The following is a 52,364-nucleotide window of genomic DNA, read 5'->3' as shown; positions in this document are numbered from 1 at the left end:
TGCGCTGGCAGGATCGGCGGTGCAGGCACAAGGCGTCCTCAGGGGAGACAAGACCATGGCCCGTTACATCAGCTTCCGCCGTCCTGACGGCACCCCCAGCTTCGGCCGCCTTGAGGGCGAGACGGTGCATGACCTCGGGCCACAGGGCGCCGCCGCATGGCTCAAGGACGCCGTGGCCGGTGATCTGTCCGCGCTTGCCGCAACCGCGACCCATGCCCGCGCCGACGTGCGCCTGCTGCCGCTGATCCCCAATCCGAACAAGATCCTTTGCGTGGGCCTGAACTACGCCACCCACGTCGCCGAGACGGGGCGCGACCAAAAGGAATTCCCGGCGATCTTCACCCGCTGGGCCGACAGCCTGATCGCCGATGGCGAGCCGCTGGTGCGCCCGCCCGAGACCACCCGCTTCGACTACGAAGGCGAACTCGCCGTGGTCATCGGCAAGGGCGGCCGCCGCATCCCGCGCGAAAAGGCGCTGGAACATGTCGCCGGGTACTCGGTGTTCAACGATGGTTCGGTGCGCGACTGGCAGCGCCACAACATCCAGTTCACGCCGGGCAAGAACTTCCCCGGCACCGGCGCCTTCGGCCCGGCCCTCGTCACGCCCGACGAACTGCCCGATCTTGGCGACCAGCGCGTGCAGACCCGCATCAACGGCCAGCTCGTCCAGGACCAGCCCGTCTCCGACATGATCTGGGACGTCGCCTTCGTGATCGAATACTGCTCGACCTTCACCACCCTCGAACCCGGCGACGTCATCGCCTCCGGCACCCCCGGCGGCGTCGGCGACAAACGCAACCCACCCCTCTACATGAAAGCAGGCGACATCGCCGAAATCTCCATCGGCAAAGTCGGCACCCTCACCAACCCCGTGATTGACGAAGCTTGATGTCGGCTTCCGATACCATTGCCGCGATGGGCAGCGCGCTCGGCCCGCAAGTGCTCGAAGCCTGCGGCGCGCTGTTCGATGCCGAGCAGCGCGAGCTTGCCGCGCGCGTGCCCGTCCTGACCGCCGATTGTGCTTACGGGCCACACGATCGGCACCGCCTCGATCTTTATCGTACGGTCGCCGATCACGACCTGCCGGTCGTCCTGTTCGTCCATGGGGGCGGGTTCCGGCTTGGCGACAAGGGCGATGCAGGTTCGTGGCAGAACGCCGCCGTGGCCCGGACGATGGCCGAAGCCGGGTTCCTTGGCGCGGCGATGAATTATCGGCTTCTGCCCGATGCGCGCTGGCCGCAAGGGGGCGAGGACGTAGTGGCGGCGGTCGAGTGGCTTCGCAACAACGCGAGCGATCATGGCGGCGACCCGGCGCGGATCGTGGTCGTGGGCACATCCGCGGGTGCCGTGCACATCGCCACCGCGCTGAAACGACGGCCCGACTTGCCGGTTGCCGGAGTGGTGCTGCTCTCGGGCCTGTATGGTTACACCCTGCTCGATGCCAAGGACGAGCCGTATTATGGTCCGAACGAGGACTACGACGCGAAAATGCCGCGCGAGGCCGTGGCTTCGACCGGCATTCCCTTGTTCGTTTGCTGTGCGCAGTACGATCCTCCACGCTTCCAGGCCGAATTTCTTGGCCTTATGGCAGAGCGTCTCGAACGGCATGGCGTTATGCCGAACGGAATGATCCTGTCCGGCCACAATCACTATTCCATGGCCATGCACATCGGAACGGCGGACCGCCGCCTGACCGACGAAATCGTGGCGTTCGTCAGGTCCGTGTAGCGCCGATGTGGCTTGTGCCGCGGGCCCGCGCGAGCTTCTCCTGACGATCGCGCTCGCGGGCCGAAGCGCGCTGTTCCTCGGTGCGCTCATCGTAGCAGCCCGCGCAGGAAACGCCGTCCTCGTAGAGCGGTGAGGCACGGCCCTCCTCGTCAACGGGGCGGCGGCAGGCGCGGCAAAGCACGTGGCTGCCAAGCGCGAGGCCATGGCCCACGGTCACGCGCTCATCGAACACGAAACATTCGCCGCGCCACAGGCTTTCCTCTTCGGGCACTTCCTCGAGGTACTTCAGGATGCCGCCCTTGAGGTGATAGACCTGATCGATGCCTTCGGCCTTGAGAAAGGCGGTGGACTTTTCGCAACGGATGCCGCCGGTGCAGAACATCGCGACCTTGGGGGTCTTGCCTTCTCCCAAAAGCTTCTCGCGTTCTCGCCGGAACCAGCCGGGAAATTCACGGAAGGTGGCAGTCCGGGGATCGATGGCGCGTTCGAACGTGCCGGCTGCCACTTCGTAATCGTTGCGGGTATCGATCACGATCGTTTCGGGGTCGGCAATCAGCGCATTCCAGTCCTGCGGCGAAACATAGGTGCCAACGCTGGCGCGCGGATCGATGCCCTCGACGCCCATCGTCACGATCTCGCGCTTGATGCGCACTTTCATGCGATAGAACGGCATGCCAGATGCATGGGAGTACTTGACGTCGGTATCGGCGCAGTCTGGCTGGGCGCGGATGAAATCAACAACGTGCGCAATGCCATCGGCGCTACCGGCGATCGTGCCGTTGATGCCTTCGTGGGCGACCAGCAGCGTACCCTTGATGCCTTGCGCCTTGCAGGTGCCTTCAAGCGCATCGCGCAAGGCGGCAGGGTCCGCGATTGGCGTGAACCGATAAAGTGCTGCGACGGTGACCGACGATTCCATGCCGCGCCCTTAGGGCAAGCGGCAGGGTTTGTCAGTCCCGAGACGCTGCAAGGCATGCTGCCGCGTGATCCTGCCGCCGAGCATGGAGGCGATCACCGCCAAGCCAGCCGCCGCATCGGCGTTTTCGCCACAGACAAACAGATCGACGGCCGCGACGCCGATCTCCGGCCAAGTGTGGATCGATATGTGCGATTCCGCCAGCATGGCGACCGCGGTCAACCCCATCGCTTCACCGAAATGATGCAGATGCACCCCGACGACATGGGCCTTGGCCACGCTCGCGGCCATGCGCAGCACCTGTTCGACATGCGCGGCATCATCGAGCCTGTGGCATTCATCCAGATCGGCGATGAGGTGGACACTCGTGCCCGGGAGATGGGCCATCAGGCAAGACTTTCAAACGGATGCGCGAGATGGGCCAAGGCGCTCTCGGCGGCAGTCACACCGCGATAATGCGCTTCCTCGAACAGCGAAAGGCCCGAGAGATCGGAGTGGGCAAGCCAGACCGCGGGCGAACCTTGCGCGGCGGCGGTCCTGGCAGGATCGGAGAGAAAGCCGGGCACGGGCCGCACCATGGCATGGCCCCAGCGCCATACGTCGATCCGCTCGATCGCGCCCAGAAGATCGGGGTTCATCGCCAGCAGATCATCCTGCACCATCCGCTGCCAGGCGGCCAAGCTGCGCGTCATCAGGATCTTGCGCGCCTGCTGCGGCGTTTCGCGGCTGAGCGGGAGATACCAGGTCAAAACCGTGGGACCGCCGTCCGCCGAGGAGGTCTGGTGCGTGGCGACAACATAGCCGAGGCTTTCGCTCGCTGCCGAGACATTGTCCCACGCCAGCGGTGCGCCCTTGCCACGCGGCGGGCGGCTGACCGTGACATTCGCCACGACCCACGGTGCATAGCTGAACCGGCCCATGGCAGCGTGCTGCGGCGCTACCCTTTGGGCAACGAAGTGGGGCATGGCGAGGATGGCGGCGCGGGCGCGAACAAGGTTGGTCACATTGGCACGATGATCGAAGACATGGGCCATCACCGCTGATCCGGCTGCTTCGACCCGGACCACCGACCGCGCTGTTCGCAAATTGGAGGTAATCCGGTCGGCCATCGCCCGGACCAGCCGGCCATTGCCCTCGGGCCAGGTCAGTTCGCGATCACCATCATTCCCGGCGGCCCAGCCGCGACGCCCGGCGAAATAGTGGATGCCCGCCCAGGCTGAAACATGCTCGGGCTCCGAGCCGTAATCATCCCTGCAGCAATAGCGCAAGTGAGCGCGCAACGGGGCAGAGGTATAGCCCTGCGCGTCGAGCCACTGCGCGAAGCTTTGCTGGTCGAGCGAGCGGTACCGCTCATCCGTGCTCGAGACCGCCATGGGCGAGGCAAACGCGGGCCTGCCATCGCGGCCGATGGCATCGCGAAACCCAGTCATCGCGGAGGTGAAGCGCGCCTGCTGGTCCTTGTCGCCATTCGACAGGGCGGTCTGGGGAACAAGGCCTTCCTGCCACTTGCCACGCCACAGCAATCGCTCCTCAAGGTCTGCACAAAGCTGGAGCGGATCATAGACCGGCGTGCCGTTTGCCTCGCCCGTTATCATGCCGAAGCCTTTCAGCATGTGCCGCAGCGCGCGGGCCTCGCGGTTGGGCACGGGCAGATAATGCGCGCCCAGCGGATAGGCGCTGGTGGCGTTGCTGCCCGATCTTCCGTTGCCGCCGGGCGCGTCTTCCAGTTCAAACAGGGCAAAGCGGGTGAAGCCGGCCTCGGCCAGGCGCCAGCCGGCGGCAAGGCCGGCAACGCCGCCGCCCGCAATCAGGATGTCGATCTCCTCGACGGGGCCTGATGGCGCCGGAAACCTGCCTTCCCGGATGAGGTGGCCCCGCTGCCAGTCAGCGCCGGAGAGGGTACCGGGCAGGGGGGTATCGCCGCACCCTCCTAGCAGCGCCGTCGCCCCCGCTCCTGCCGCAGCGCCAGCAAGCACTTGCCGCCGGGTCGGCTCAGCCTTCATAGCGGCCCCACTCTTCGGCGAAGCTGCGCACAAGCGCCTGATTGTCGAGCCGGTTTACCGGGGCAGGGCGGCGCGCCATATCGGGCGGGAAATCGAACATCGCCCGTTCGCTGGCCGCTGTGAGGAAGCGCAGGTTCGTCGGCAAGCGTACCACATCCAATGGAGCGGCATGGGCGGCCATGGTGAAGCCCCATTCGCCGAAGCTCGGCACGTAGACGTGATAGCCGCGCACATTAAGCCCGGCGGCCTCGAGCGTGCTGGCCACGGTCCAGTACGAGCGCGGGGCAATCAGTGGCGAAGTGCTCTGCACGGTCATCACGCCTTCGGGGGCGAGCAGGCGGGCAACCTCGCGATAGAATGTCTCGGTATAGAGTTTGCCCAGCGAAAACTCGGTGGGATCAGGAAAGTCGACGATGATCGCGTCGAACTGGCGCTGTTGTTCGCGCACCCAGCGAAAGGCATCGGCATTGACCATCGTGAGCCGGGGAGAGGCCAGCGACCCGGCATTGAGCTGCGCCAGTTGTGGCGTATCGCGGAACAGGCGGGTCATCTCGGGATCGAGATCGACCAGCGTAACGTGGCCAACGCGGCCATCGCGCAGCACCTCTCGCGCGGCAAGGCCATCGCCGCCACCGAGAATCAGCACTTGGCGGGGCGTGGCAACCCTGCCCAGAACCGGCCACACGAGTGCTTCGTGATAACGATATTCGTCGCGCGTGGAGAACTGCAAGTTGCCGTTGAGATAGAGCCGCAAGTCACCGCTTTGGCGCGTCAGCACGATCCGCTGGTAAGGTGTCGAGCGGGCATAGACCACCGGTTCGTTGTAGAACGCAACTTCGCTCCACCGTTGCAACCGATCGGCAAAGGCAAGGCCGCAGACCAGCGAGGCGGCGACCAGCAGCGCCACCGCCATGTCGCGCCCGATACGCTCCTGCCGGCGCAGGGCGATCAGCAAGGCAATGGCAACCGCGACGTTGGCAAGGCCGAAAACGAAACCTGTCCGTATCATGCCCAACCTGGGAACCAGCACCAGCGGGAACAACAGCGAGGCGATCAGCGCGCCGACATAGTCATAAGTCAGCACGTTGGAGACAAGTTCTCGGAAGGCGAACCGGTGCCGGAGGATGCGGATCAGCAGCGGAATTTCCAGCCCGACCAGCACGCCGATGGCCATCACCAGTGCATAAAGCGCAACCCGGAAGTCTCCCACCAGCGGGAACAGCAGGAAAAGACCGGCAGCAGACCATCCGCCCAGCGCGGCGATGAGGATTTCCACCCGGACGAACACCGCCATCTCGCCCGAACGCACATGGCGCGAGAGCCAGCTGCCAACGCCCATCGCAAACAGGTACGTCCCGATGACAGTGGAGAATTGGGTGACACTGTCGCCGAGCAGATAGCTTGCAAGCGTACCTGCCAGAAGTTCGTAGATCAGGCCGCAGGTGGCAACGACCAAGACCGAAACCAGCAGGATGACCGCAAGCGAGGCCGGAGCTGCATCCTGCCCGGCATCCCCTTGGGCAAGCGGTGCTTCATCCATGCACGGCGGCGGCGATGATGTTGGATATGCCGATGGCGACCGCTCCGGCAAGTAGTGCAACGGCCATGTTCTTGCGCTCGATGATCTCGCGCCACAGCTCGCCCGGAGTCAGCTTGTCGACCAGCACGAAGCTGACAATGAAGATGACGATACCGAGGCCGGCATAGAGCATCGTGGCAAGGAAGGTGTTCGCGGTGAGCATGGCAGGCTCCTTTCAGGATCCGGTGATCATTTGTGCGTTGGGCCGACGTGGCCCGAAGCGACGGGACGGTCTTCCTCGTCGCTGTAGAACGACCAGGCGTTGAACGCCGCGAACAGCGCTGCGGCCAGCAAGGCGAGGCAAAACAGGGCGTAGAGGATCAGGCGCCGGGTCATCTGTCGCGGAATCTCCACCACAGCACGGTCAGCGGCCAGGCGAACAGTGCGGTGACCAGCGTCCACCACATCCCCCACGACATCGCGCCGGTGCTGGCCTCGATCGAAAGATTGATTGTCTCGACCGATCCCCATCCATCAATGGTGTACGGGTCGACTGGCCAGCCGTGCGCCGATCCGCTGACATAGACATCGTAGGTGCCGCGCGGCACGTGGCCGAACATGGTATCGCCAGAGCGGCTGCCTTCGCTCCACGCACCGTCTGAATCGGTTCCGGCATAGTGTTCGACCAGACCGAACGCATCGATCGACTGCTCGCTCGAACGATCGACCAGGTTGTATTCGAGATCGACCCAGCGGTTCTCGAAACGATTGGCGTCCGCTTCGATGGTGACGAACTGCCATGGCCTGCGCACGGTGATCGTGCCGACCTTGACAGGCGCGATCTGGCCGCCGACCGGAACCTGGATCAAGGTACTTGCACTCGTGCTCGGCCCTGCGATCACGGCCATTGCGATTGCGGCAAAGATCGAGACGGCGAGGGCAAGCTTGAACATGTTGCCAAGATCGTCCCGCTCCATGCCGATCGCGGGCCGGAACAGCATCGGTCCTCTTGCCATCTTGCGCCGGGGCAGGCTGCGACGCTTCACGCCAAAGGCATTTTCGACATCGGCTTCCGGAACCGGCACAAGTTGCGTCCAGTTCTCCTCGCCAACCGAAACCTCACGCGAAAGCATCGTGTCGCCTGATTGGAACAGCGTTGCGTTGGCCGTGTCGCCTGCCTTCACTCGCCAGTAGAATTCGCCTGCAACTGCGGTGGTCGAGGTTGCCTGGTCTCGCCCCAGTCGAGTGAATGGCGTGCTTCGCCAATAGACCCTGTCTCGAGGGCCTTGAGGCCGATCGGCCAGCATCGTGCCGAATTGCCATTCGCCATCGCAGGCCACCAGCCAGCGATAGCCGAGGTAGGGGTTGAACAGCAGGAACTCCTGCCAGATGGTGATCTGGTCCTTGCGGCGCAGCGCGCCGACGACCTCCCACTCCTGCCCGAACAGCGTGCCACGCTTGCCCAGCTCCAGTGCAAAGTTTTCGTTGGCGCGCTTGTACTTGCGGATCAGTGCCACTTCGGGGCGCGATACGTCGAGCAGCGAACCGCAATGCTGGCAGGCGAGGTTGACCGTAAATCCCGCGGCGCGCAATTCGATCGTGCCACCGCAGGCGGGGCAAGTGACCGCATTGCCGCCCGAAGTGCCCGCAGTCACCGCAGCTCTCCGGGAACGGTCCAGCCCTCGATCTGACGCAGGTTTCCGGGCTTGAGGGCGACCAGATCCCAACTGTCGCCGAACCACGCCGTCGTCGCGCGGTCGTCGCGCTGAAGGGAAAGCACCTCGCCACTGGCCGAGCGGAAGTCGACGCTGGTCATCTTCATGCCGATCTGCGTGCGGATCGGCAGGTCACCCTCGCTGCCAAGGCACTCGACCCGCTTGACATCGCTTGCAAAGAGTTGGCGTCCATCGACTTCGATCACGTCCCCCGGCGTGAAGGTGCCGCCTTCCGCAAAGGCGCGGACTTCTGCGCGGTCGAGCAATTGCGGCCATTCGGCCGTCAGCATGAACATGCCAGCGGCCTCGGCCAGCCAGTACTGCGCGCCGCTATCGGCCATGGCCAGCCATTCGTTCCACGAGCCGCCGGCCCAAGCCCAGCGCACCCGCCCGACCACGACCATGCTGCGCCCATCGGCCATAAGCGTGGTGCCAAGCTGGATGGGCGAAACATCGAACGGCAGGACCGCAACCTTGCCCACGTCCTCGATATCGAGCCCGTGGCGCAGGATCAGTGTCTGGCAGTAGGGACACGTGGCATAGGGAAGGGAGGCGCCTCGCACCGGCACTTGCGCTCCGCACGAAGGGCAATTCATCACGTCCCGCTTCCCCAATGCGAACGCGCAATCAGCGGATTCGCGCGAGCAGCTCGGCCTTCTTGGCATCGAACTCCTGCTGGCTCAATGCGCCCAGGGTCACGAGCCTGTGGAGTTTCTCGATCGTGGCGAGGGGATCTTCCTCGGTGGCAGCGGGAGCAGGCGCGGGGGCCGCTGCCTGGCCCAGTCCCTGGGCCATCGCGCCACCCAAAGCCGTGGCAGCAGCAACCCCGGCGCCGATTCCGGCTACGCCGCCGCCATCCTGATTGGCGGCATCCTCGATGGCTTCGGCTGCCTGGAAGCGGGTGTAATTGCCAAGATCGCCGAGCACGCGCATGGAGCTCGCCTTGTCGAGGTGAGCCTGCACTTCATCAGGCAGGGAAACGCTTTCGACATAGAACGAAAGGCAGGTCAGCCCCCACTGCGCAAAGGCCTTGTCGACCTCAAGCTTGATCCGGTCCGAAAGCGCCTGCTGGTTTGCCGCCAGATCGAGGAAGGCAATGCCACTGCCGCCAAGGGCCGTGGCCATCGCGGTCTGGATCGCGGCGCGCAATTGCGGTTCGAGCGAGGGCACCGCGACGCCAGCCAGCGTCCCCATCACGCGCGAGATAAAGGGCGCAACTTCGTTGACGCGGAAGGAATAGGAGCCGAAGGCACGCAGGCGCAGCGCGCCGAATTCAGCATCGCGCACGGTGACGGGCTGGGCTGTCCCCCACTTCAGGCCATGCTGCTCTTTCAGAGAGAGGAACACGACGTCAGATTTGAACGGCGACTTGAAGGCCTTGTCCCAGTTCATCAGATTGGACAACAAGGGCAGGTTGGCGGTCTCAAGCGTATGGAGGCCCGGCCCGAAGTAGTCCGCCACGCGGCCTTCATTGACAAAGGCCGCGACCTGACCTTCGCGCACTGTCAACTGCGCGCCGTGCTGAATTTCGCGATCGGCAAAGGGCACGCGCCAGGCCAATTCGCCGGGCTGCTCCAGCCATTCGATGACATCGACAAATTGCTTGCGGATAAAATCGAACATCACTGGCGCCTTACGAAAACAAGGGACTGTTTCCGGCAGCCTAACTTGTGACTGCCGCTAAGCAAGTGCGCATGCGGAAAACGTCTGCCAACGGTATTGGCCAATCAACGGCGTTTAGCCCCCAAGTGACCGGCGCCCAGGCGATAGCCTGGGCGCGATCTTCACGCCGTAAGCGCGCCCAGATGGGTTTCCCAAGTGATGGTATCGTTGTGCGAATGTGTGAAGCCGATCGATCGTTCGAAGTCGACACAGGCTTTCGAGCGGAAAGCGACGATATAGGTGCGGCGCCAGCGGTCCGGCGACGTGTTCCCGCCTGAGCCGTGAACGATCAGTTCGTCATGCACGGTAATGTCACCCCGCTTCAGTGGAAGATCGACCACAGTATCAGCATCGGTCAGTTCAACACTGAGAATGTGCGACTTGCTGCGATCCTCACCCATCAGCGGACGGTGCGGGCGAAGGCCCTGCTTTTGCGAGCCCGGCACCACCTTTAGGCATCCGTTTTCCAGATCGGCGTCGTCAAGCGCGAGGCTGCAGGTGGCAGTCAGCGGCTCGGGCGTGCCGGTCGGCCAGTATCCCAGGTCCTGGTGCATCGTGAACACGGCGTCGGGCTTTGCGGGGCGCTTTGCAAGGAACTGGTCGTAATCGAGGGTTGCGCTCTCCCCGAGCAATTGGCGCGATATCGAGGCTGCGCGCCGTTCGTAAAGGTTGTCCCGCAGGGTTGGCTCGTAGTGACGCGGCAGCACCGCATTCACGAGGCTGAAGTTCTCGAACTCACGGTCATATGGCCCGGACATGTCACAGAAATCCTTGCCCATGCCGCTGACTTCGCCGCGAATGAAGCGCTCGAACTCGGCTTCCAGCGGTGCAAGTTCCTCCTCCGTCATCACGCCGCACAAGGTGATGTAGCCTTCGCGATGGTACTGGGCGATCACCTCTGGCGTGAGGATGTATTCATCGCCTTGACGGCCGTATTGCTGGGTCATTTTGCGGATACTTTCGTGAGATTAGATGGAGCAGGGTCAGGCGATGCAGATGGTGCCATAGCGTTCGGCATGCATCGGGAAGATGTGCACATCGGGCGGGAAGTAGGAATAGCGAATGCGGGCGACGACCTCGATCTTGTGGACGCCCGGTTCAAGGCCGCCGGGCTTGTCGACAAGGATTTCGCCCCATTCGGTCAAGCCCCAGCGCGCGGTAATTTCCTCACGCATTTCGGCCATGGTGTAGACTTCATCGCGGATGCCGAAACGGTTGTTTTCGTGATCGTAGAAAACGCCATCGACCGTCACGTCGAAGCCATCGAGCTGCGACAGGCGGGTGCCGTGGTAGTTGGGGATGCGGATGCGGATGGCGAAGCCTTCGCGCGCGCCCACGGGTCCGAAATTGCGGAATCCGGTGCTCTGGATGAGCTGATGTTCGAGCATGGTGTTCTCCGGGAATTCTATGTGCGAAACGGGATCAGGCGAACTTGCCTTCGTCGAACTCCCGCTCGAGCTTGCGCAGCAGCACGTGCTGTCGGCGAACCTGATCAATCGAACGCCACGGCGCGCGCCAACCTTCGTATTCGCTGGAAAGATAGCCGGAGTAGCCCGAGCGCTTGATGGCCGAGATCACCGGCTTCCACGGGATGTTCTGGTCCTCGAGGTTCTCGTCGATGTCGTGGAACTTTGCCTGGATGAATACCACGTATTTGGCGATATCGAGGAAGTGTTCGGGCGGAACCTTGATGCCGTTGAGGAACTCCATGTGCTTGCGCGCTTCCTCGTTGATCTGGTGCGAGCCCCAGTGCGTCAGCGGCCGGTCCTGGAAGATGCCGGTGTCGATCATCAGGCCGAAGTTCTTCGTGCCGGTGCGCTCGATGAGGTTGATGTAACCGTCGACAACTTCATGCTTGATCGGCGTGGGGGCGTGAATTTCCGGGCAGATCACCACGCCCAGCTTGTGGGCGAGGTCGAGGTTGCGCTCGGTATAGGCCTCCCACTGCGGTTCGGGGATCAGATCATGCGACAGCACGCCGAACTTCGGGCGGAGGAACTTGAAGCCGAGCTGGTGCGCAAGTCGCAGGTCGCGCTCGAGTTCCGCCGCACCTTCCTCGACGGTGAGGCTGCGCTGGAGAGTAATGCGCATGTCGACCCACGAGCACATGTTGGTCGGTTCAAGCTTGTACTTGTCCAGCAGGCCAAACCAGCGATCGAGAAACTGGCTGGAAGGGTGGGGATAGCCCTCGATCTGGCCCTCGCCCAGAATCTCGATGCCGGTGGCGCCGGTATCCGCGATATGGTCGAACGCGTCTTCGAGCGTCATGACCGAGCCGTAGTCATCGACGTAGCTGTAAGTTGAAACACCGTATTTGAACGAACCGGGCATGTCTTGCTCCTGGAAGGCCGGAGACGAAGCCCACCGGACCTCGCCTCATGCCGAATGCAATTGTCAGATCAGAAGTTCACGCTCGCCCGCACGCCGTAGGTGCGCGGTGGCTGGAACTGATAGTTGTCGCTGAAGCCGTTGAAGTTCTGCTCGGCGAAGGACAGCACGTTCTTGTTGAAGACGTTGCGGACATAAGCCTGCAGCTTCCAGCCACCGGCATTCGGCTCGATCGCTGCCGACAGGTTGCCGAGGAAATAGGACGGCGAGCGGATCTGCTGCAGATTGAATGCCGAGTAATAGAAGCTGGATGAGTACTTGCCGTCAGCGCGGAACGACAGCAGGTGATCGCCCAGTGGCACGCCCTGTTCGAAGCCCATCGAGGCGGTGAAATGCGGGGCGTTGGGCAGCTGGTTCTTGCTGATGTCGACGTTCTGGTTGTTGCCGTTGGTGACGATGATGTTGTCGCCGAACTTCGTGTCGAGCAGGGTGCTGTTGAGGTAGAGCTTCGTGTTCTCGGCAACGCGGGCGTTGAGCTGGCCTTCCAGGCCAAGCACGCGGGCGCTGCCGACGTTGAACACGCCGGTCGAGCATGTCGGGCAGGTGCTTTGCTGAGCCTGGTAACCCTTGTAATTGAAGTAGAAGGCGGCGAAGTTGAGCTGCAGGGCATTGCCCATCAACGTGTTCTTCGTGCCGATTTCGAAGGCGTCTACCTGCTCCGCGCCATAGGGCGTGGCAGCGACCGAGCCGTTCGAGTTGAAGCCGCCCGACTTGTAGCCGCGATCGTACTTGGCATAGATGAGGCGCCCCGATTCTGGCCGCCAATTGAGACCGAGATGCCAAGTCGGCTTGCTTTCCTTGGTCTCGCCATTGCCGGAATTGACGATCGGGAACGGCGGGCAGGTGCCGGGCGCCGGGAAGCCGTTGCCGCATAGCGGGAATGCCAGCGCGGGCAGGAGCAGCACCGAATTGCCGGTGCGAGACTTGTTGTCCCACGTGTAGCGGGCGCCGGCCGAGAGCTGGAGTTGTTCGGTCAGGTCATAATCGGCCTGCGCGAAGATCGCGTCGGACTTGGTCTTGACCGCAAAGTCGAAGGCGATGCCATAGCGAAACGACTGGTCGGCATTGGGCGCGAACGACAGCGGGCCGCCCGGCGCGAACAGGCCGGTCATCTCGCGGTTGTAGAGCCCGGCGGCAAGCGCGTTGTCTTCGGTGAAGCGGAAGTATCCGGCTTGGATGAAGAGCTTGCCGGTCTTCTCGTTGCTGATGCGAACTTCGTGGTTCCAGGTCGTCGGTGCCTGGGTGTTGAGATACTGGCGGTTGGCCGGATAGTTCGGACCAGTAGCGTCGAGCGTCAAGTCGAACTGCTGCTTGTCCCACCCGCCCGAGTAGATCAGGTTGATATTGCCGAGGCCGCTGTAGCTGGCTTCCCAACGGATGCGTTCGCCCTTGAGCACAGTGCGTGTCTGAGAATCGCTGCGGAACGCAGGCAGCGGATCGAAGCTGGGCTGCGGCGCGCCCAATGTGTTCTTGAGGACCGCCTCGCCATCGGTATCGCGATCATCTCGCTGGTAAGATACCCACAAATCCAAGCCATCCTTGGCGAAGCGAGCCTGGATGCGACCGGATTTGAAGTCCTCGTTGTCAGCCGACTTCATCAAGCCGACCTGGCGACGGTAGCCGTCGTGCTTGAGGAAAGTGCCCGAGGCGCGCAGCGCGAAGCTCTCGGACAGGGCAAGGTTGACGGCAGCGTCGGCGTTGGTCGTGTCGTAGTTGCCGTATTCGAACGAGGCCGAGACCTCGTTCTTGAACTTGGGCCGGTTTGTGATGATGCTGACCAGACCGCCGGTCGAGTTGCGGCCCTGCAGCGTGCCCTGCGGCCCCTTCAGCACTTCAACGCGGGCAACGTCATACATCGACGTGTTGATCGAATAGGCGCGGTTGGTGAAAAAGCCGTCGCGCGCAACCGGTACCGATGGGTCGCCCAGTTCCGTCACGTCGGTCGAGGCAATACCGCGCACGGCGATGTACGCGGAGCTGTTCGAACTCGAGACGTTGAGGCTGGGATCGATCGCGGAGAGGTCCCGCACTGAATTGATCCCGCTATCGGCCAGGTCCGCGCCCGTATAGACGTTGAGCGCGATCGGCGTGTCCTGGGCCGAAGTCTCGATGCGATTGGCGGTTACGATGATATCGCCCACGCCGCGCTCGGAGGCTTCTGCCGCATCGGCTTGGCTTGTACCTTGGGGTTCTTGGGTGGCTTGTGCAAGGGCCGGCGAGCACAGCGCAAGGGCAGATGTTGCAAGCAAAATGGCAGCCGTTCTCATGGCATTCCCTCCCGATCATAGTTGTCGGTGTCCCGAAGGCCCGATATTTGATCGGTGATTAGATTTGCATAAACCCAGCGTCAAGCGTTAATCTAATCAGTGCTCTGATCAGGCGTGGAGATGCTGACGCGGGCACGAGGCCGTGATAGTCGCCGCAGCAGTACCGGGGATCAGTCTGCCAGAGCGGCGAGTGTGGCGCGGGCGACGATGGCCTCTGCGATATCGACAGTGGGCACAATGCTCTGGCCAGGCCGGATCACGCCCTTCTTGCGCATCGAAGAAAAGCCATAGATCGCCGACCAGAAGGCGATCACGCGCAAATCTGCCTCGTCGTCGGAGATGCCCGGGATTGCTGCGCGGAGATGGTCCCGCAAGTTGAAGTGGCCTTGGAGCTGGTATTCCAGCAGCTTGGTGTCGAGCACCGGCGAGGTCAGCTCACTTTCGTACATGAGGTCGAGCAGGAACGGGTTGTTTTCAGCAAAGCGGATGAACAGGAGGCCCATGCGACTGAGCTTCTGCTCTGGGGTAACCGTGCTGCGCCGGACTTGCTCGGCCCCGTCGAGCATTTCCTCGAAGCCTTCAATGGCAAGCGCCAACAGGAGCGAGCGGCGGTCGGGGAAATGATGGTAGGGAGCCCCTGGCGAAACGCCGACCTGTTGGGCAAGCGTGCGGATGGACAGTCCGTGGTGCCCGTGTTGCCGTACATATTCACGCCCCGCATCGAGCAGGTCGCGGCGCAGGTTTTCGCGGTGATACGGCTTCTTGGCGGGCATAAAATCTCTCGGGCGACCGGACAGGCTTGCGAGCTATCGGATAGCTTCCCTAACAGCAAACCGCCAGCTGGCCAGCCGGAAAGCGCAGGTGCTCGCCAAGTAGGGCGGGGGGGGGCAGGTGTCAGCTCGGCTGCTCGCAAGCGACTTGCCTGCAAATCTGATCAGTGATCAAAGGCGGTGATGCAGTGTAACAAGAAATGGACGATTTCCGCCTGGGATTACGAAGTAGCGATTGCGCCAGGCGTAGGCGGTTCGCTGCGTGGCCTTTTCTGGCAGGGTTCGCCGGTGCTTCGTACCGCACGGACCGACCACATCCTTGACGCCGCCTGCTTTCCCATCGTGCCTTTTTGCAACCGCATCGCAGACAGCCGATTTGAAGTCGCCGGCGTCAGCTATCGCCTGTCATCCAACTTTCCCGATGCCTACCATCCCCACGCGTTGCACGGCTATGGCTGGGTGCGGCCGTGGCAGGTGATCGATCACGACATGTCGTCGATTCGGATGGTCCATGGCTATTCCGATGGCGAGTGGCCATGGCACTATCGCGCTGAACAGACATTGGAGTTGGGAGCCAAAGGCGTAATGATGCGACTGGAGGTGACCAATCTCGGCCCAGGACGAATGCCAGCGGGACTCGGATTTCATCCCTATTTCCCAGGCGATGGCAGCACTGTTTTCCGTGGCTTGCACCGCTACGAATGGCAGACTGCGCCAGACGGACTGCCACTCACGCTTGTGGATGCAGGCGACGCCGTGGACTGGTGGAAAGGCGCAGCCGTCACGACGCGCATGGTCGATACGATTCAGGAGGGGCGCCAAGGCGTGCTAACGGTCCTGCGGCCAGCAGACGATCTGCTGATCGAGATGACACCGTGCCCGGCACTGTCCTGTACCGGGGTGTATGTCGCACAAGACGCGGAATTCTTCTGCATCGAGCCGCTGACCCATCCAACTGATGCCATCAATCGCACCCCCGGACGCATGACGTGGCTGGCTGAGGGCGAGACGCTGGCAGCCAGCTTGCTGATCCGCGCGCAAAATAGCCTGTTCGGCATCGATTGACTTTGGCGCGGCACAATCTAATCATCGATTAGATAGTCAATTGTCTGCAGCGTCACGGGCGAGAGTGCCCTGCTGCGACGGAGGGATGGATGCAACCTGTCAGGATCGGGCTTGTAGGCGCGGGAGACATCAGCCCAGTCTATCTCAATGCAATTGCTCGTTCGCCGGCCCTTGACCTGCGTGCCATCGCCACGCGAACGCCGCAGGCCATTGCGCAAACTGCTGCCCGGTTCGGCGCACGCGCGGCCACGGTCGACGAGCTACTTGCCGACGATACGATCGAACTGGTCGTCAACCTCACTCCAGGTGTGGCGCATGAGGCGATCAATGCAGCCGCTTTGGAGGCGGGCAAGCATATCTATTCCGAAAAGCCCTTTGCCCTGTCGCATGAGACGGCGCGCCAGTTGGCTGACCTTGCCGAGAGCCGCGGCCTACTGATCGGCTCGGCGCCCGATACGTTCTATGGCAGCGCGCACCAGGCTGCGCGCAGGGCGCTCGATACAGGGGCCATCGGCAAGCCGGTATTCGGCTCTTCGTTCCTTGGACTGCCGGGACTTGAGCTATTCCACCCGAGCCCCGAGGCGTTCTATCGTCCGGGCGGCGAGCCGCCGTTCGATGCGGGACCTTATTACACGACGATGTGGATCAACCTGCTGGGGCCGGTAAAGCGGGTGTTTTCGGTTTCGGGCGCGGGCAGAGCGGAGCGAACGATCCTGCGCGGCGCCCGGCGGGGCACGCGCTTCCCGGTGACGGTCGACACCACGTTCAACACGGTGCTTGAATTTGCCGAAGCGTCGGTCAGCTTCATCATCTCGCTCGACGTTGTGGTGCCCACGCTGCGGCCGGGCGAACTGTTCGGTTCCGACGGAATACTGGCGATGGCCGACCCGATGTTCTTCGGTGGCCAACCGGCGGTGACTGCACCGCCGCAGCCACGCACAGACCTTCCTACCGCCGACCAGGGCTTCGCCACGCCAAACCGCCATGACCACACCGGGCGGGTGGTGGCCGATTATCGCGGTGCCGGGCTGGTCGATCTTGCGCTCGCGATCCGCACCGGCAGCAGACACCGCACCGGGGGCGAGTTCATCGTCCACTCGGTAGAAGTGATGGAGGCCATCGTCAGATCAGCGACCTCGCGCACTGTGGTCGAGCTTCAATCCACCTGCGAGCGTCCCGCGACGATCGATCCGGTGGCGGACGCTGCGCTGATCGCGCTGACGGCATCGCCCTTCGATCTCGTCGATAACGCATCGACGCACTGACATTCCTCATTCAACGGAGTTTTCCGACGTGTCCTCAACCCGCAACATGTTTGCCACAAGCCTTGCTCTCCTCGCGCCCGTCTGCGCTTTTGCCGCCGATGGTCCGCCGGATGGCTCGACGCCCGAACAGAAGGCGGCGATTGCCAACGACCCGACCTATCGCAGGCAGGATCTCGTGCTGACGAACCTGCCGCGCAATCGCTCGGCACCGACAAAGCTGTTCAACGGCCGAGACCTGTCCGGATGGGACAGCTGGCTCGGTTACACCGTACCTGCCACCACGTATGGCACGCCGAGCAGCGCGCCGATCGGCCTCAATCATGACACTTACGGTGTATTCAAGGTGGTCGAGCAGGATGGCGCACCTGCGATCTATTCCAGCGGCAAACTGTTCGGAGGGCTGCTGACAAAACGATCCTACAGCAACTACCACCTTCACGTGGAATACAAGTGGGGTGCCAATACATGGACGCCGATGCCGCGCAACAATGGGGTACTGTATCATTCGCATGGCGCGTATGGTGCGTTCTTCGGCACATGGATGAGCGCGATCGAGTTCGAGGTGGTGCCGCACTCCGTCGGCATGCTGCTGACGGTGGGCGATTCCAAGGGCAAGCCTTCGTTCGAGACAGTCGACTGGCGGGTTGGCGCCACCGTTCCTGTCGCCAATGATCCCTCAATTCCCTATCCGAGTCGCCGTTACTTCAAAGGCGGCCTGCCATCGCGGCTGACGTTTCCGACATGGAACGTCGATGCCGGCGCTGACGCAGAGAAACCTCTGGGCGAGTGGAATTCGCTTGATCTTTATGTCTTCGGGAACACGTCGATCCACGTTGTGAACGGCGTGCCGGTGATGGCCGCGACCAACCTCACCACCAAGGACGCCAAGGGCCGCACCATACCGCTGACCGCTGGCAGGATCCAGCTCCAGTCGGAAGGCGCCGAAACCTACTTCCGCGCGATCACCATCGAGCCGATCCGACACCTGCCCACCATAACCGAGCGAAAGCAGGGCTGATCGCGAAAGCTGGCACCGGGACGGACAAAGTATAGGGGCGGGTAATGGCGAGCAGGAACTGCTTGATTTCGGGGAGCTCCATGCAGCCTGAGCCCGTCACGTCTAACAGTGCCGTCGTGATGCGGTACCTCAGTGAGGCCATCCCAGCGTTGCATTCGATGCGCCTGCGCTCTCAGGTTCTCGTCGACGATTGCAAGATCGTCACCTTGGCTACAGCGCTCGGCCAGAAGATGCACCAATCCATCTGCCGCTCGTGACTCCTGAAGGGGAGGTGGAGCTCGCGCTGGGGTTGACGAAAGGGAAGCCCAACTTCAGCCATCTGTTAAGCTGCTCATGGCAGTATGGCGACGCAAGCCGAAGCAGCGGGTGCTGATCCGCTCGGAACACGCCTCGCAGTTCACAAGCATAGAATGGGCAGCCTTCATCCGGGCTCACAACCTTGAGCACTCGACGAGCCGATGTGGCAACTCCCATGACAACGCGGTTGCCGAGAGCTTCCTATCCTCGCTCAAGGGCGACGATAAGCCTGGGCTATCAGGTCCTTGTGCCAGCCACCGCCGAAATCACCCAGGATCGCAAGCAGGCGATTGTCCCCGCAGAAATGCAGCGAACCTTCCGGGAAAAGCTGCCGGCTCGCAGGTGGCAACGGAGCCTTCCTTGGCTCACGGGACTTTGCCGGGGGGAGGGGAGGTGCCAGGGCTTCCAGTGTCTCGGTTGTCCCTTCGCGTCTCGCACGCCGTCCCACTTTGGGCCGGTCAAGCTCGCGCGCCGCTTCCTCCTGGGCCGAGGAATCCTTGGGCATGAATGTCATCTTCACCGATTGCACAGGACGGCCACGCCCCGAGCCCCGGATCTCCTCCCAGTCGACCGTGAAATCGGCAAGCTGATCGATCTCGGCCTTCGACTTGGCCAGGACCTCCCGCCGCAGCTCGGCGAAGTTCTTGAGACTCCCCTCAGGCACGCCGATCCGGCGACGCAACTCCTCGACGCTCATGCGCACCGTGCGATTCTGGCGATTGATGATCAGGCAACCCAGATCATAGATCGTCAGCGAATAGCGCGACTGCAGCGCCAGCATCACGCCCAGGTTCACCCGCGCATAATAATCGGAGCGTTGGATCACACGCTTGAAGTTCTCCGAGAATTCGAACTCGACGACGCTCAGGCCATCTTCGGAAACTTCCTCGACACAGCTGGCAAGAAGGGACTGCGACATGATCGCCGGCTTGCCCTTGCGCGTCGTCGTGCGAATGCGAACGATAACCCGCAGCAGCTCGTCCATGACCGGCTGAATGCGCTCGTTGCCCTTGTGCGAGCCACGCAACTCCTTCTTCGTGATGGTGAATGTCTTGTCAGACCCGGCGTCCGGCCCGGCCCTGCGCAACATCAGCGCGAAGGCCTTGCGCGCTGCCGCGCTGAGCGAACCGGTTTCAAATTCGGATTCGACAAGCTCGCCGGGTTTGCTGACAAACTCGAGATCGCGCCTGCGGATGACATCGGCAACCCTGAGTGTCCGCCCGAGACCCTCAAGATCCTCTTGCAGCTGCAGCTCTTCCGTGGCCGAATGAACTTCCATGTGAGGAGCGTAACATCTCGTCCTCTCAAAGAGAACATCCCCCCCGATCACTCACATAGACAAGCCGGATCGAACACGGCCCGGTCGTGCAAGCCAGGAAGGGACGTGCACGCCAGACATGCCCCAGAGCCCTGCGGTCGTCACGTCTGCTACCACGATCGAGCACCCCCCGTATCCTCATGTAGTCGTCGCAATGCCATGACCCGCAAGCCCGGCGCTGCAAGAAATAGCGCCCTGTTCTGTCGGCATCAAACCGCGACCTGGAGCCAGGATCGTACCCATCCCCCAAGACCTCATATTGTCACACCCACCCCCGGTTCCTCACATTAACCGTCTCGCACAGGGTCCGCTGGGCTCGACACGCTATCGCACAGTCGCGACCACAGGTGCGGCCCAAGCCCCCGCGTACTCACATAAAGACCGCCAGCCCGATGGGACTCCCCCCATGACTCATGTAAAAACAGGCTCTCAGCCAAGCTACGGACAAAAAAGGCCGTGTTTGAAGGCGATACCGCGCGCTTTGGAGAAGGTAACTGCAACTCCCCCAAAACCTCACACAATCCCCCGATTCCTCAAGACATGGCCCCCGCCAGCACATGCTGAAGCCCCCAAGGCCTCATCCAGTCGCCCCCGCAATCTCACAATGACTCGGACAAAAGCACGATAAACCGGGCCTTTTGGGGCTCCGAATCCTAGAATCTGGAATCAGGAGAAGACGCCCCGAGCAATGCTCGGGCATCTTTATTCCTGGATTCCTGACAGGAGACAGCGCCTGGCACAGAGCATGGCAGCCGCGCGCAAAGCCGGTCAGCAGCGCAGGGCAAGCCTGACAAGGTCGGCACATAGTTCGTCAAAGCCTGTCGTCCCGGGAATATACGTCAGCCTTTCATTGCCAGGCGAAACCAAGAAGCTCGGCTCGGGACGATCGGCAGCGCAAGGCAGGCAGATGATCTCGAACTCTTGCCTGAGCCCATTGCCGCACAGACGGCCGGTAAAGACCTGTACCGGACCCTCAGCGCCAAGTTGACGAACAATCTGCAACGCCGTGCCGTGACAATCGAGACGCTCCATGATTGCGGCCAGGCAATCCAGCATGTCCCTCTCGTGACTGCAGGCGAGGGGGGTGAACTGGTCACGGCGCCAGACCGGTACCACGGCAGCAGATCTCGGCTGCGGGGTGCCCAGCCAATCGAACTCAGCGCATACCAGCGCCAGATATGGTCCTTGACCCATCGGCATCGCGTGGGAAGCCGATCCGCTGACACCATCGCGAAGATCAATCCGCCTGCCTGAACGTAGATACAAGGCGCGAGCGTTTGCTGCCTCGACCACGACCAGCACGAAAAATCGCGGTGCGCGCGCGCCGATGGCCTTCCAGAACGCGCCAGACAAGGCTTCTGGACCGATGAACAGGCAGTCGCGCAACTGAACGCCGTCTGTAAGCCAGAACGGTTCCGTAGCGCCAAGCAAGCGGTCCATCTGGAGATGCGCCCCGCGTTCGGCAAGAGCTTCAATATCGAGGCGACCCATCCTGGCGCTGGCCAGCAGGTCCATCAGGCGCAGGTACAGGGAAGAACGAACCGGTTGCCTCGCCGCGGCAAGGTCCATTTCGGGTCCGGTCTCAAAAGGGTATCGACCGTACGCCATCTGCAACACACTCCGTGCCGGCGCCATCCTGGCGCTGCCAGCCAGCACGACGATGTCATTTTCACCAGGGAAAACAAGCAGATCTGTACCCGGCAGGTCTGACAGGCTTCAGGTGCCATGAAGGCAAGTCCCGGGCACGTCGGTCCCGGGCAGGCAGGTCCTGATCAGGCAAGGACAACGATGCCGATCTGGCCGTTTCAGGGTCATCGCGCCGACTGCCCTGCGGGATTACGCCAAGGATGGCAGGGGTATGGCCTGGGGTCTCAGGATGCCGCCAGATCGATCAAGCGACATGCCATCTGGGCAAGGGCGAGTGCGAAAATCAGACCGAACTCTGCAAGAAGCAGGAAGTTGCCCCGGTGAGCACACCTGCAGGTGCCCGAACGCTGGGAATTGGGCTTTCCCTCGCGCGCTTTGCCAGGTGTAGCTGGCAGAACTGGAGACCCTGCTTCGATCATCGGTACGCTCGCAGTGAAGATTGCACCTGCTTCAACCCATCTGCGTGCTCGCACAGGCCTGCCGAGCTGGCAATACGGTGTCAACGCAGCACCTGAGGCTCGATCGTCTATCGGTAGCGAGCGGGCGAGGGCCGGGTAAGGAGGGCCGGGTAAGGAGGGCCGGGTAGCGAGGGCCGAGTATCGAGGGACGGCACCTCTCGAGCGCGCCTGGTGCGCTGACAAATGGGCATTGCCGAGACAAAAAAATGCCGCAGCGACACGGGAGGACGCTGCGGCCAGACTCCGATCGGCCCACCCTGGACAAGGATTTTGGGGCGGGTCGGGCCCGATCGCTCGTGTCGTTATCCACGCTCCGTCCATATTTTGCCACAACTTTCGCCACGAAACTGGTTGAAGGTCGAAGCACCCGGCTTCGCTCTGCCAAGGGCCTCACGACCAGCCTGGTTTCTCAGCCCTGGTTTCTCAGCCCTGGTTTCTCAGCCCTGGTTTGTCGGCCCTGGTTCATCGGCATTGCCGTTTACATGAGAGATCGGGGGCAGCCGTCGCCCGGCATTGCCTTTCGCTGCAGCGCAAGGCTGGTAAGGAGCGGCAGAGCCTGTCGCGGTGGGGGAGATACCATGATGGGTGGACAGCGGCCTGTGGTGCGGCAGGGGCCAGCGCGCCTTGCCAAGCATATCGACCTGGTTTTCGGCCCCAACAAGGGCGTCGATGTCGATCGATGGAAGCGGACATCGCAGCTCGGGCTGAGCTACGAGCCGCAATAGATGCTCAGCGCGGACGAGGTAACGCGTCTCATGGGCGGCGCCTGCCAGGTCATCAAGCAGGCGAAATCCGCCTAGCGATGGCTCACAGCTGGTAGGCGACACGGAGCCGCTCGGCGACTTCTTCGCGCGACATGTCCACTTTGAATTGCCTCGGGTCATAGTCGGCTTCGGTCGTTGCTCTTTCGACGAACGCGGCCAAGTCTTGCGCGACTGATCCGGGTAGCGGATATCGTGCTTCCTGGCTCAGCACCTGGATAAGCCGCGCCACGTCGTTGCGGTGCTTGCGGATATTCTTCTCGTCGACCTCAACGCCCTCGTCTCGCTGGCGGGACAAATCGAGCCAGGCCCGCGCTTTGAATGGGATGATCGCGGCCTCGTCGAGTACAGGAATCCCGCCGGCGCCGCGCACCATCGCCTTCAGGAAGGCGTAATAGTCCTCATCGAGCAGGATTGCCGATAGGCTGGCGGCTGCCTCATCGATGGGGAGAGGGGTGAGGTGGGAATTCTCGGCAAGGGTCAGACCCTCGGGAGCGCGCGAGAACAGCTCGAGCATGGCGGGGAAGTCGTCAGCCGTCGGCTTCTGGAAGCGATAGAGGACCTTATCGCCCTCGCTCCGCTCCCGCACCTCATAGCCACCTGCTTCGACGAACGCCCAGAAGCGTTCGGCGAAGGCGCTGTCGAGAGCCTCGACGATCAGGACAATGTCGAGATCCCTGGTCGCGCGAAAGTCGAGCCCGACCTCGTCCATGATCAGTTCGCAGGCTGCTCCGCCGATCAGCACATATTGATGCTCGAGACCGGCAAAGTGTGCCCGAAAACGGTCGACCCCGGTTACCATGCATATGTCTCCAGCAATTCTTCGGCCGCCTGCGCGACACGCTCGTCGGGGTTCGCCCTGACGCTGAGGTAGAGCGAAAGCAGATCGACGACGCCGTTTCGCGCAAGGATCTGCGGATCGTAGGTCCATGTCTGAACTTCGAGCCGACCATCGTCGAAGGGCGTCGCTTCCCTGAGTCCCTGTTCCTCCACGATCCGCTTCCAGCTCGCCGCCAGAACGGCGCGCGTCTCGATTCTTGGCGCGGCCAGCATGGTGCTTCTGGCCAGCGCGCTCTCGCCGGCCAGCGGTCCGATCTCGCCAGGGCGATGTGCGACGACAATGCGGGTCTTGCGAACCGGCGATTGCAGCCGGGCCTGGACTTCGCCCCACAGCTCGCGGCCGCCAAGGCGCAGGCGCAGTCGCCGTTGGCGGCTTACGTGATGCGCGCTCGCCAACTGCAGGGCCTCAAGTTCGTCAAGGCTCCGGCTGATACTCATGATCGATACCCGCAGTTCATCGGCAAGCTCGGTAAGGCTGCGATCTTCAAGGCTGCGGCCTTGGAGAACCGCGAGCAGCAGAACTTGCGTCGTCGGGCTGATCTGATCGGCGTGAGCAATAGCGAATGCCGGTGCGCGTTCGCGCAGGTCGAGGAACGCTTCGGGGACATAGATCTGTGCGCCGGGCGCGATGAACCCGATCTTGCGCTCGATCATCTGACGGCGGATTGTGCCGCTTGCTCGGTCGAGCAGCAGGAGCACGAGGTCGGCACCAAGTTGCTGTTGGACCATCTCTCGGTGCTTCAGATATTGAACCGTCACACCCGATCCTGTGGGCAACACTTCCTGCACCGCCATCAGCAGCAGTTTGCGGCCATTTAGCGCCCCTTGCCACATCGCATAGCGATCAAGGATGAAATGCGGCAAGTTAGCGGGCGCAATCGGCGCAAGCGCAAGGTGCTGCCCGAACGCGTCAGCAACATAGGCTTCTGCCGCCTCAGCCAAGGCTTTCAAGCGGGCCCTTGGAGTTCTTTCTAACACCACTTTTCCTATTTAACATCGCGAATGTTAAAAGTCTATTGCGATGTTAGAATTGGCGACGCTGGGACAATCCGGTACCATGCTAATCCATCCATGGGGCATAAAGCCGGCATTCATGCCTCACGCCGCGAGGACCACATCGGCGCCCTCGGGGCCACCAGGAATACCCTGAAATCGTGAGATACCATGATGAGTAGACAGCGGCCTGTGGTGCGGCAGAGTCGGTTTGCTACCAAGCACTCTGAAGGACGCCAGTGCGATGACAGCTACCCTTGCCGTGCCACCTGCCGCTATCGGTTGATCTTGGCGCAATTTTCGTTTCGCTGGGACTGTCGAAATCGACCTGGCTGGTGACAGCGCTCTCGCCGGGGAGCGACAGGATGTCACGACATTCGCTTGCGGGCGGTGACATGCCGGGGCTGGTCGCGTGTCTTGAGGGGGTTCGCGGGAAGGCGCGAACGCGGATGGGCGTGCTTTATCCAGTGATCGTCATCCCGGAGGCGGGCCTCGATGGTTTCTGACCTCACCGCAGATTGGTCGAACAGGACTGGATCGCCAGCCATGTCGTCGATGCAGCTTCGATTGCAGTCTCACGCCGATACCGGCCGGCAAAGACCGACCGCATTGATGGTGAAATCCTGATCCGGACGCTGCTGGCGTGGGTGAGGGGGAAGCCACGGGTCTTTTCCAAGGTGCGTGTGCCGACGATCGATGATGAGGATGCGCGCCGGATCGATCGCGAACGCCAGACGCTGATCGAGGAGCGCAAACGTCACGTCAACCGTATCAAGGGCCTGCACTTCGGGGTTGGTTTGCGGGATTACGAGCCGGCGCTTCGGGACCGGCGTGCGTGCCTTGACAAACTGCTAACAGGCGAAGGTCAGGCGCTGCCAGCGCATCTCAGGGCGCGCATTGGCCGCAAACTCGACAGGCTCGAGCTGCTTCTCGAACAGATCAAGGCAGTGGAGGCCGAGCGCGACGGGATGGCGTCCGCAGCGGGGGAAACCTCGCCGTTGACGATGCTGCGGGCGATCAGCGGTATGGGCCCGGAAATTGCCAACACTCTTGTTCAGGACGGGCTGGCGAGGCCGTTCGATAACCGGCGCCCCAGGTTGCCGCCTATGCCGGTCTTGCGCCATTGTCGTGGCGTAGCGGCACGATCGATCGCCAGCAAGGCGTCTCGGAATCTGGTAATCCCAGGCTCAGCACGGCCATGGACCAGCTGGCGTGGCTGTGGCTTCGCTATCAACCGGACTGCGAGCTCGCCCGGTGGTTCCAGGAAAGGACCGGCCGTAGCGGAGGCCGGGGCAGGAAGGTCGCGATCGTCGCGCTGGCGACGCAAGCTACTCGTCGCCTTGTGGAAGTACGCCACCAGCGGCGTCGTTATCGAGGGCGCCGTCTTGTCGGGAGTCCGATCAAACCCAGTCAACCAACCCCATCCATCGGGGCCCGATCAGTCCCGCCGGATCAGGTGAGCGAACCGCCCCCTCCCATGGCTTGAACAGCCGAAAGTGAGAATGGTCCCGCTCTCCTGAACCTTCGCCCAGAATGTGGCATCAGGGCGCAGCCGTGTGACAGCGTTGACCTGATATGAGGTGATACAGGCGCACGCAAGCGCCGGCAGTATAGATCAGGCTCAGCTGGACAGAGCAAGCAACACACCGAAAAACAATGATATTATGACAATTGACCCGTAGATCATCATATGAGGGGAGGGGGGTGGCAAAGGGCATGAAACGCTTTGCTCCAACGCCACACCTTCAGAACCTCGTCCAGCGTCTTGGCGGGCGATGGTACGGTGACTATGCGATGTGTCGCTGTCCTGCGCACGATGATCGCATCCCGTCCCTCTCGCTCCGCCAGGGCCGACATGCGATTCTCGTGACGTGCCATGCCGGTTGCACAAGAGAAACGGTCGTGCGCCTTCTCGGTCTCGACCGCGCCCCGGGCAGCAGTGTCCTGGCCACGCCCTTGCCGAACGTCTGCCATACGACGAGCAGGGCCGCGCTAGCCCTCTGGAGCCGTGCGGGGACAGTCGAAGACACACTGGCGGTGCGTTATCTTTGCGAGGTGCGCGGCTTTGCCCGGACAAGCGTGAGGGCCCTGCACGATATCCGCTATCTCGAACGGTGTCCGCTCGGGTCGGGCAAGTCTGTGTCATACCGTCCGGCGCTGCTTGTCGCCATGCGAAAAGCGGATCGGGTATGTGCCGTGCAACGCATCTTTCTCGACCCGCAAACCGCTGCATGTACCGGAAAATTCGTCCTTGGCCGGGCCGTCGGTGCCGCCTGGTCCAATGGCCGCCCGGCCCCGGTGATGGGTATCTGCGAGGGCTTCGAAAGCGCCGCTGCCTTCACCTGTCTCACCGGAATTCAGGCCTTTGCCACCATGGGAGCGGCGCGGTTCCACCAGATCGACTTGCCGCAAGGTCTTGAGCGGTTGATCCTGCTGGCAGACAATGACCGGGAGGGGCGTCGCGCTCAGATCAGGGCGTCTCGCACGCTTGTCCGGCCCGGCCTCGCCATCGAAACCCGCTGGCCGCCCCGAGGCCTGAATGATTGGGCTGACGCCTTGAAGCAGTAGGCAGCCTGGGGGTCTCTGTTTGCGCATGGCGTCACAGGCGCTGCGGCCATGGCAAGGGGCAAGGGGTAAGGGGTAAGGGGTAAGGGGCGAGGTGCTGGGAGGCCCATGGCCGAGCAGGGCGCGCGCGGGCCATGCAGCCGCGGACCATTGAATCTGCTGAAACTGCAGGCGAAAATGGCCCTGCTTCCAGGCTTCAGGAAGCAGGGCCAGGCATGGACAAGGCCAGTCGATGCTGCTCTTGACGTTGCAGATCCCGGTCTGTCTCCCGCGCAGGCGTTGCATCCCCATTCCGAGGAGTTCGGCATGCGCCAGGGCAAACTGCAGGTATCCGTGCGATGCGGGATCGGCAACAGATGGCCTGCGACTGTCTGCTCAAGGCCGCACCGTTCGGTTCGGGGTCCGAAGACAAAGGCCAGTGCGTTGCCATGCGGTTTCAGGACGTTTTGTGCTCGCTGGTCGGGCGACATCGTGCATCTTCTGCGAGCGCTTCAAGGGCATGCTCGACATAGATCGCAGCCATTTTCATGCCCATGGCATCGAGCTGGCGCTGGATCGCCTGCAGGGCCTGAACGAGCTCTTCGGGGCGGCTTGGCCCATTACATGGCGTAGGCAAGGTCGAATACCGGATTGAAGTGCGCTGCCATGTTCTCCAGAACCTGCGAAACAGTGCCCAGCCCCCGATCGGTCAGGCAGAGCCAGAAGCGCCGCCGGTCGTTGATGTCAGGCTGGCGAATGACCAGTCCTCCATCGTCGAGCAGTTTAAGCCAGCGTAGCGAGGTTGCGCCGGCAAGGTTGGTAAGATGGGTGATGTCAGTAACGCTGACCCGGACCCTTTCGCGTCTTGCGATGTAGAGTTCGATAAGAATGCGCCAACCAGGATTGCAGGCCGGCAGGATCGGCAGGAGCTCCTCCCGCTTGGCAAAGTTCTCCTTCAGGGCTCGCGCGATCGCCAGGGCATCGAATTGATGCGAGGCAGGGATCGCGCGCGGCACGTGCTGGGGCTTGAGCAACTGTGTCAAGATTTTGCTCGCTATCCCGATCTGCACTCTCTCGGCATGGTTCATGGCGAGGTGCTCTTCCTCTTCCCATAGTTCTGGCAAGCCTGCTCGCACACCATCGCAACCTGGTCATTGCGATCGATCAAAGTTGGCAAGGCACAGGATTGGCACGGCAAAAGGCCGGTACCGCGGCCGCGTGCCCGATGACGATCGCGAACCTGCCTCGCGCGCCGTGGCTAAATCTGCTCAAGCCCCGGACGACTGCCGCCCTTTGCCAGTTTCGTATTGGCGCGCGCGTTGGCAGGGCGAGGAGGTGCCAGTGAGCATCACACGTGACTTGCGAGAAGTTGACTTACCGCCTAAGCGACAGGAATGGCCGTTTATTTCCATGAAGAAGACCTACCCGAAGGCGTGCTTGCGCCCGGTGCCGTCGCCGTCGATACCGAGACGATGGGATTGATCACGCCGCGTGACCGCCTTTGCGTCGTGCAGATTTCGGACGGGCAGGGCGACGAACACCTCGTTCGCTTCTCCCCGGGCAGCAGCTATGCGGCGCCCAATCTGAAGGCTGTGCTCGCCGATCCTGCGCGGCTCAAGCTTTACCACTTTGCGCGGTTCGATCTGGCGGCGATCGAGCACTACCTTGGCGTGGTCGCCGCGCCCGTGTTCTGCACCAAGATCGCCTCGAAGCTGGTCCGGACCTATACCGATCGCCACGGTCTCAAGGACCTGGTGCGTGAACTGCTCGGAAAGGAAATCTCCAAGCAACAGCAGTCGAGCGACTGGGGCGGTCCGGTGCTGTCCGATGCGCAGCAGGAATACGCCGCATCCGACGTGCGTCACCTCCATGCCATGCACGCGATCCTCGTCGAGCGTCTGGAGCGCGAGGGCCGCACCGCAATGGCGCAGGCCTGCTTCGACTTCCTGCCGATGCGTGCGCGGCTCGACCTTGCCGGTTGGGCAGAGCGTGACGTGTTCAGCCACGAGTAAAGTGACAAGGGACAAGGGCGGGCGATGACTGTCGCGGCAGACACGATTCGCACACAGCGTCGCAGCTTTGCAGCGCCGGGCGGCTCCCATGACCGTCTCGTGCATTTTCTCGCGCGCGGCTTGCCAGCGCTGGTCGGGGCCCTGCTGGCGATCATGGTCATTACGCCGCTCTCGCCACGCGGCGAAATCAGTTTCCTGCTGGATCGTCGCAAGGTTGCCATGGTCAACGAACGCATGCAGGTTTCCAGTGCCATGTATCGCGGGCAGGACGATGAAGGTCGCAATTTTTCGATCACGGCAGGCTCGGCAGTCCAACGAACCAAGGCACAGCCCTTGATCGAGCTGGATCAGCTGACCGCACGGATCATGCTGGACAATGGCCCGGCCTTGCTCACCGCGGGCCGGGGCAACTACGATTTCGGGAAGGAGATCGTGGATATCGCAGGCCCGATCAACGTCCAGACCTCGGACGGCTATCGCATGACGGCTACAAACGTCGACATCGATCTTGGCAGCAAGATCCTCAAGAGTCGCGGGCCTGTCGAAGGGCGCATTCCTGCCGGAACCTTTTCCGCCGATCGGATCAACGCCGATCTGAACGAGCGTACGGTCGCGCTCGAGGGTAATGCCCGCCTCCGCATGGTACCGGGCAGGATGCAAATGCCATGAGCAGGACACCGATGAGCAAGTATCCCATGACTACACGCGAGATCATTCGCTCGGCCCGTCCGCTGCGCTGGGCCACCATCGGTTTTGCCGCATCGGCCGCGCTCATGGCAGGTGGTCAGCATCTTTGGGCGCAGGGCATCTCGGGACATGACAGCAATGCGCCTGTGAACTACGCGGCAGATCGCATCGAGGTGCAGGACAAGACAAAGCGCGTCGTCCTGTCCGGCAATGTCGACATCACCCAGTCGGATTTGCGCATGCAGGCCGCCCGGACAACCGTTGCCTACAGGAATGCCGGCGACATCCAGATCGACAGGATCGATGCGACCGGAGGTGTCATGGTCAACCGTGGCGGTGAAAGTGCGCGCGGCGATGTTGCTGTCTACGACTTCAACCGCAACATCATCACCATGACAGGGAACGTTGCGCTCCGTCGCAACGGCGATACGTTGAACGGCGGGCGCCTGGTCATCGATCTCGATTCTGGCCTGTCGAGCGTCGATGGGCGATCAGGTGGTGGTAGCGGCGGCCGCGTCAGCGGAACGTTCAACGTCAAACGCAGGAACTGATCGGGTGGATTGATCCGCGCTCGACGATCCTGACCGGCCTGTCGTGCAGCATCCTTGCAAGTTGGCGACGTTGCGCCGACGAGCCTCCTTGCCGACAGGTGGACGGGACTGCGAGACCATGTCCCAGAAGACCCGGTCCCGTTTGCGTGCCGATTGACATTCAATCGCCAAGAGGCGCGAACAAATCGTGGAGTGTGGTCTCGTCCAGAACAGCATAGGCTGTGTCGCTTTCAGCTTCGAAAAGGGCATCAGCCAAGGCTTGCTTGCGCTGCTGCATGTCGAGAATTCTCTCTTCGACTGTGCCGGCCGCCACGAGCCGATGGACAAAGACGGGCTTGGTCTGGCCGATCCGATGGGTCCGGTCCATAGCCTGACGCTCGACTGCCGGGTTCCACCAGGGATCATAGAGGATAACGGTATCGGCCTCAGTAAGGGTCAGGCCAACCCCTCCGGCCTTGAGGCTCAGGAGAAATACTGGAGCATTCCCGCTCGCGAATGCATCAAGCACTGATGCGCGGTCCCTGGTCTGTCCGGTCAGCGACAGGCAGGCAATGCCCTCCTCGGTCAGGTCGCGCTCGATCAGACGCAGCATTTCGACGAATTGCGAGAAGATCAGCACCCGGCGGCCTTCTGCGACAAGTTCCCTGACCAGTTCACGCAATCTGGCGCGCTTGGCACTGTCCGTGACGGACCGGGCAGCATCTGTCTTGACCAGTGCCGGATCGCAGCAGACCTGCCGCAGCTTCAGGAGAGCGTCGAGCACCGTGATGCGGGAGGCTGCCAGCCCCTTGGTTCTGATGGCCTCGCGCACGCGGGCATCCATCACGCTACGCACCGTTTCATAAAGTGCCTGCTGCGGTTTGGGGAGATCGACCCGCTCGAGGATCTCTGTCCTTGGCGGCAGTTCTGCTGCGACCTGTTCCTTTGTCCGGCGCAGCAGGAAGGGGCGCAAGCGCCGTTTGAGGCGGGCTTGCGCGCTGGCATCGCCATGCTTTTCAATAGGCGTGCGAAATAGCGTCTGAAACTGCTTGCGATCCCCCATCAGCCCGGGATTGACCCAGTCCATCAGCGTCCAAAGGTCCTGGAGCGAGTTTTCGAGCGGGGTTCCGGTCAGTGCAAGGCGCCCCTTGGCAGGGATTTCGCGAAGGGTCTTTGCCATCTGCGAGGCGGGGTTCTTGAGGGTCTGCGCCTCGTCAAGGATGACCAAGGGCCAATCATGGGCTGCCAGCCAGTCACGATCGCGGGCAAGCAGGGGGTACGTCGTGACAACGAGGTCAGCTTCCAATGCCGCTGCGCGGTAAGCGGCGCGCTCGTTGCCGTGCAGGACCACGAGACGCAGACAGGGCGTGAACTGTTCGGCCTGACTACGCCAGGTGTGCACCAGGCTGGTTGGCACGATCAGCAGCACCGGGCCTGCTGCTTCAGCTTCTCGCCTCGCCTGCAGGAGTGCAAGTGCCTGGACTGTCTTGCCGAGCCCCATGTCATCGGCAAGCACGCCACCGAAGCCCGCCTGCAGCAGCATCGCCATCCAGGCGACGCCATGGGCCTGATAGTCACGCAGCTGGGCCTTCAGACCGGCCGGGGCTGAATGAGCCTTGCCTGCGGTGAGAGCATGGAGGCCGCGCGCCAGTGGCAGGATTCCGGCATTGTCGGAGAAGCGCACATCGCTGCCTGCGAGCGCCTCTTCAGCCAGTTTGACCAGCCCTGCCTCTGCAGGATGCATCGCGCCCAGTTCCACCTGCTGGCACAGGAACAGGTGGAGCAAGGCGGCAATCGGGCTGAGGTCGACCGAGAGATAGCCCTGCTTGCCACGGTCAATGTAGACGGGCTGGCTGGCGAGGTGCTGTGTCAGCGCATGCACATCAGGCACCTGCTCCCACCCCTCTCGGTACTGTTCCAGGAATGCCGCAATCAGGGGCGCGACATCGATGGCCTTGCCCTCAAGCTCGACCTGAAAGCCAAGAGAAAACCAGTCATTTCCCTGGAATTCTGCACCCGGGGCGTTCTGCGTGGAAACCGACAGCGAAGCAGCTTCGGCGCTGAGACGGTAAGGCCATCTGCTGCTCTCGACGATGTCCCAGCCCTCTGCGCGCAAGGCCGGGACCACTCGGAAGGCGAAGTCCAGTGCATCATCGAGCCGGGAGACATCCATGAGCGACGTGCTCAGTTCACCATCGGCAAAGACAAGATCGCAATCCATCATGCGATCGCCGGGCCAGTGCGTCTCGAGCTCTTCCACCGGGATCGCACCGGCTTGCGTGAGACGTAGCAGGCAGGCGTCCTCCCACTCTGGGTCACGCAGCAAGGTGACCACCTCACCAGCCTGCACGATGCGCGGATCGGGGTCATAAGCGGAAACCTCCTGACCCTCATACACGAACGTCAGAGTGATTGTTGGAAGCTGCAGCGTTGTTCCCCAACGACCAGCATTCTCCCGCGCCGACTCCGCCCCCAGCATGAGACGGGCATGGCGTGTCCTGGGAGCGCGCGTCCTCTGGCGAATAACGTGGGGGCGTGGCAAGACGAGGTTGGCCAGACGATCAGGAAGTGCAGCAGCGAGCACCGCTGCGTGTTCAGCCGAAACAAGTGGCGCTGTTTCGACCAGTCGCAAAGTCTCCGGTTTCACAGGCTCGGCGAGTGCCCCGATGCGGCCTGAATCCTGGTCAATCCAGAATGTCGCCCCTTCGAGCCCTTGCAGTTGCAGGGCCGCGCCCGACGGATCAACGAAACCGAGCTTTTGGGCGCCATCTGATAGAATTCGCCATTGTAACCTGACAGCGGGGCGGTCTTCAGACCAGGTGAGGCAAGCTTCAGGGGAAGCAGCATGGAGCAGCCTGCCCGTTTCACCAAGCCGCCGGATCAGGCTGATTGCCTGCTCACCGTTGAGGAGCAGGCAGTCGGGTAGACCCGAACCAAAGCCATAGCCATAGCGTGCGTCCCAGATTCCCGCCTGCACCAGCGCGGGGATCAGTTCCAGGTCCACCGGACGGATGAATGCGGGAACAGCACTTGCGCGGATAGCAGCGAGAAGATCATAGCGGCGCATGCTCTTGTTAAGCGTATCGCCTGCGGCGGCCATCCGCCCTTTGTAGACGTCCACCCGAAGGTCTGCACCGGCGAGCTGAAGGACATAAAGCAGCCGGTCTTTGATATTGCTCGGATATTCTTCGGGCCGTTCAGGTCTTGGAGCGGCAGATGTGGCATTCTGTCTGACACGGGCGAGCCAGGCCTCGACTGGTGCGGCGAGACTGACGGGGTTCTGGTGCTGTGCGGCAGCCAGATAGATCAATGCTGCCGCGACATGCTTGCAATTATGGCCCATTGGGCAGGAGCAGGCACCGAGAAGGGCATCGCCATGCAAGGCGATATGTTGATTGTAGGCCTGGCCGCGCCCGTTCGAGACGCGGCTTACAACAGCGCCGCCTTGCTCGGCCTCGACCTTTATGACCAGCCCGCGATCAACATAATCATGAGCGCGCTGCAGTGTCGAGGCAGCGAAATGATCGCTCAACTTGATCCACATAGCATTCCATTAGCCTGAATACTCACCGGGGCGCAGGTGAAGAGTTGGCGGTTGTAGCGTAAAGTTCTGTTCTGAAGCAGGAATCTGGTTGACCAGGCCTAGTCCTGCCCAGGACAGAAAATGTCATGAACCAGACCCGCCAGGAGTGACGATAGAGCGCCGGGACTTTCGTTTCCAGCGGTCCTCGGCAAGAAAGTCGCCGTCGCGATCGACTCTGGCCGACTGACCTCTCACGGCGGCGTGGTGCTGCGGTCTCAAGTCGAGGCCGCGATGGGGATTTGCCGGCGGTTTGCGGCTTGCATTGCCGATCCGCGTGACCCATCGCTTCGTTGACCTCGTCGCGTTGCGCGACGATCCGGGGTTGTGCCTGGCGCCAGGCAAGCTGCCGGGATCGGACGCGGGGCCTGCCGGCCAACCCACGATGAGCTGCTGCGAGAATGCTCTGAGTGCATGATCAGCAATGTCCCAGGATACATGTCGCAAACGATCCGGTAAATGGATTTGACCCAACCGGTGAGTCCTGTGAGCCGTTCGACGGCGGCGATAGCGGAGCATACTGCGATCACGACAATCCGCAGGATGATGGTCTGCCGATCGTCGTCACCGGCCAAAAGCCTGATAGCGGCATCACCGCTGGCGAGGTTGGAAACTTCCTCGGCAGGGCCGCTCTTGAATCGGCTCCTGGCGGCGCTTCGGTGGACTGCATGTTCATCTCCCAGTGCGATACCACCGACAAGGTGCTTGCAGCAGTCGATTGAGTTCCCGGCCTCGGTAAGCTTGGCAATTTCGGCAAGCTACGAAAGGTACGAAAGTTGGGACGCGCTTGCGGCTGTGTGGTGGCAGGAACGCTGGTAGACACGCCGAAAGGCCTAGTCGCAATCGAGACTCTTGCCGCAGGCGACATGCTCCTCGCCTATGATGTGAAAACCGGTGAGGTTGTGCCCCAGTCGGTGCTCGACGTCCTGCGGACCGAACCGAAGCCAACCTACAATGTGATTCTCCGCGCTGCCAACGGCGAGACGGCTCAGTTCGAGGCCACTGATGATCATCCCTGGCTGAATGCTGCCAAAGAATGGCGCAACACGGATGAGCTGACTGTTGGCGATAGGTTGATCGCAGGCGATGGTGGGCGGTTCGAGGTGATCGAGGTTGGTCTGACCGGTAATGTCGAGGTGGCCTATGCCTTGCGGTGCGCGCTGTATGACAATGGGGGGTGCTATCTGCATCCCATGGAAACGGCTGGAAAGCGCCAATCACGCCCGTGCGTGAGGTGTATATCTGAATTATGGGTCCGATGCGTAGCATCGTGGCCCCTCCCACGATCCGGAAAATGATCCTGCCCGTGACGGTGAATGCCCGTTCGACCATAGCTTGTGGGCTATAGACAATTTATAGCCTGAAGGATATATAGCGGTATGGCCTGGACGGTTCTCTATCACGGTGCGTTCCTTCCCGAACTGGAGGTGCTGTCGGAATCCGTGCAGGACGAGTTGCTGGCGTTGGTCGAACTGCTCACCGTGAGTGGCCCGACGCTGGGGCGGCCACACGTCGATACGCTGGCCGGATCGAAGCACGCCAACATGAAGGAGCTCCGGTTCACGGCGGATGACGGGGTGTGGCGGGCAGCGTTCGCGTTCGACCCCAAGCGCCGCGCCATCGTGCTGGTGGCGGGAGACAAGAGCGGGGTCGCGCAGAAGCGGTTCTACAAAGGCCTGATCGCCAAGGCTGATGCCCGGTTCGCCGAGCACCTCGAAACGTTGAAAGGATGAGCACCATGCCGGTTACCCATGAAGAGCTGATGGCGCGTCTTCCCAAGGATCGTCAGGCCCGCATCAAGGCCCGCGCCGCCGAACTGCACCGAGAGGTTGAAGGCCTCAAGGCGCTGCGCAAGCTCGCCCAGCGCAGCCAGGAGCAGATCGCCCAGAGTCTGGGAGTCAAGCAGCCCTCGGTGCTCAAGATCGAGCGTCAGGCCGACCTCTACCTCTCCACTCTGCGCCGGTTCGTCGAGGCCGCTGGCGGCACGCTGGAGCTGCGGGTCGAACTGCCCGGCACCGGCGCGTTCACGCTCACCGGCGTCGGTGAGATCGACGCCGCCAAACACGCCGCCTGACCTTCTTCCTCAGCCGCTTGCATCGTCGCACCCGCGCGCTAGGCTGCCCGCCGTGATGCTGCTGCAGCGCCTTGCGAGCGAGCCAGGCGCGATCCCGCGCGTTGCGTCCGCACGGCCCAGAACCGCCTCAAGGGCAAATCCGCCGCTCTCCCGCCAACTGCCGCCCCCTGCGCGCACGAACGTCCGGTTCTACTGGAGAAATCGCCGTCAGTATGACTGGAGCGCGTCAAGCGGATCAGTTGTTCGTGTGAGCCCAGCCTCTCTCTCCCAACAATGGACTGAGTCCTTCTCGCATTCATCGCCTGCCGCCTGGATCACAGTCCGGCACAAAGGTCGAAACGGGCGCGTCCGGACCCGGTAAAGTTGACGAGCCTGGTGCAGGTCGCTGCAAGCTCATCGACGAAGGGGAGCGTCCACGGAACAACACGGCGCGCGATGAAACTGGCGATCTCGACGAGATCCACGTCCGCCGCAGGCGAAAACTCCAGACGCATCAGCTATCCGGAGCGCCAGCGGCGATAGCGGCAACACCTGGCGATCCCCATATCCACTGGCCCGCCCAGCTCAGGACAATGTTGAACGAGGAAAAGGCTCTTGGCTAACCTGCTTGTTACCGGCGGTGCCGGCTTCATTGGCGGCAACTTCGTGCGCTACTGGAGCAAGGAGCATCCCGACGATACGATCATCGTGCTCGATTGCCTGACTTATGCCGGCAACCGTTCGACCATTGCCGATGTCGAGCAGGCTGAATTCGTCGTCGGCGACATTCGCGACACAGCGCTTGTCGAGAAGCTGTTGCGCGAACACGGCGTGGCAACGCTCGTCCATTTTGCCGCTGAAAGCCATGTCGACCGCTCGATCACGGGGCCCGACGCCTTCATCGAGACGAATGTGATCGGCACGAGCAGCCTGCTCAAGGCCGCGCGCAAGGTCTGGCTTGACGAAGGCTCGGGCAAGGATCACCGCTTTCACCATATCTCGACCGACGAAGTCTATGGCTCGCTTGGCCCCGATGATCCGGCGTTCAGCGAAACCACGCCATACCAGCCCAATTCCCCCTACTCAGCATCCAAGGCTGCTTCCGATCACCTGGTGCGTGCCTGGCACCATACTTATGGCCTGAACACGACGACGACCAATTGCTCCAACAACTACGGGCCGTACCATTACCCTGAAAAACTCATCCCGCTGTTCATCCTCAACGCGCTTTCCGGCAAGCCGCTGCCGATCTACGGCGACGGCCTGAATGTGCGGGACTGGCTCTACGTCGAAGACCATTGCCGTGGCATCGACGCGGCGCTTGAGCATGGCAAGCCTGGTGAAACCTACAATATCGGTGGCGGCGAGGAACTGCCCAACATGGCCGTGATCGACCGCATCTGCGCTGAAGTCGACCGCGCCTTTGCCGAGATCGACGGCCTTGCCGACCGCTACCCGCAGGCCCCTGCAGCACGGGGTCGCGCCACCTGCGAACTCAAGACATTCGTTGCAGATCGCAAGGGCCATGACCGCCGCTACGCGATCGACGAGACCCGGGCCCGCACCGAACTCGGCTATGTCCCGCAGCACGACTTCGCAACCGGGTTGCGCAGCACCTTGCGCTGGTACCTCGAAAATGAAGCCTGGTGGCGGCCGCTGTGCGTTACCGGACGAAGTGCACTTTCGTGAACGAGCAGCATATGCCGCATGTTCAGGCGACGGGATGCGCACGATCGCACAGCTCGATGCAAGGGCTTGCCACGCGGCGTGGCGCCTTGGTTTGCCCACTGTCTCCTTACAGCCGAGACCCGGCCCCCGAAATCTCACATAGTGTGGTCCAGGTTTGCCGTATGGGCTTTGCAGGTGCCCTGACAAATGAATGCGGGTGAAGCCTGCCGCCTCATTCGGGCAGACCTCAGGGAGAGACCCGAGACGCACGCTCAACCGGGACATTCTCGCACAATCGAGAGCGAGCCAGAATCACGCGCTACGTGCCCGCGTTCCGTGCCCGCGTTCCGTGCCCGCGTTCCGTGCCCCCAAGGCCCTGCTTCGAAGGCCCACCGAGGTAAATTGGCGCAGTTCGAGCCGGATGCGACACGGCCTTCGGCCCGGACGCTTCTGCTGTCTCGCGCAATCGCTGCGAGAACACGGCAGCCATCCCGTCAATGGGGCCCGACAGGCAAGTCGCTCGCGTAGCGTGTCAGGGCTGTGCCGCTTCAGCCTTCGCGGGCTTGCGGCCACGCCTGGCCATCGGATTGACGAGCTTGGTGCCGGGCTTGCGCCCCAGCCCAATTGCCTTGGCGAGTTCCCGGCGCTTTTCGGCATAGGCAGGGGCCACCATCGGATAGTCGGCAGGCAGGTTCCAGCGCGCACGATATTGTTCGGGTGTCATGTTGTAACGGTTCGCCAGATGGCGCTTGAGCATCTTCATCTTCTTGCCGTCTTCAAGGCAGACGATGTAGTCGTGCTTGACGGATGCCCGAACCGAAACTGCAGGCTCCGGAAGGGATTCGGGTACCTGCGCAGGCTTGTCGAGACCTGCAAGAGCGTTGTAGACATTGGCGATGAGCGCAGGGAGGTCGCCCACTGCGACGGCGTTGTTGCTCACGTGAGCGGAGACAATATCCGACGTCAGTGTGACAAGCGTTTCGCGATCGGCAAGGTCATCTTGCATTTCAGTCAGCTCCCATGGTGGATTGCACTTTCGAATAATTCGTGAACTTCTAGCGCACGCTGACTTGCACGACCAGTCTTTCCTTATCCTTCACGATGGTCGGCAGTGCATTTATTCAAAAAACTGGAAACGCAATGTTAGTAAGTCGTTCGACAACGCGCGAGCGTAAGCATGTCCACGATATGATCTTGTCTTCAGGATACCGAGAAACTCAATAAAGTTCCGAAATTGCTCCCGCTCATGCAAGACCCTGGAAATCATCGTACCCCACCACAACCATATCGGGGGATCGAGATTGGCATCTGTGCCTAATTGCTTGCGGATTTGCCCAGGACCGAGTTGCGTGGCAGATGAGGCCCTGATCCATCAAGTGGATGGCTCCATCTCCCTTTTTCATAGCCGGTGCGAAGCAGCTTGGAGCAGGCCTTTGCCTGCGTATGGTGCGCCAACTGCGCGGATGTCAGCGCCGATTCCCGCATTCGAGGCGCTGGTTGGCTAACCGTACAAGACATCACCCCGCTCCCAGGTCCCGCCAGCGACGACCCGATTTGGCAAGAACGGCGGCAAGGGGCGCCAGTTCATTGTCATCAAGAGTGTGAAGAGCAAACGGCGGCCGCAGGGCGCCTGTCTGCAAGATTTCGCCCAGATCCCCGTAGTCGGGCTGGATGCAGGGACCTGGTCGGATGCCGGACGCCTGGCCTGGCCGTTGATCCCGACCGTTCAAGTGAGCAAGCGCACATTTCTGTGATCCTGGTGCGATTTTCCTGCAAGCATCGTTCGTGTCCCACGCCATCGCGACTTTTGTTGCATTGCGGCAACACCTTGTTTTTTCGCGATATCGCATGTCCTACTTTGCGGTTGCCCCCGACGGTCAATCCTCCGATTGCGCGCCGCCGCGGTCTCGCAGGAAACGCAATGAGAACCGCGATATGGCAAAAATGAGGAACATGATGAAGAAGATCTCGATCGCGCTCGCAGCCGTTGTTGCAGCTTGCGCCACGCCTGCATTTGCCGAGGCTCCCTCGGGCGTCCGCACCGAAGTGCTTGTTGGCTGGGATCGCGTCTCGCTCGACCTGAATGACTTTGGCCTCGGAACGTACAGCGAAGACGGTGTCGGTTTCGGTCTGGCTCTTGGCTATGACATTCCAACCACTGGCAACGTCGCCTTTGGCATCGATGCTGAAGTCTCGGATTCGTCGACCAGGTACGTTTATGACGATGGTGTCGATCGCGCGGTGATTTCGACCGGCCGTGACCTCTACGTCGGCGCTCGCGTGACCGCTGCGGTCAACCCGAAGCTGAATCTCTATGGCAAGGTTGGCTATACCAACGCCCGCATCAAGGGTGAGCTCAACGGCTTCAAGGATGGCGAGAACGGTGATGGCGTGCGCCTTGGCCTGGGCGCTCAGCTCGGCCTCGGCGGCAACAGCTACGGCCTCGTCGAATACCGCTACTCGAACTACGAATCGAGCTTCTCGCGCAACCAGGTGCTCGCAGGCGTCGGCCTGCGCTTCTGATCACTCCTGAGTGAACAGACTGGGGAAGGGCAGCGGCGCTGCCCTTCCCTTTTTTCCGCGGGTGCTCCAAGCCCGTTCTGGAGATATCCGGCAAGCCACGAGGCTTCTGCCGTGCGGTGGGCAGATTGCGGGATTGAAACCATGGGCAACAAGGCAATTGCCCTTGCCGGGTTTTGCCAGAAGCTTGCCTTTGGCATGACCGCCATCAGCCAGCGAAGGGTGGCGACCGGCTATGGCAGTCAGAACCCGCGGTCGTCCGGCATCGGTCAAAACGATTGGCAGAGCCAAGGTCAGCGTGGTGCACACCGCGTCCGGACGCGGACCGCCGCTATGGTTTGATTCCGGAAGTCTGCAGCCAGGCCATGCCGATCATCGACCCGGGGCTTGTCTCATTCTGAGGGACCGATAGCACTCCGCCTGGAGGCGAGTTCGGTTCCCAGGCGTCCACCTAGCCACAGCACAAGTTTATGGTTGCTGCAATGTTAACGCGATCTTAGGGGTACTTGCCTAGATCGCTTCGCAGGAGGGCATTGCGGCTCTGCCGAACGCACCAGCGCTGCGGTTCTGCCGAATGCCTTCCGATAGTCTCTTTTGCACCTGCCGCATGATGGCCGGTCATGTCGCAAAAGGTGGTGCGGAAAGCGTCGATCCACACTCGGACCGGTTCCGCTCTGGCAGCCAGAGCTGGAAGGCGGTCAACGCGATCATGGCTCGCAGAGCCGAGCATCTCCAGCGTCCTTCATCGGCGCGCTATCCCATCGCAAGACAATGGCAGCCCGAGCAGGATCCTCGATCGGCGTGCTGCCTCTGCCTCTGCCTCTGCCTCTGCCCTCTGATCCTGGAGTGTGAAGGGCATTGTTCCGGCAAAGGGCAATATTCACAGCCGATGCCGCTTCTTGCACGGCACAGACCCGCCTGCGCGCTTCGGGACAGCGCGGGCCAGATCATGCGATGGAGCAATGCAATGTGATCCAGCACACGGACTTGTCAGCCTGGGGTCGGTAACCGTCGGGTCAGGATCTGCCCGAGGTAAAAATGAGCTTCTGGAAGAGTTTAGCGGATTGCATTGCCCGCAGGGGCAGGGGCAGGGGCGAGAAGGCCGCACCAATTGATCCGGCTCTGCAACGGCGATTGCACAGGGTGCGGCAAGGCCTCCCGCAACCTGACCGTGGTCAAGGAATTGCAAAAGAGCCCTTTGCACAATCAAGGCGGCCGGTCACACAAGCGCCCGGGCTGCTCAGGAAAAAGGCCATTGTCGAAGCCTTGCCCGTCGCCGGAATTGTCAGGCACCCACCTGTCGCTCTTCTCGGCGCTGCCGAGTGCCAGGAAGGTATCGAACGCTGCCCGCCGCAGGCAGAGGTGCTCGTGAAGACTGATCCGGGTTGTGCGGGCGCTTTCATCGTTACGTTGCAAGATGGCACCCTGATCGGCAGGATCGGCGCAAGGAGTACACTTGCCAGGGCTATTGCCGACGCTGACGCCGTGCTCGGTGCCAGGATCACCAGTATTGGCGCAGAAGACGGCAAGGGACAACTGCTGGCGCCTCGCATTACAGTGGTCACCGGTCCAGGCGATGCCCGGCCGGACATGGCCTGGCTCGAGAATCACGATGTCCATTCCGTCGAGTTGTCAGGGGAGCAGCACTTCCAGAAGGCAATCCGCAAGCTTGCTCTGGGCGAAGGTGTCACGCTCACGTCGGTGACGGCGCGTGATCACGGCGAATGTGCCATCGTTGCCGTGAACAGGCGCGGTGAACCGCTCGGCTACCTGCCAGCCGACTTCAAGCCTCTTGATGGGGTCAACAACCTGAACGAGGTCGAACGGGCAGAAGTCAAGACTGTCCGCATAGGCAGCGGTGGTTTGTGGACTGTTGTCCTTGCTTTGCACATCGGTACCCTCGGGCAGACATTGCGTGCTGCGAGAAGCCGGCCGAAGCGACAGGTGTGCCCATGCTGATCGGGCTGGACAGCGGCAGCGCAAATCACAGGGCCACGGACCTGACCAGCTGCCCGGCGCCTCCGGCTAAGCGACAGATGCTGGCGTAACGCGCTGCAGGCGCCGCCTGAAATCAGGGAGTTTGCGCCCTTACAGATTGGCTCGCAATCCTGGCGCGCCAGGTTGCCATGTTCGAAGCTGGCGGCTCACAGGTTCGGGGAATTCATACCAGCCTTGTTGCCGATCTGGGCATCGGCAGGCCTCCCCTTTGCATGCAGCACCCTTCTCTCAGGCGAGATGTTTCAAGCCAGCGCGTCCCGGTCGGATCTGCAGGCCACAGCGATCGGCCGGGGATTTGCCTGAGCACGACGCGGGGGAGGGGAGGGGGGAAGGAGCAGGCACGCCGCCTTGCCGGCTTCAGGCCTTTGCAGCAAACCCCGGAGAGAACCATGACCGCCACGCATGCTCGCGCCAGTGCCATTATGGGCGCTGCGCGCACCCTTGCCGACAGACTGCTTCTTGCAGCATCGATCAGCAGGGCCACGCTCACCGAGGCCATGACCAAAAGCGCAGGTGGCAGCGATTTCCAGGGCGCGTGGCAGCAGCGCGACAGTTTCGAGGCCCTGGAAGTCGCTCTTTCCCTGGCAATTCCCGAGCTTGTGGGCCCGATGGAAGTGGCAGCTGCAATCAGCGCGCTCGAGGCGATTGCCCAAGCCTTGCCAACGCAAACGGTGCGCAGCGAGGACCAGATCCAGTTCCAGCAGTTCTCGACGCCGCCGGCGCTGGCCTGTCTTGCCGTTCATCTGGCGCGGCTCTCCAGCGATGACATGGTGCTCGAACCGAGCGCAGGCACCGGGATCATCGCGGCACTTGCCAAGCGCGTAGCCGGGAACCTGGTCCTCAACGAACTCGAAGCCACCCGCGCCGACCTGCTCGAGGCCGTGTTTCCGGGCACGAAGGTCTACCGCCACGACGGTGCGAACCTCAACGCGCGGCTTTCCGGAACAGAACGGCCGAGCGTTGTTCTGATGAACCCGCCCTTCTCGGTGTCGCAATCGCGCGGGAAAGACAAGAGTACGGCCGCGAGGCACCTGCGCGCCGCACTTGATCATCTGCTGCCCGGTGGCCGGATCGTCGCGATCATGCCGGACTGGTTTTCGCCCACAGCGAGGAACGAGAAAACCTTTCGGCGCTCCCTCGAAGGCGCACGGGTTGTCCTGTCGCTCCGTCTGGACAAGGGCGGCTATGCCAAGCACGGCACCGGGATCGCCGTTCGCGTGCTGGTGATAGACAAGGTGCCGGGCGAGATCAGCGTGTCCACGATCAATCGCGGCCTGGTTAGCGAACTCTTCGCCGCGTTGCCAACCGTGCCACTGCGCGCGACGCTGCGCCACCCGACGCAGGCGGCAGCCCCCCGACCAAGGCTCAGCCTGTTCCGCTCGGTGAAGACAGGTCCAGCCCGGCCCGTGATCGTGCGAGCTCCCCAGACCAATCAGGTCCGCCCCGTCGACTATGAAGTGCTGGCCGAACCTGCGGCCATGGGCGAGCAGCGCGGGGTCTATGCCGATTATCGGCCCTCGCGCCTGGTGATCGCGGACGCTGGCGAACATCCGACCCACCTCGTCGAATCTGCCGCCATGGCCTCGATCGCCGCGCCGAAACCCTGCTACGTGCCCTCACTGCCCGAACGCACCGTGACGGCACGGCTTCTTTCTGCCGCCCAGTTAGAAACCGTGATCTACGCAGGCGAGGCCTGGAGCCGTGATCTCCATGGCCGCTTCAGCCATCCTGCCGGCGAAGTTGCGCTCAAGGAGGATCCTCAAGGCGCGCTCTACCGCACCGGGTTCTTCCTCGGCGATGGCACCGGGGCAGGGAAGGGGAGGCAGGCGGCGGCCTGCATTCTTGATCAGTGGCTCAAGGGCAATCGCCGACACATCTGGATCTCGAAGAATGCACCGCTGCTCGAAGACGCGCAGCGCGACTGGACCGCGATCGGCGGATTGCCATCCGACATTCTCGACCTTGCCCGCTGGAAGATCGGCGAGGAGATTACCGCGCCCGAAGGAATCCTGTTCGTACCCTATGGCACGCTGCGCAGCTCGCGCGTCGAAGATACCCGGCTCGACCAGGTCGTCCGCTGGGCAGGCGAAGACTTCGAAGGCGTGATCGTCTTCGACGAAGCTCACGAAATGGGTGGCGTTGCAGGCGGGGAAGGGGCACTAGGCCAGAAGCAGGGCTCGCTTCAGGGCATCGCCGGCGTGGTGCTCCAGAACACACTGCCGCGCGCCCGCGTGCTCTATGCCTCGGCAACCGGTGCTTCGGACGTCAACAACCTCGCCTATGCGGTCCGGCTTGGCCTGTGGGGGCCGGGCACGGCCTTTGCAACCCGCGAGCAGTTCATCAGCGAAATCCGCGACGGCGGGATTGCTGCAATGGAACTGGTGGCGCGCGACCTCAAGGCCTCCGGGCTCTACCTCGCGCGGGCGCTCAGCTTCGCAGGGGTAGAGTACGACATCCTGCGCCATGACCTGACCTCTGAGCAGATCGCGATCTACGACACCTATTGCGAGGCCTGGACGATCATTCACCAGAACCTTGAGGCCGCACTCGAACTCACCGGGATTGTCGACGGGCTTGAGAACAAGACCCTAAACAGCGGAGCCAAGGCGGCGGCCCGCAGCCATTTCGAGGGGACGAAGCAACGCTTCTTCGGACAGGTGCTGCTCTCGCTGAAGCTGCCATCGATCTACCCGGCGATCAACGAGCACCTGGGCGAGGGCGACAGCGTGGTGGTCCAACTGGTCAGTACCGCGGAATCAATCCTCAACAGGCGCCTCGATGAACTGGAACCGGCTGAGCGCGAGGCGCTCGATATCGCCTATGACTGCAAAGAATACGTCGTCGACTATCTGACCCGTGCTTTCCCGACCCGGCAGATGGAGGAATACAAGGACGAGCTTGGCGATGTGCGCTCACGTCCGATGTGGGATGAGGCAGGCAATCCGGTTCACAACCCGCAAGCCGAGGCCGCGCGCGCCGACCTGATCGAGCATATCTGCGCGATGCCGCCGATCCCGACCGCACTCGATGCCCTGCTGGAGCACTACGGCGTGACTGCGGTTGCGGAGGTCACCGGGCGCAGCAAGCGCCTCGTCCGTGACGGATCGGGACAGCAGCGCCTCGAGAGCCGTTCGCCCCGGACCAACCTTGCCGAGACCAATGCGTTCATGACCGGGGCCAAGCGCATCCTCGTGTTCTCGGATGCGGGCGGCACGGGTCGCAGCTATCATGCCAGCCTTGATGCCATGAACCAGCAGCGCCGGGTCCATTTCCTGCTCGAGCCCGGATGGCGCGCGGATCGGGCGATCCAGGGGCTGGGACGCACCCACCGTACCCATCAGGCTTGCCCGCCGCTGTTCCGCCCTGTCACCACCGACTGCAAGGGCGAGGCCCGGTTCACCAGCACGATCGCGCGGCGCCTCGATGCCTTGGGCGCGCTGACCCGTGGCCAGCGCCAGACCGGCGGGCAGGGGATGTTCGATGCTTCCGACAACCTCGAGAGCATCTACGCCAAGCACGCGCTCCACGACTGGTACGGCCTGCTCGCCACGGCCAAGCTCAAGAGTACGACATTGTCGGAGTTCCAGCGTATGAGCGGGCTCGAGCTCACTGACCAGGACGGGGTGCTGCGCGAGGACCTGCCGCCGATCCAGCGCTGGCTCAACCGCATCCTCGCCATGAAGATCGCCGTCCAGAACGCCATCTTCGACGAGTTCCTGACTTTGCACGAAACCCGCGTCTCCGCCGCCAAGGAAGCCGGGACCTTCGACATCGGGGTCGAGACCGTGGCGGTCGAGGCCTGCGAGGTGCTGTCCGACACGGTGATCCGCACCGATCCTGTCACCGGAGCGACCTCGCACCTGCTTGAACTGTCGCTGACCCAGCGGCGCAAGGTCCTATCGCTCGAGCGCATTCTCAAAAGGGCATCCTATGAGGAACAGCCGCTGTTCCTGCGCAATGACAAGTCGGGCAAGGTCGCGCTCGCGGTTCCGGCACCCTCGCACATGGACGGGGAGGGCCACACGATCCGCCGCTACGAACTCGTGCGGCCGCTGCGCAGCGAGTACCTCCGCGCTGACCGGCTCCACGAGTCCGCCTGGGAGCCCGTCAGCAAGGCCAGGTTCAGCGCGCTGTGGGAAGAGGAATACGCAGCCGACGAAAGCCAGCTTGTCACCGAGACCGTCTATCTCGCAACGGGGCTGCTGCTGCCGATCTGGGGCGCGCTTCCCAAGGAAGACCTCACGGTCAACCGCATCGTCGACAAGTCCGGCGCCTCCTGGCTCGGCCGCCATGTCCACGACCTCTACGTCGATGCGACCCTTGAGAAGCTCGGGGTTGCTCGCAAGGCGCAGACTGATCCCGCCAGGATCGCCGCCGCCATTCTTGGCGGGGGCACATGGAAGGCGCCGCATCCCTTGGGTTTCACGATCCGCACAGCCCGCGTGAACCGTTCCCGAAGGATCGAGATCGTCGAGGCCGAAGCCGCGCGTATTCCCGAACTCAAGGCCAAGGGCTGTTTCACCGAGATCATCGCCTACAAGACGCGGGTATTCGTGCCGGTGGACAAGGCCGACCAAATCCTTGCAAGCCTGATTGGATAAGCAAGTTTCAAGGAGCTTGCGGACTGGAACGGATATGACAGACTTAGTCTGTATGACTTGGTCAAGGTACCTGGAAATGGAAACCGTCAGCGCTCGCGAGGCAAAGACGCATTTGTCGCGCTTGCTCGAGCGCGTGTTGCGCGGGAATGCGGTCATGATCGCCAGGGCGGGCAAGCCGATAGCGAAATTGGTGCCTATCGATGCTTCCGCACCGTCCAGGATCAAGCGCCTGGGTTTCCTCAAGGGAGAAATGCGCGTGTCGGAAGATTTTGACCGGATGGGCGAAGGTGAAACTGAAGCTCTGTTTGAAGCCTGAGAGATGAAATTTCTCCTGGATACACATGTGCTCCTCGGGGCGGCGGGCTTTCCGGAACGATTGACGCCTGCCGCCCGGCAATTGCTCAATGATGAGCAATGAACTGGTCTTCAGCGCTGCCGGCCTTTGGGAAATCACGATCAAGAGCGGGCTCGGGCGGGATGACTTCGCAGTCGATGCGCGCGTGTTGCGCCGGGTGTTTATTGACAACGGTTACGTTGAGCTTGCCATTTCAAGCGAACATGCCGTTGCAATTTCCCAATTGCCCGCGATTCACAAAGACCCCTTCGACAGAATGCTGATCACTCAGTCGATCGTCGGGGACATGACCTTGATCACATCAGACGAAACGGTCTGCCGGTACTCTGAACCTATCGGAAGGGTCTGAACGTTCCGCTCGGCTCGAAGCACAGCCGGTCTGCACCGGCCACAGTCAGTTTATCCTCCTTCAAGCGCAACTCGCTGCGTTCCATTCCCGGGCGCACCATTGTCTGGGGCCTGTTTATCGCGCGTTGACGTACGGGCGTATCATTCAACTGATCTGTCGTGCAGGTTTGGAGTTATAACGGCATGGCATAGTCAGATGGTTGACGCGTACGGCGATTTACCGTACAAAGATCACTCAAAGGAGATCGGTATGTTCGCCCTGGAAACAGTGACCCCAACCCCCGGCAAGATGGAAGCTCGCAAGGAAGTGCGCATGCACCGTGCCGACGAAGAGCGGATCAGGGCTGCCGCTGCGGCTACTGGCCTGCAGGAAGCGGACTTTATTCGTCAGGCTGCGCTACTGCGTGCACAGGAAGTCGAGCAGCGTATGACCTTGTCGATCTTGCCTGTCGAGGCTTTCGAGGCTTTCAAGCTCGCCGTGGCTGCTCCAGGAAAGAAGATGTCTGGACTGGCGAAGGCAGCAGAGGCAACAAAGGGCCTGCTCACGGATGCCGGCTGAGCAAGGCCCATCTTTGCCCCCTCTGACGATAAGGAAGTTCGAGAAGGCGCTGCATGACCGCAGCGCCTTCTCCTGCGGTTTTACGCCGATCGACAATTTCCTCAAATCCTCCCTGTCCGAACACATCAAAGACGGTCTGGTCACAGCCTGGATCGCTGCGGCTGAAGGCGACAGAGCGGTCCTTGGGTTTTATACGCTCGGAGCAATGGCCGTTCGCGCAGAATTCGGACCGAAAAAGTGGCAGCGTGCACGAGTCCCGGATGTCCCGGTTATCTATATCCGTGCCGTTGCGGTCCGCGAGGATTTGCAAGGCAAACGACTGGGCACAGCGCTCGTCGTCGATGCGATGAAGCGCTGTCTTGGCATCGCCGACGAGATGGGCGCAGCCGCAATTGTTCTTGACGTTCTGGATGGTGGAAACTTCGAGCTCAGGTGGAAATTTTACGCTGATCTCGGTTTCTTGCCTCTGGGCGACCCGGATAACCCGCGACGGGTCTATATTCCCATGGCGGCCGTGAGATCGACATTGGGTTCTCCTCTGCTGTGACGTTCGGAAACATCACATTGGCACATTCGATGCCGTCGGGAGGGGGCATCCGCTCCATCAATTCTCAGCCGTACTCAACACCGGCGTGCCTTTCCGAATTTGCTGACCGCCGTCAGCGTACGCGATGACGGCTGGGCCCAGCGTGGGGGCATCGACCGCGTGCTGACGCTCGCTTGCGGACGAACTTGCAGCGTGGATGAGAAGGTTCGGTGCAATCATTGGCCGGATATCCTGCTCGAGCAATGGAGCGACGAAGAGCGCCGCTCGCCAGGGTGGGCCCAAAAGCCGTTTGCCTGCGATTTTATTGCCTACGCGTTTGCTCCCTCGCGAGGGTGCTACCTCCTGCCTGTCGCTCCGCTGCAACGCGCCTGGCGCATGCGAGGCAAGCAGTGGGTAACTTCGTACGGACAGCGAAGGGCGCGCAATCCAGGCTACGTTTCTGCGTCGGTGCCCGTACCGATCGAAGTGCTGATGCCGGCCATGGCCGAGGCGATGCTAATGCGGGGTGCAGTCTGAATCTTCGTGTGGGTGCTAATGTGGGGTCTGGCGGTATTAGTGGACAGCTAAATACTTGACACTAATAGATTTAATCAATCTTTGGCTGTTTCACCGATATCATCGCCTACCAGACCCGCGTGTTCGTGCCGATGGACGGAGCAAGCGAGATTCTTGGGAGGATCATCGCTTAGTCGTTGGCCTGCGTCACTGCAGGTCAGATGGATTCGGCGTGGCCGCTCAGGATCGACGCGGTGACGGACAGGCCATGTGCCTCCAGGGAGCGCAGGTAGTCCTCAGCGGACATTTCCGGCCGCTTCAACCGAATGCGCAGAGTGCGGATTGCTGCAACCGCCTTGCCCTCATCGAGCGCGATGGTGTCTGCGATGAACTCGTCTGCCGTCCGCGCTTCGATATTGAGCGGAACGAGAATTGCGACCGGGAAATCGCTGATGTTTTCAGTCACGACAGCCTGGGCTTGTGTCTGGACTGCGGCGGCCAGGAGATGTTCGTCATTGCGTCGGGAAGTCCGAACGTCAGGGCCGTGACCGAAGCGTGCGCCTCGACCAGGGCTTCGGGGAAGGCCCGGTGCATGGCTTCAACCGATCGAGCAGCCCTCGCGGACGCGTCCTCGAACCCCGCGCTCGGCGAAGATCTTGTCCAAGGCCGCGCCAGTCTCATCAAGAATGCGCTGCGACCAGCGTGCACGGAAGAATTCCGCCTCGGCGAGAGTGAGCAGCAGATCACGACGCGGTGCGCTGACCAATGTGCAGGCATCGACCAGAGCGGTGTAGCGATTGGCGAACATGGCAGTGTCAGATCAATACAGGTCCGCGCCCTCCGCAATCAGGTCGTCCATCGCCTTAGAACGGATCTTGTCGCGCGCTGCCTTGTACGCGAACACGTCCTCGGCCTTGAGCCGCCGATGCCGTCCTACCATGCTGTGCGGGATGTCACCCTTTTCGATCAACCGGATCAGGTATGGACGGGACATGTTGAGCAGATCTGCTGCCTGCTGCGTCGTCAGCATCTGCTGGATCGGCACGAGCGTGACGGCATCCCCGCTCCCGATGTGACGCAGCAACTCGAGGAACAGGTCCGACATCGCCGGTGTCAGCGAGATTTCTACCGGCTTCCTGGTCTTGGGATCCGGAACGCGCAACTTGGCCTCGCCGGCCTTCTGCGAGGCAAGGATGCGCCGAAGCTGGTTGGCGATCTGGCGATCGTCGGCAGAGGGCAGCCTGTTGCCGAAGGGCAAGGCATTGGCTGGCAGTGTCATCGTTTCTCTCCGCTGATGGTGATATTCCCTGGCGGATATTCGCAATAAACGAAACCAGGTTGTGCAATCTGGGTTCCGCGGACGATCCGGGCCGTGAGGCATAAATCCAATATCTATGCCTCACGGCATCGAGCGAGCCACCTTGGGACGCGCAGTCTTTCCCGCCAAATCGGGCATTCCTGAAACCGGGAGGGGAGGGGGGCTGGAAGGGGTGAGCCGAAGGGCTTGGCCAAATCCGGCCTTCAGGAGCACCCCCATGAATGATATCGAATTGATCCCGCTCGGCAAGCTGCGCTTGTCCGAAGCCAACGTCCGCAGACAGGACAGCAACCTGTTCATCGAGGAACTGGCGGCCAATATCGAGGCCAAGGGCCTCCTTCAGAACCTGATCGTCGTGCCCGCCAAGAAGCGAGGTCTTTTCGACGTGACCGCGGGCGGCCGCCGCCTGCGCGCGCTCAATTTCCTCCTCGACGCAGGCAAGCTTGCCAAGGATCATCCCGTCGCCTGCCGGGTGCTCGACATCGATGCCGCCGAGCAGTCCGAACTCTCGCTGATCGAGAATGTCATCCGCCTCGACATGACGCCGACCGACGAGATCCGTGCGTACAAGCACTTCGTAGGCGAAGGCGCGGACCTCGACGCGATCGCCAAGCGGTTCGGCCGCACCTGCCGGTTCATCGAAGGCCGCCTGCGGCTCGCCGACCTCGCCGATCCGATCTTTGCCGCGCTCGAGGAAGGCAAGATCACCCTCGATGTCGCCAAAGCCTATGCGACGACGCCCAACCATGACCGCCAGATGATGGTCTGGAACGAGCTGTCGAATTCCTGGCAGGGCAACAATCCGGACTCGATCCGCCGCATGGTCACGCACAGCGCGATCCGCTCGACATCGCCGATGGCGAGGCTCGCCAGTGAAGCCGAATACCTCGCCGCTGGAGGTAGGATCGAGCGCGATCTTTTCACCGAGGACGGCGGCGAGACCTGGATCGATGCCGAAATCGCCCAGCGCATCGCCGGCGAGAAGCTCCAGGCCTTTGCGGCCGAGGTCGCCCAAACTTCCGGCTATGCCTGGGTGCGCCCGATCCTTGAGACCCGGGTCACCTACAGCGCGACCGAAGACCTCCACCAGGTCCATCTCGAACCGGCGCCGCTGACCGACGAGGAACAGGTCGAGGCCGACAAGCTGCTCGAGACGATCTCGGCACTGGAAGCGACAAGCGAAACGCTCGACGAGGACGACGAGGCGGCCGCCGCCGAGTTCCAGACCCGTTGGGATGCCGCGAGCAGCGCTTACGATGCGCTCCACGACAAGCCCCCGGTGATCCCCGAGGAAATGAAGGCCAACGTCGGTTGCTTCGTGATCATCGGCGCCGACGGCCAGCCTATGGTCGCCAGCGGCCTCTACAGCGACAAGCCACTTGAACGCCGCAAGGCCCGAGAGTCCGACGCGGGCGAGGGCGCCAGTGGGACTGCAGGGGAGGGCGGTAACTCATCGTCTGCCCCCAAGCCGCTCTCGCAGAAGCTGGTCGAGGAACTTGCCGTCCAGCGCCGCGACATCCTCGCGATCAACCTCGCCTCGAACCCGGCAATCGCGCTCGATTACCTGATCTTCGCCATCGCCGACTCCCGCGCGCTCTACAGTGCGCAGGCGCTGGGCACGACGCTCCGTGCGCCGTCGCCCTCGCTCACCCTCGCCAATTATCCCGAGAGCCCGTCTCATACGCTGATGGCCGACATGCGCGAGTCGCTCGACCTGTCCTGGACCGAGCACCGGCGTACTGTCGACAGGTTTTCGGCGTTCAGCGCGCTCGACGACGATGCCAAGGCAAGCTGGCTTGCCTGGTGCATGGCGAAGACGTTGGAGGCCAGCATGGGCATCGACAGGAAGGCAGGGCAGTCCGGACCCGAGCCGATCGACCTCCACGATCATCTCGCCGCCCTGATGGGGATCAACGTCG

Annotated in this window: 50 protein-coding genes and 3 pseudogenes (1 of these 53 running past the window's edge); 27 read left to right on the top strand and 26 right to left on the bottom strand. The window is 62.1% G+C overall.

Annotation, left to right across the window (positions count from 1 at the left end; translation table 11 throughout):
* Positions 1-55: 55 nt before the first annotated feature.
* Positions 56-889: a fumarylacetoacetate hydrolase family protein gene (locus tag HGI46_RS16225; RefSeq protein WP_168905079.1), complete on the top strand. Its 834-nt coding sequence runs from the start codon at positions 56-58 to the stop codon at positions 887-889.
* Positions 889-1,728 (top strand): alpha/beta hydrolase, encoded by an 840-nt coding sequence (locus HGI46_RS16220; RefSeq protein ID WP_168905078.1) that lies wholly within the window; start codon positions 889-891, stop codon positions 1,726-1,728. Before HGI46_RS16225 ends, HGI46_RS16220 begins: the two co-directional genes overlap by 1 nt.
* On the opposite strand, the gene HGI46_RS16215 is transcribed toward HGI46_RS16220, so the two are convergent.
* The 14 genes from HGI46_RS16215 to HGI46_RS16150 all read right to left on the bottom strand — a co-directional run bounded on the left by HGI46_RS16215 (position 1,715) and on the right by HGI46_RS16150 (position 14,971).
* Positions 1,715-2,647, bottom strand: a complete 933-nt coding sequence (locus HGI46_RS16215; protein WP_118075493.1) for a rhodanese-related sulfurtransferase — start codon at positions 2,645-2,647, stop codon at positions 1,715-1,717. The two genes, HGI46_RS16220 and HGI46_RS16215, sit on opposite strands and share 14 nt — an antisense overlap.
* A 9-nt stretch (positions 2,648-2,656) precedes the next feature.
* Positions 2,657-3,031, bottom strand: a complete 375-nt coding sequence (gene speD, locus HGI46_RS16210) for an adenosylmethionine decarboxylase (RefSeq protein WP_118075495.1) — start codon at positions 3,029-3,031, stop codon at positions 2,657-2,659.
* Positions 3,031-4,647, bottom strand: coding sequence for an FAD-dependent oxidoreductase (locus HGI46_RS16205; protein ID WP_168905077.1), 1,617 nt, complete (start codon positions 4,645-4,647; stop codon positions 3,031-3,033). The genes speD and HGI46_RS16205 overlap by 1 nt, the downstream gene beginning before the upstream one ends.
* Positions 4,637-6,187, bottom strand: a complete 1,551-nt coding sequence (locus HGI46_RS16200) for a polyamine aminopropyltransferase (protein ID WP_168905076.1) — start codon at positions 6,185-6,187, stop codon at positions 4,637-4,639. Before HGI46_RS16200 ends, HGI46_RS16205 begins: the two co-directional genes overlap by 11 nt.
* Complete coding sequence (locus HGI46_RS16195; RefSeq protein ID WP_118075499.1) at positions 6,180-6,389, bottom strand: DUF350 domain-containing protein; 210 nt, start codon at positions 6,387-6,389, stop codon at positions 6,180-6,182. The genes HGI46_RS16200 and HGI46_RS16195 overlap by 8 nt, the downstream gene beginning before the upstream one ends.
* A 26-nt stretch (positions 6,390-6,415) precedes the next feature.
* Positions 6,416-6,562 carry a hypothetical protein gene (locus HGI46_RS16190; protein WP_168905075.1) on the bottom strand — a complete coding sequence of 49 codons (147 nt, stop codon included), beginning with the start codon at positions 6,560-6,562 and terminating at the stop codon, positions 6,416-6,418.
* A complete protein-coding gene (locus HGI46_RS16185) occupies positions 6,559-7,821 on the bottom strand; it encodes a DUF4178 domain-containing protein (RefSeq protein WP_168905074.1) in 1,263 nt (420 codons plus the stop codon). The genes HGI46_RS16190 and HGI46_RS16185 overlap by 4 nt, the downstream gene beginning before the upstream one ends.
* Positions 7,818-8,444, bottom strand: coding sequence for a DUF4178 domain-containing protein (locus HGI46_RS16180; RefSeq protein ID WP_240345012.1), 627 nt, complete (start codon positions 8,442-8,444; stop codon positions 7,818-7,820). Before HGI46_RS16180 ends, HGI46_RS16185 begins: the two co-directional genes overlap by 4 nt.
* A gap of 64 nt (positions 8,445-8,508) precedes the next feature.
* Positions 8,509-9,504, bottom strand: a complete 996-nt coding sequence (locus tag HGI46_RS16175) for an SPFH domain-containing protein (RefSeq protein WP_168905073.1) — start codon at positions 9,502-9,504, stop codon at positions 8,509-8,511.
* Between the two features lie 161 nt (positions 9,505-9,665).
* On the bottom strand, positions 9,666-10,490 hold the full coding sequence (locus HGI46_RS16170; RefSeq protein WP_168905072.1) for a phytanoyl-CoA dioxygenase family protein: 825 nt from the start codon (positions 10,488-10,490) through the stop codon (positions 9,666-9,668).
* 36 nt (positions 10,491-10,526) lie between these two features.
* A complete protein-coding gene (locus HGI46_RS16165; RefSeq protein WP_168905071.1) occupies positions 10,527-10,931 on the bottom strand; it encodes a DUF6379 domain-containing protein in 405 nt (134 codons plus the stop codon).
* Positions 10,932-10,965: 34 nt separating this feature from the next.
* Positions 10,966-11,874 (bottom strand): TIM barrel protein, encoded by a 909-nt coding sequence (locus tag HGI46_RS16160; RefSeq protein ID WP_168905070.1) that lies wholly within the window; start codon positions 11,872-11,874, stop codon positions 10,966-10,968.
* Between the two features lie 68 nt (positions 11,875-11,942).
* A complete protein-coding gene (locus HGI46_RS16155) occupies positions 11,943-14,072 on the bottom strand; it encodes a TonB-dependent receptor (protein WP_168905069.1) in 2,130 nt (709 codons plus the stop codon).
* A gap of 296 nt (positions 14,073-14,368) precedes the next feature.
* Positions 14,369-14,971, bottom strand: coding sequence for a TetR/AcrR family transcriptional regulator (locus HGI46_RS16150; protein ID WP_168905068.1), 603 nt, complete (start codon positions 14,969-14,971; stop codon positions 14,369-14,371).
* 180 nt (positions 14,972-15,151) lie between these two features.
* Here HGI46_RS16150 and HGI46_RS16145 point away from each other — a divergent pair, with 180 nt between their 5' ends.
* From HGI46_RS16145 to HGI46_RS16130, 4 genes and pseudogenes are all read left to right on the top strand, one after another.
* Entirely contained in the window at positions 15,152-16,033 is an 882-nt protein-coding gene (locus tag HGI46_RS16145; protein ID WP_168905067.1) for an aldose 1-epimerase, read from the top strand.
* Positions 16,034-16,122: 89 nt separating this feature from the next.
* The gene (locus tag HGI46_RS16140) at positions 16,123-17,298 is read left to right on the top strand and encodes a Gfo/Idh/MocA family oxidoreductase (protein ID WP_168905066.1); all 1,176 of its coding nucleotides are present in this window, start codon (positions 16,123-16,125) and stop codon (positions 17,296-17,298) included.
* 28 nt (positions 17,299-17,326) lie between these two features.
* Entirely contained in the window at positions 17,327-18,316 is a 990-nt protein-coding gene (locus HGI46_RS16135; RefSeq protein ID WP_206065777.1) for a DUF1080 domain-containing protein, read from the top strand.
* 327 nt (positions 18,317-18,643) lie between these two features.
* Positions 18,644-18,814: pseudogene (locus tag HGI46_RS16130) on the top strand (IS3 family transposase); the annotation flags it as partial.
* A gap of 10 nt (positions 18,815-18,824) precedes the next feature.
* Here HGI46_RS16130 and HGI46_RS16125 read toward each other — a convergent pair.
* On the bottom strand, positions 18,825-19,892 hold the full coding sequence (locus HGI46_RS16125) for a replication initiation protein (protein ID WP_168905065.1): 1,068 nt from the start codon (positions 19,890-19,892) through the stop codon (positions 18,825-18,827).
* An 807-nt stretch (positions 19,893-20,699) separates the two neighbouring features.
* The gene (locus tag HGI46_RS16120; RefSeq protein ID WP_168905064.1) at positions 20,700-21,500 is read right to left on the bottom strand and encodes a hypothetical protein; all 801 of its coding nucleotides are present in this window, start codon (positions 21,498-21,500) and stop codon (positions 20,700-20,702) included.
* A gap of 1,117 nt (positions 21,501-22,617) precedes the next feature.
* Here HGI46_RS16120 and HGI46_RS22195 point away from each other — a divergent pair.
* Positions 22,618-22,761 carry a hypothetical protein gene (locus HGI46_RS22195; protein ID WP_240946824.1) on the top strand — a complete coding sequence of 48 codons (144 nt, stop codon included), beginning with the start codon at positions 22,618-22,620 and terminating at the stop codon, positions 22,759-22,761.
* 82 nt (positions 22,762-22,843) lie between these two features.
* Here HGI46_RS22195 and HGI46_RS16110 read toward each other — a convergent pair whose 3' ends face one another.
* Complete coding sequence (locus HGI46_RS16110; protein ID WP_168905063.1) at positions 22,844-23,599, bottom strand: hypothetical protein; 756 nt, start codon at positions 23,597-23,599, stop codon at positions 22,844-22,846.
* Complete coding sequence (locus HGI46_RS16105; RefSeq protein ID WP_240946823.1) at positions 23,593-24,579, bottom strand: hypothetical protein; 987 nt, start codon at positions 24,577-24,579, stop codon at positions 23,593-23,595. The genes HGI46_RS16110 and HGI46_RS16105 overlap by 7 nt, the downstream gene beginning before the upstream one ends.
* A gap of 446 nt (positions 24,580-25,025) precedes the next feature.
* On the opposite strand from HGI46_RS16105, the pseudogene HGI46_RS16100 reads away from it, so the two are divergent.
* Positions 25,026-26,018, top strand: a pseudogene (locus tag HGI46_RS16100) (IS110 family transposase); the annotation flags it as partial.
* A 514-nt stretch (positions 26,019-26,532) separates the two neighbouring features.
* Positions 26,533-27,198: a toprim domain-containing protein gene (locus HGI46_RS22455; protein WP_346766755.1), complete on the top strand. Its 666-nt coding sequence runs from the start codon at positions 26,533-26,535 to the stop codon at positions 27,196-27,198.
* Between the two features lie 596 nt (positions 27,199-27,794).
* On the opposite strand, the gene HGI46_RS16090 is transcribed toward HGI46_RS22455, so the two are convergent.
* Positions 27,795-28,262: a hypothetical protein gene (locus HGI46_RS16090; protein WP_168905060.1), complete on the bottom strand. Its 468-nt coding sequence runs from the start codon at positions 28,260-28,262 to the stop codon at positions 27,795-27,797.
* A gap of 306 nt (positions 28,263-28,568) precedes the next feature.
* Between HGI46_RS16090 and HGI46_RS16085 the strand changes: the two genes are divergently transcribed.
* Genes HGI46_RS16085 through HGI46_RS16075 form a run of 3 tightly spaced genes read left to right on the top strand, consistent with a single transcriptional unit; the run spans position 28,569 to position 30,424 of the window.
* Positions 28,569-29,186 carry a ribonuclease D gene (locus tag HGI46_RS16085; protein WP_118075535.1) on the top strand — a complete coding sequence of 206 codons (618 nt, stop codon included), beginning with the start codon at positions 28,569-28,571 and terminating at the stop codon, positions 29,184-29,186.
* A 24-nt stretch (positions 29,187-29,210) separates the two neighbouring features.
* Positions 29,211-29,855, top strand: a complete 645-nt coding sequence (gene lptC, locus HGI46_RS16080; protein ID WP_168905059.1) for an LPS export ABC transporter periplasmic protein LptC — start codon at positions 29,211-29,213, stop codon at positions 29,853-29,855.
* 26 nt (positions 29,856-29,881) lie between these two features.
* Positions 29,882-30,424 (top strand): LptA/OstA family protein, encoded by a 543-nt coding sequence (locus HGI46_RS16075; protein ID WP_205525354.1) that lies wholly within the window; start codon positions 29,882-29,884, stop codon positions 30,422-30,424.
* 160 nt (positions 30,425-30,584) lie between these two features.
* Here the strand turns inward: HGI46_RS16075 and HGI46_RS22450 are convergent, their stop codons facing one another.
* Positions 30,585-33,524 (bottom strand): DEAD/DEAH box helicase, encoded by a 2,940-nt coding sequence (locus HGI46_RS22450; RefSeq protein ID WP_346766754.1) that lies wholly within the window; start codon positions 33,522-33,524, stop codon positions 30,585-30,587.
* A gap of 201 nt (positions 33,525-33,725) precedes the next feature.
* On the opposite strand from HGI46_RS22450, the gene HGI46_RS21930 reads away from it, so the two are divergent.
* The 3 genes and pseudogenes from HGI46_RS21930 to HGI46_RS16060 all read left to right on the top strand — a co-directional run bounded on the left by HGI46_RS21930 (position 33,726) and on the right by HGI46_RS16060 (position 34,705).
* Positions 33,726-33,965 (top strand): hypothetical protein, encoded by a 240-nt coding sequence (locus HGI46_RS21930; protein WP_206065774.1) that lies wholly within the window; start codon positions 33,726-33,728, stop codon positions 33,963-33,965.
* Between the two features lie 117 nt (positions 33,966-34,082).
* Positions 34,083-34,389, top strand: a pseudogene (locus HGI46_RS16065) (IS1380 family transposase); the annotation flags it as partial.
* Between the two features lie 4 nt (positions 34,390-34,393).
* The gene (locus HGI46_RS16060) at positions 34,394-34,705 is read left to right on the top strand and encodes a hypothetical protein (RefSeq protein WP_168905057.1); all 312 of its coding nucleotides are present in this window, start codon (positions 34,394-34,396) and stop codon (positions 34,703-34,705) included.
* 111 nt (positions 34,706-34,816) lie between these two features.
* Here HGI46_RS16060 and HGI46_RS22180 read toward each other — a convergent pair whose 3' ends face one another.
* Positions 34,817-35,173: a hypothetical protein gene (locus tag HGI46_RS22180; RefSeq protein ID WP_240345018.1), complete on the bottom strand. Its 357-nt coding sequence runs from the start codon at positions 35,171-35,173 to the stop codon at positions 34,817-34,819.
* 189 nt (positions 35,174-35,362) lie between these two features.
* On the opposite strand from HGI46_RS22180, the gene HGI46_RS16050 reads away from it, so the two are divergent.
* Complete coding sequence (locus HGI46_RS16050; RefSeq protein WP_118075545.1) at positions 35,363-35,716, top strand: type II toxin-antitoxin system RelE/ParE family toxin; 354 nt, start codon at positions 35,363-35,365, stop codon at positions 35,714-35,716.
* A gap of 5 nt (positions 35,717-35,721) precedes the next feature.
* On the top strand, positions 35,722-36,057 hold the full coding sequence (locus tag HGI46_RS16045) for an XRE family transcriptional regulator (RefSeq protein WP_118076017.1): 336 nt from the start codon (positions 35,722-35,724) through the stop codon (positions 36,055-36,057).
* 314 nt (positions 36,058-36,371) lie between these two features.
* On the opposite strand, the gene HGI46_RS16040 is transcribed toward HGI46_RS16045, so the two are convergent.
* Positions 36,372-36,551: a type II toxin-antitoxin system RelE/ParE family toxin gene (locus HGI46_RS16040; RefSeq protein ID WP_118075547.1), complete on the bottom strand. Its 180-nt coding sequence runs from the start codon at positions 36,549-36,551 to the stop codon at positions 36,372-36,374.
* A gap of 100 nt (positions 36,552-36,651) precedes the next feature.
* On the opposite strand from HGI46_RS16040, the gene rfbB reads away from it, so the two are divergent.
* Positions 36,652-37,725, top strand: a complete 1,074-nt coding sequence (rfbB, locus tag HGI46_RS16035) for a dTDP-glucose 4,6-dehydratase (protein ID WP_168905056.1) — start codon at positions 36,652-36,654, stop codon at positions 37,723-37,725.
* Positions 37,726-38,236: 511 nt separating this feature from the next.
* Here rfbB and HGI46_RS16030 read toward each other — a convergent pair.
* On the bottom strand, positions 38,237-38,710 hold the full coding sequence (locus tag HGI46_RS16030; RefSeq protein WP_168905055.1) for a MucR family transcriptional regulator: 474 nt from the start codon (positions 38,708-38,710) through the stop codon (positions 38,237-38,239).
* Positions 38,711-39,660: 950 nt separating this feature from the next.
* On the opposite strand from HGI46_RS16030, the gene HGI46_RS16025 reads away from it, so the two are divergent.
* The 8 genes from HGI46_RS16025 (at position 39,661) to HGI46_RS15990 (ending at position 48,632) form a co-directional block, all read left to right on the top strand.
* Positions 39,661-40,227 carry an outer membrane beta-barrel protein gene (locus tag HGI46_RS16025; protein WP_168905054.1) on the top strand — a complete coding sequence of 189 codons (567 nt, stop codon included), beginning with the start codon at positions 39,661-39,663 and terminating at the stop codon, positions 40,225-40,227.
* A gap of 141 nt (positions 40,228-40,368) precedes the next feature.
* On the top strand, positions 40,369-40,566 hold the full coding sequence (locus HGI46_RS16020; protein ID WP_118075553.1) for a hypothetical protein: 198 nt from the start codon (positions 40,369-40,371) through the stop codon (positions 40,564-40,566).
* A gap of 696 nt (positions 40,567-41,262) precedes the next feature.
* Positions 41,263-42,183, top strand: a complete 921-nt coding sequence (locus HGI46_RS16015) for a hypothetical protein (RefSeq protein WP_168905053.1) — start codon at positions 41,263-41,265, stop codon at positions 42,181-42,183.
* A gap of 428 nt (positions 42,184-42,611) precedes the next feature.
* Complete coding sequence (locus HGI46_RS16010) at positions 42,612-46,823, top strand: strawberry notch-like NTP hydrolase domain-containing protein (protein WP_168905052.1); 4,212 nt, start codon at positions 42,612-42,614, stop codon at positions 46,821-46,823.
* A 76-nt stretch (positions 46,824-46,899) separates the two neighbouring features.
* Positions 46,900-47,139, top strand: a complete 240-nt coding sequence (locus HGI46_RS16005) for a type II toxin-antitoxin system prevent-host-death family antitoxin (protein ID WP_118075588.1) — start codon at positions 46,900-46,902, stop codon at positions 47,137-47,139.
* A gap of 91 nt (positions 47,140-47,230) precedes the next feature.
* Positions 47,231-47,527 carry a type II toxin-antitoxin system VapC family toxin gene (locus HGI46_RS16000; protein ID WP_206065773.1) on the top strand — a complete coding sequence of 99 codons (297 nt, stop codon included), beginning with the start codon at positions 47,231-47,233 and terminating at the stop codon, positions 47,525-47,527.
* Positions 47,528-47,722: 195 nt separating this feature from the next.
* On the top strand, positions 47,723-48,085 hold the full coding sequence (locus HGI46_RS15995) for a DUF1778 domain-containing protein (protein ID WP_168905051.1): 363 nt from the start codon (positions 47,723-47,725) through the stop codon (positions 48,083-48,085).
* Positions 48,075-48,632 (top strand): GNAT family N-acetyltransferase, encoded by a 558-nt coding sequence (locus HGI46_RS15990; RefSeq protein ID WP_118075594.1) that lies wholly within the window; start codon positions 48,075-48,077, stop codon positions 48,630-48,632. The genes HGI46_RS15995 and HGI46_RS15990 overlap by 11 nt, the downstream gene beginning before the upstream one ends.
* A gap of 712 nt (positions 48,633-49,344) precedes the next feature.
* Here HGI46_RS15990 and HGI46_RS22175 read toward each other — a convergent pair.
* The 3 genes from HGI46_RS22175 to HGI46_RS15980 all read right to left on the bottom strand — a co-directional run bounded on the left by HGI46_RS22175 (position 49,345) and on the right by HGI46_RS15980 (position 50,406).
* Entirely contained in the window at positions 49,345-49,593 is a 249-nt protein-coding gene (locus tag HGI46_RS22175; RefSeq protein WP_240345022.1) for a hypothetical protein, read from the bottom strand.
* Positions 49,594-49,725: 132 nt separating this feature from the next.
* Positions 49,726-49,935 (bottom strand): hypothetical protein, encoded by a 210-nt coding sequence (locus HGI46_RS22170; RefSeq protein ID WP_240946822.1) that lies wholly within the window; start codon positions 49,933-49,935, stop codon positions 49,726-49,728.
* Positions 49,936-49,947: 12 nt separating this feature from the next.
* The gene (locus HGI46_RS15980; RefSeq protein ID WP_168905050.1) at positions 49,948-50,406 is read right to left on the bottom strand and encodes a helix-turn-helix domain-containing protein; all 459 of its coding nucleotides are present in this window, start codon (positions 50,404-50,406) and stop codon (positions 49,948-49,950) included.
* A gap of 256 nt (positions 50,407-50,662) precedes the next feature.
* On the opposite strand from HGI46_RS15980, the gene HGI46_RS15975 reads away from it, so the two are divergent.
* Positions 50,663-52,364, top strand: the 5' portion of a protein-coding gene (locus HGI46_RS15975; RefSeq protein WP_168905049.1) for a ParB/RepB/Spo0J family partition protein. The gene runs 326 nt beyond the window's last position; the window shows 1,702 of its 2,028 coding nt (coding positions 1-1,702); the start codon lies at positions 50,663-50,665; its stop codon lies beyond the right edge, outside the window.

Origin of the sequence: Novosphingobium sp. ERW19, from assembly GCF_012641315.1 — a bacterium.
In the GTDB taxonomy this organism is placed as follows: Bacteria; Pseudomonadota; Alphaproteobacteria; order Sphingomonadales; family Sphingomonadaceae; genus Novosphingobium.
This window is presented reverse-complemented; position numbering and strand designations above follow the sequence as displayed.

What these genes read in the sequence shown, in the direction of transcription:
- HGI46_RS16225 (WP_168905079.1), top strand. Translation starts at nt 56, where the DNA reads ATGGCCCGTTACATCAGCTTCCGCCGTCCTGACGGCACCCCCAGCTTC.
- HGI46_RS16220 (WP_168905078.1), top strand. Translation starts at nt 889, where the DNA reads ATGTCGGCTTCCGATACCATTGCCGCGATGGGCAGCGCGCTCGGCCCG.
- HGI46_RS16215 (WP_118075493.1), bottom strand. Translation starts at nt 2,647, where the DNA reads ATGGAATCGTCGGTCACCGTCGCAGCACTTTATCGGTTCACGCCAATC.
- speD (WP_118075495.1), bottom strand. Translation starts at nt 3,031, where the DNA reads ATGGCCCATCTCCCGGGCACGAGTGTCCACCTCATCGCCGATCTGGAT.
- HGI46_RS16205 (WP_168905077.1), bottom strand. Translation starts at nt 4,647, where the DNA reads ATGAAGGCTGAGCCGACCCGGCGGCAAGTGCTTGCTGGCGCTGCGGCA.
- HGI46_RS16200 (WP_168905076.1), bottom strand. Translation starts at nt 6,187, where the DNA reads ATGGATGAAGCACCGCTTGCCCAAGGGGATGCCGGGCAGGATGCAGCT.
- HGI46_RS16195 (WP_118075499.1), bottom strand. Translation starts at nt 6,389, where the DNA reads ATGCTCACCGCGAACACCTTCCTTGCCACGATGCTCTATGCCGGCCTC.
- HGI46_RS16190 (WP_168905075.1), bottom strand. Translation starts at nt 6,562, where the DNA reads ATGACCCGGCGCCTGATCCTCTACGCCCTGTTTTGCCTCGCCTTGCTG.
- HGI46_RS16175 (WP_168905073.1), bottom strand. Translation starts at nt 9,504, where the DNA reads ATGTTCGATTTTATCCGCAAGCAATTTGTCGATGTCATCGAATGGCTG.
- HGI46_RS16170 (WP_168905072.1), bottom strand. Translation starts at nt 10,490, where the DNA reads ATGACCCAGCAATACGGCCGTCAAGGCGATGAATACATCCTCACGCCA.
- HGI46_RS16165 (WP_168905071.1), bottom strand. Translation starts at nt 10,931, where the DNA reads ATGCTCGAACATCAGCTCATCCAGAGCACCGGATTCCGCAATTTCGGA.
- HGI46_RS16160 (WP_168905070.1), bottom strand. Translation starts at nt 11,874, where the DNA reads ATGCCCGGTTCGTTCAAATACGGTGTTTCAACTTACAGCTACGTCGAT.
- HGI46_RS16150 (WP_168905068.1), bottom strand. Translation starts at nt 14,971, where the DNA reads ATGCCCGCCAAGAAGCCGTATCACCGCGAAAACCTGCGCCGCGACCTG.
- HGI46_RS16145 (WP_168905067.1), top strand. Translation starts at nt 15,152, where the DNA reads ATGCAGTGTAACAAGAAATGGACGATTTCCGCCTGGGATTACGAAGTA.
- HGI46_RS16140 (WP_168905066.1), top strand. Translation starts at nt 16,123, where the DNA reads ATGCAACCTGTCAGGATCGGGCTTGTAGGCGCGGGAGACATCAGCCCA.
- HGI46_RS16125 (WP_168905065.1), bottom strand. Translation starts at nt 19,892, where the DNA reads ATGGAAGTTCATTCGGCCACGGAAGAGCTGCAGCTGCAAGAGGATCTT.
- HGI46_RS16120 (WP_168905064.1), bottom strand. Translation starts at nt 21,500, where the DNA reads ATGGACCTTGCCGCGGCGAGGCAACCGGTTCGTTCTTCCCTGTACCTG.
- HGI46_RS22195 (WP_240946824.1), top strand. Translation starts at nt 22,618, where the DNA reads ATGGGTGGACAGCGGCCTGTGGTGCGGCAGGGGCCAGCGCGCCTTGCC.
- HGI46_RS16110 (WP_168905063.1), bottom strand. Translation starts at nt 23,599, where the DNA reads ATGGTAACCGGGGTCGACCGTTTTCGGGCACACTTTGCCGGTCTCGAG.
- HGI46_RS16090 (WP_168905060.1), bottom strand. Translation starts at nt 28,262, where the DNA reads ATGAACCATGCCGAGAGAGTGCAGATCGGGATAGCGAGCAAAATCTTG.
- HGI46_RS16085 (WP_118075535.1), top strand. Translation starts at nt 28,569, where the DNA reads ATGGCCGTTTATTTCCATGAAGAAGACCTACCCGAAGGCGTGCTTGCG.
- lptC (WP_168905059.1), top strand. Translation starts at nt 29,211, where the DNA reads ATGACTGTCGCGGCAGACACGATTCGCACACAGCGTCGCAGCTTTGCA.
- HGI46_RS16075 (WP_205525354.1), top strand. Translation starts at nt 29,882, where the DNA reads ATGACTACACGCGAGATCATTCGCTCGGCCCGTCCGCTGCGCTGGGCC.
- HGI46_RS21930 (WP_206065774.1), top strand. Translation starts at nt 33,726, where the DNA reads ATGCTTGCAATTATGGCCCATTGGGCAGGAGCAGGCACCGAGAAGGGC.
- HGI46_RS22180 (WP_240345018.1), bottom strand. Translation starts at nt 35,173, where the DNA reads ATGCAGATAGCACCCCCCATTGTCATACAGCGCGCACCGCAAGGCATA.
- HGI46_RS16050 (WP_118075545.1), top strand. Translation starts at nt 35,363, where the DNA reads ATGGCCTGGACGGTTCTCTATCACGGTGCGTTCCTTCCCGAACTGGAG.
- HGI46_RS16045 (WP_118076017.1), top strand. Translation starts at nt 35,722, where the DNA reads ATGCCGGTTACCCATGAAGAGCTGATGGCGCGTCTTCCCAAGGATCGT.
- HGI46_RS16040 (WP_118075547.1), bottom strand. Translation starts at nt 36,551, where the DNA reads ATGCGTCTGGAGTTTTCGCCTGCGGCGGACGTGGATCTCGTCGAGATC.
- HGI46_RS16030 (WP_168905055.1), bottom strand. Translation starts at nt 38,710, where the DNA reads ATGCAAGATGACCTTGCCGATCGCGAAACGCTTGTCACACTGACGTCG.
- HGI46_RS16025 (WP_168905054.1), top strand. Translation starts at nt 39,661, where the DNA reads ATGAAGAAGATCTCGATCGCGCTCGCAGCCGTTGTTGCAGCTTGCGCC.
- HGI46_RS16020 (WP_118075553.1), top strand. Translation starts at nt 40,369, where the DNA reads ATGGGCAACAAGGCAATTGCCCTTGCCGGGTTTTGCCAGAAGCTTGCC.
- HGI46_RS16015 (WP_168905053.1), top strand. Translation starts at nt 41,263, where the DNA reads ATGAGCTTCTGGAAGAGTTTAGCGGATTGCATTGCCCGCAGGGGCAGG.
- HGI46_RS16010 (WP_168905052.1), top strand. Translation starts at nt 42,612, where the DNA reads ATGACCGCCACGCATGCTCGCGCCAGTGCCATTATGGGCGCTGCGCGC.
- HGI46_RS16005 (WP_118075588.1), top strand. Translation starts at nt 46,900, where the DNA reads ATGGAAACCGTCAGCGCTCGCGAGGCAAAGACGCATTTGTCGCGCTTG.
- HGI46_RS16000 (WP_206065773.1), top strand. Translation starts at nt 47,231, where the DNA reads ATGAGCAATGAACTGGTCTTCAGCGCTGCCGGCCTTTGGGAAATCACG.
- HGI46_RS15995 (WP_168905051.1), top strand. Translation starts at nt 47,723, where the DNA reads ATGGTTGACGCGTACGGCGATTTACCGTACAAAGATCACTCAAAGGAG.
- HGI46_RS15990 (WP_118075594.1), top strand. Translation starts at nt 48,075, where the DNA reads ATGCCGGCTGAGCAAGGCCCATCTTTGCCCCCTCTGACGATAAGGAAG.
- HGI46_RS22170 (WP_240946822.1), bottom strand. Translation starts at nt 49,935, where the DNA reads ATGTTCGCCAATCGCTACACCGCTCTGGTCGATGCCTGCACATTGGTC.
- HGI46_RS15980 (WP_168905050.1), bottom strand. Translation starts at nt 50,406, where the DNA reads ATGACACTGCCAGCCAATGCCTTGCCCTTCGGCAACAGGCTGCCCTCT.